Origin of the sequence: Bacillus sp. AFS029533, assembly GCF_002585125.1 — a bacterium.
Lineage (GTDB): Bacteria > Bacillota > Bacilli > Bacillales > Bacillaceae_G > Gottfriedia > Gottfriedia luciferensis_B.
Map to the genome: position 1 here is coordinate 57,672 of NZ_NUQC01000003.1, position 57,671 is coordinate 115,342.

The 57,671-nt window shown below is 33.9% G+C and carries 54 protein-coding genes (2 of these 54 cut by a window edge); 49 read left to right on the forward strand and 5 right to left on the reverse strand.

The window, feature by feature from the left end; genetic code table 11:
- The 3 genes in view from COE53_RS01265 to COE53_RS01275 are tightly spaced (at most 23 nt apart) and all read left to right on the forward strand, a layout consistent with a single transcriptional unit that may run on beyond the window.
- Window positions 1-466, forward strand: the 3' end of a protein-coding gene (locus COE53_RS01265; RefSeq protein ID WP_069035626.1) for an ABC transporter ATP-binding protein. The gene continues 1,274 nt to the left of window position 1, outside the view; only the last 466 of its 1,740 coding nucleotides appear in the window; its start codon lies off the left edge, out of view; its stop codon occupies window positions 464-466.
- On the forward strand, window positions 463-2,238 hold the full coding sequence (locus COE53_RS01270) for an ABC transporter ATP-binding protein (protein ID WP_091022129.1): 1,776 nt from the start codon (window positions 463-465) through the stop codon (window positions 2,236-2,238). The genes COE53_RS01265 and COE53_RS01270 overlap by 4 nt, the downstream gene beginning before the upstream one ends.
- Window positions 2,239-2,261: 23 nt before the next feature.
- Window positions 2,262-2,702 carry a GNAT family N-acetyltransferase gene (locus COE53_RS01275; RefSeq protein ID WP_098947328.1) on the forward strand — a complete coding sequence of 147 codons (441 nt, stop codon included), beginning with the start codon at window positions 2,262-2,264 and terminating at the stop codon, window positions 2,700-2,702.
- 105 nt (window positions 2,703-2,807) lie between these two features.
- On the opposite strand, the gene COE53_RS01280 is transcribed toward COE53_RS01275, so the two are convergent.
- The 3 genes from COE53_RS01280 to COE53_RS01290 all read right to left on the reverse strand — a co-directional run bounded on the left by COE53_RS01280 (window position 2,808) and on the right by COE53_RS01290 (window position 5,500).
- The gene (locus COE53_RS01280) at window positions 2,808-3,440 is read right to left on the reverse strand and encodes an NUDIX hydrolase (protein WP_069035629.1); all 633 of its coding nucleotides are present in this window, start codon (window positions 3,438-3,440) and stop codon (window positions 2,808-2,810) included.
- A 191-nt stretch (window positions 3,441-3,631) separates the two neighbouring features.
- Entirely contained in the window at window positions 3,632-4,867 is a 1,236-nt protein-coding gene (locus tag COE53_RS01285) for an MFS transporter (RefSeq protein ID WP_069035630.1), read from the reverse strand.
- Window positions 4,868-5,020: 153 nt separating this feature from the next.
- Window positions 5,021-5,500, reverse strand: coding sequence for a MarR family transcriptional regulator (locus COE53_RS01290; RefSeq protein ID WP_098947330.1), 480 nt, complete (start codon window positions 5,498-5,500; stop codon window positions 5,021-5,023).
- Between the two features lie 416 nt (window positions 5,501-5,916).
- On the opposite strand from COE53_RS01290, the gene murI reads away from it, so the two are divergent.
- Window positions 5,917-6,690, forward strand: coding sequence for a glutamate racemase (gene murI / locus COE53_RS01295; RefSeq protein ID WP_091022133.1), 774 nt, complete (start codon window positions 5,917-5,919; stop codon window positions 6,688-6,690).
- Window positions 6,691-6,819: 129 nt separating this feature from the next.
- Window positions 6,820-7,005, forward strand: a complete 186-nt coding sequence (locus COE53_RS01300) for a hypothetical protein (protein ID WP_025568825.1) — start codon at window positions 6,820-6,822, stop codon at window positions 7,003-7,005.
- Between the two features lie 570 nt (window positions 7,006-7,575).
- Here the strand turns inward: COE53_RS01300 and COE53_RS01305 are convergent.
- Complete coding sequence (locus COE53_RS01305) at window positions 7,576-9,276, reverse strand: Rqc2 family fibronectin-binding protein (RefSeq protein WP_098947332.1); 1,701 nt, start codon at window positions 9,274-9,276, stop codon at window positions 7,576-7,578.
- A 660-nt stretch (window positions 9,277-9,936) separates the two neighbouring features.
- Between COE53_RS01305 and COE53_RS01310 the strand changes: the two genes are divergently transcribed.
- The 16 genes from COE53_RS01310 to spoVM all read left to right on the forward strand — a co-directional run bounded on the left by COE53_RS01310 (window position 9,937) and on the right by spoVM (window position 27,952).
- Window positions 9,937-12,609, forward strand: a complete 2,673-nt coding sequence (locus tag COE53_RS01310; RefSeq protein ID WP_069034532.1) for a calcium-translocating P-type ATPase, SERCA-type — start codon at window positions 9,937-9,939, stop codon at window positions 12,607-12,609.
- A gap of 147 nt (window positions 12,610-12,756) precedes the next feature.
- On the forward strand, window positions 12,757-13,626 hold the full coding sequence (locus COE53_RS01315; RefSeq protein ID WP_025568821.1) for a YicC/YloC family endoribonuclease: 870 nt from the start codon (window positions 12,757-12,759) through the stop codon (window positions 13,624-13,626).
- A 153-nt stretch (window positions 13,627-13,779) separates the two neighbouring features.
- The gene (gmk, locus tag COE53_RS01320; protein ID WP_069034530.1) at window positions 13,780-14,397 is read left to right on the forward strand and encodes a guanylate kinase; all 618 of its coding nucleotides are present in this window, start codon (window positions 13,780-13,782) and stop codon (window positions 14,395-14,397) included.
- 3 nt (window positions 14,398-14,400) lie between these two features.
- On the forward strand, window positions 14,401-14,613 hold the full coding sequence (gene rpoZ, locus COE53_RS01325) for a DNA-directed RNA polymerase subunit omega (RefSeq protein ID WP_025568819.1): 213 nt from the start codon (window positions 14,401-14,403) through the stop codon (window positions 14,611-14,613).
- Between the two features lie 358 nt (window positions 14,614-14,971).
- Window positions 14,972-16,177, forward strand: a complete 1,206-nt coding sequence (gene coaBC, locus COE53_RS01330; RefSeq protein ID WP_025568818.1) for a bifunctional phosphopantothenoylcysteine decarboxylase/phosphopantothenate--cysteine ligase CoaBC — start codon at window positions 14,972-14,974, stop codon at window positions 16,175-16,177.
- On the forward strand, window positions 16,174-18,573 hold the full coding sequence (gene priA, locus COE53_RS01335) for a primosomal protein N' (protein WP_025568817.1): 2,400 nt from the start codon (window positions 16,174-16,176) through the stop codon (window positions 18,571-18,573). Before coaBC ends, priA begins: the two co-directional genes overlap by 4 nt.
- A 289-nt stretch (window positions 18,574-18,862) precedes the next feature.
- Window positions 18,863-19,336 (forward strand): peptide deformylase, encoded by a 474-nt coding sequence (gene def / locus COE53_RS01340; protein ID WP_025568816.1) that lies wholly within the window; start codon window positions 18,863-18,865, stop codon window positions 19,334-19,336.
- An 8-nt stretch (window positions 19,337-19,344) separates the two neighbouring features.
- Window positions 19,345-20,289, forward strand: a complete 945-nt coding sequence (gene fmt, locus COE53_RS01345) for a methionyl-tRNA formyltransferase (RefSeq protein WP_029715330.1) — start codon at window positions 19,345-19,347, stop codon at window positions 20,287-20,289.
- A gap of 1 nt (window position 20,290) precedes the next feature.
- Entirely contained in the window at window positions 20,291-21,637 is a 1,347-nt protein-coding gene (gene rsmB, locus COE53_RS01350) for a 16S rRNA (cytosine(967)-C(5))-methyltransferase RsmB (RefSeq protein WP_098947334.1), read from the forward strand.
- Between the two features lie 2 nt (window positions 21,638-21,639).
- Window positions 21,640-22,731 carry a dual-specificity RNA methyltransferase RlmN gene (gene rlmN / locus COE53_RS01355; RefSeq protein WP_180242377.1) on the forward strand — a complete coding sequence of 364 codons (1,092 nt, stop codon included), beginning with the start codon at window positions 21,640-21,642 and terminating at the stop codon, window positions 22,729-22,731.
- 4 nt (window positions 22,732-22,735) lie between these two features.
- Complete coding sequence (locus COE53_RS01360) at window positions 22,736-23,488, forward strand: Stp1/IreP family PP2C-type Ser/Thr phosphatase (protein WP_025568811.1); 753 nt, start codon at window positions 22,736-22,738, stop codon at window positions 23,486-23,488.
- An 8-nt stretch (window positions 23,489-23,496) separates the two neighbouring features.
- Window positions 23,497-25,491: a Stk1 family PASTA domain-containing Ser/Thr kinase gene (pknB, locus tag COE53_RS01365; RefSeq protein WP_098947348.1), complete on the forward strand. Its 1,995-nt coding sequence runs from the start codon at window positions 23,497-23,499 to the stop codon at window positions 25,489-25,491.
- A 20-nt stretch (window positions 25,492-25,511) separates the two neighbouring features.
- Window positions 25,512-26,393 carry a ribosome small subunit-dependent GTPase A gene (gene rsgA, locus COE53_RS01370; RefSeq protein ID WP_025568809.1) on the forward strand — a complete coding sequence of 294 codons (882 nt, stop codon included), beginning with the start codon at window positions 25,512-25,514 and terminating at the stop codon, window positions 26,391-26,393.
- 2 nt (window positions 26,394-26,395) lie between these two features.
- On the forward strand, window positions 26,396-27,040 hold the full coding sequence (rpe, locus tag COE53_RS01375; protein ID WP_025568808.1) for a ribulose-phosphate 3-epimerase: 645 nt from the start codon (window positions 26,396-26,398) through the stop codon (window positions 27,038-27,040).
- Window positions 27,041-27,132: 92 nt separating this feature from the next.
- On the forward strand, window positions 27,133-27,774 hold the full coding sequence (locus COE53_RS01380; RefSeq protein ID WP_025568948.1) for a thiamine diphosphokinase: 642 nt from the start codon (window positions 27,133-27,135) through the stop codon (window positions 27,772-27,774).
- A gap of 94 nt (window positions 27,775-27,868) precedes the next feature.
- A complete protein-coding gene (spoVM, locus tag COE53_RS01385; RefSeq protein WP_049813551.1) occupies window positions 27,869-27,952 on the forward strand; it encodes a stage V sporulation protein SpoVM in 84 nt (27 codons plus the stop codon).
- Window positions 27,953-28,049: 97 nt separating this feature from the next.
- Here the strand turns inward: spoVM and rpmB are convergent, their stop codons facing one another.
- Window positions 28,050-28,238 (reverse strand): 50S ribosomal protein L28, encoded by a 189-nt coding sequence (gene rpmB / locus COE53_RS01390; RefSeq protein WP_025568947.1) that lies wholly within the window; start codon window positions 28,236-28,238, stop codon window positions 28,050-28,052.
- A 348-nt stretch (window positions 28,239-28,586) separates the two neighbouring features.
- Between rpmB and COE53_RS01395 the strand changes: the two genes are divergently transcribed.
- The 28 genes from COE53_RS01395 to trmFO form a co-directional block, all read left to right on the forward strand.
- Window positions 28,587-28,949: an Asp23/Gls24 family envelope stress response protein gene (locus COE53_RS01395; RefSeq protein WP_025568946.1), complete on the forward strand. Its 363-nt coding sequence runs from the start codon at window positions 28,587-28,589 to the stop codon at window positions 28,947-28,949.
- Window positions 28,950-28,972: 23 nt separating this feature from the next.
- Window positions 28,973-30,661 (forward strand): DAK2 domain-containing protein, encoded by a 1,689-nt coding sequence (locus tag COE53_RS01400; protein WP_025568945.1) that lies wholly within the window; start codon window positions 28,973-28,975, stop codon window positions 30,659-30,661.
- A gap of 348 nt (window positions 30,662-31,009) precedes the next feature.
- Window positions 31,010-31,672: an L-serine ammonia-lyase, iron-sulfur-dependent subunit beta gene (gene sdaAB, locus COE53_RS01405; RefSeq protein WP_025568944.1), complete on the forward strand. Its 663-nt coding sequence runs from the start codon at window positions 31,010-31,012 to the stop codon at window positions 31,670-31,672.
- Window positions 31,673-31,689: 17 nt separating this feature from the next.
- Window positions 31,690-32,571 (forward strand): L-serine ammonia-lyase, iron-sulfur-dependent, subunit alpha, encoded by an 882-nt coding sequence (sdaAA, locus tag COE53_RS01410; RefSeq protein WP_025568942.1) that lies wholly within the window; start codon window positions 31,690-31,692, stop codon window positions 32,569-32,571.
- Window positions 32,571-34,619 (forward strand): ATP-dependent DNA helicase RecG, encoded by a 2,049-nt coding sequence (recG, locus tag COE53_RS01415; RefSeq protein ID WP_025568941.1) that lies wholly within the window; start codon window positions 32,571-32,573, stop codon window positions 34,617-34,619. The genes sdaAA and recG overlap by 1 nt, the downstream gene beginning before the upstream one ends.
- A gap of 103 nt (window positions 34,620-34,722) precedes the next feature.
- Window positions 34,723-35,289, forward strand: a complete 567-nt coding sequence (gene fapR, locus COE53_RS01420; protein WP_025568940.1) for a transcription factor FapR — start codon at window positions 34,723-34,725, stop codon at window positions 35,287-35,289.
- Between the two features lie 12 nt (window positions 35,290-35,301).
- A complete protein-coding gene (gene plsX / locus COE53_RS01425; protein ID WP_025568939.1) occupies window positions 35,302-36,297 on the forward strand; it encodes a phosphate acyltransferase PlsX in 996 nt (331 codons plus the stop codon).
- A gap of 13 nt (window positions 36,298-36,310) precedes the next feature.
- Complete coding sequence (gene fabD / locus COE53_RS01430) at window positions 36,311-37,261, forward strand: ACP S-malonyltransferase (protein WP_069034522.1); 951 nt, start codon at window positions 36,311-36,313, stop codon at window positions 37,259-37,261.
- Window positions 37,255-37,998 (forward strand): 3-oxoacyl-[acyl-carrier-protein] reductase, encoded by a 744-nt coding sequence (gene fabG, locus COE53_RS01435; RefSeq protein WP_025568937.1) that lies wholly within the window; start codon window positions 37,255-37,257, stop codon window positions 37,996-37,998. The genes fabD and fabG overlap by 7 nt, the downstream gene beginning before the upstream one ends.
- 67 nt (window positions 37,999-38,065) lie before the next feature.
- Window positions 38,066-38,299, forward strand: a complete 234-nt coding sequence (acpP, locus tag COE53_RS01440; RefSeq protein WP_025568936.1) for an acyl carrier protein — start codon at window positions 38,066-38,068, stop codon at window positions 38,297-38,299.
- Window positions 38,300-38,394: 95 nt separating this feature from the next.
- Window positions 38,395-39,138 (forward strand): ribonuclease III, encoded by a 744-nt coding sequence (gene rnc / locus COE53_RS01445; protein WP_025568935.1) that lies wholly within the window; start codon window positions 38,395-38,397, stop codon window positions 39,136-39,138.
- Window positions 39,139-39,380: 242 nt separating this feature from the next.
- A complete protein-coding gene (gene smc / locus COE53_RS01450) occupies window positions 39,381-42,953 on the forward strand; it encodes a chromosome segregation protein SMC (RefSeq protein ID WP_098947338.1) in 3,573 nt (1,190 codons plus the stop codon).
- Window positions 42,954-42,967: 14 nt separating this feature from the next.
- Window positions 42,968-43,960 carry a signal recognition particle-docking protein FtsY gene (gene ftsY / locus COE53_RS01455; protein WP_069034520.1) on the forward strand — a complete coding sequence of 331 codons (993 nt, stop codon included), beginning with the start codon at window positions 42,968-42,970 and terminating at the stop codon, window positions 43,958-43,960.
- A 339-nt stretch (window positions 43,961-44,299) separates the two neighbouring features.
- Window positions 44,300-44,632 (forward strand): putative DNA-binding protein, encoded by a 333-nt coding sequence (locus tag COE53_RS01460; protein WP_025569019.1) that lies wholly within the window; start codon window positions 44,300-44,302, stop codon window positions 44,630-44,632.
- Window positions 44,633-44,648: 16 nt separating this feature from the next.
- Window positions 44,649-45,992: a signal recognition particle protein gene (gene ffh, locus COE53_RS01465; RefSeq protein ID WP_025569020.1), complete on the forward strand. Its 1,344-nt coding sequence runs from the start codon at window positions 44,649-44,651 to the stop codon at window positions 45,990-45,992.
- Between the two features lie 135 nt (window positions 45,993-46,127).
- Window positions 46,128-46,400, forward strand: a complete 273-nt coding sequence (gene rpsP, locus COE53_RS01470; RefSeq protein ID WP_025569022.1) for a 30S ribosomal protein S16 — start codon at window positions 46,128-46,130, stop codon at window positions 46,398-46,400.
- 14 nt (window positions 46,401-46,414) lie between these two features.
- Window positions 46,415-46,642: a KH domain-containing protein gene (locus COE53_RS01475; protein WP_025569023.1), complete on the forward strand. Its 228-nt coding sequence runs from the start codon at window positions 46,415-46,417 to the stop codon at window positions 46,640-46,642.
- A 248-nt stretch (window positions 46,643-46,890) separates the two neighbouring features.
- Complete coding sequence (gene rimM, locus COE53_RS01480) at window positions 46,891-47,406, forward strand: ribosome maturation factor RimM (RefSeq protein WP_025569024.1); 516 nt, start codon at window positions 46,891-46,893, stop codon at window positions 47,404-47,406.
- The gene (gene trmD, locus COE53_RS01485; RefSeq protein WP_025569025.1) at window positions 47,406-48,152 is read left to right on the forward strand and encodes a tRNA (guanosine(37)-N1)-methyltransferase TrmD; all 747 of its coding nucleotides are present in this window, start codon (window positions 47,406-47,408) and stop codon (window positions 48,150-48,152) included. Before rimM ends, trmD begins: the two co-directional genes overlap by 1 nt.
- A 130-nt stretch (window positions 48,153-48,282) precedes the next feature.
- On the forward strand, window positions 48,283-48,627 hold the full coding sequence (gene rplS / locus COE53_RS01490; RefSeq protein ID WP_025569026.1) for a 50S ribosomal protein L19: 345 nt from the start codon (window positions 48,283-48,285) through the stop codon (window positions 48,625-48,627).
- Between the two features lie 154 nt (window positions 48,628-48,781).
- Complete coding sequence (lepB, locus tag COE53_RS01495; protein WP_025569027.1) at window positions 48,782-49,336, forward strand: signal peptidase I; 555 nt, start codon at window positions 48,782-48,784, stop codon at window positions 49,334-49,336.
- A 45-nt stretch (window positions 49,337-49,381) separates the two neighbouring features.
- Window positions 49,382-50,281, forward strand: a complete 900-nt coding sequence (ylqF, locus tag COE53_RS01500; RefSeq protein ID WP_025569028.1) for a ribosome biogenesis GTPase YlqF — start codon at window positions 49,382-49,384, stop codon at window positions 50,279-50,281.
- Window positions 50,282-50,342: 61 nt separating this feature from the next.
- Window positions 50,343-51,110, forward strand: a complete 768-nt coding sequence (locus tag COE53_RS01505; RefSeq protein WP_025569029.1) for a ribonuclease HII — start codon at window positions 50,343-50,345, stop codon at window positions 51,108-51,110.
- Between the two features lie 372 nt (window positions 51,111-51,482).
- Window positions 51,483-52,643 carry an ADP-forming succinate--CoA ligase subunit beta gene (gene sucC, locus COE53_RS01510; protein WP_069034519.1) on the forward strand — a complete coding sequence of 387 codons (1,161 nt, stop codon included), beginning with the start codon at window positions 51,483-51,485 and terminating at the stop codon, window positions 52,641-52,643.
- A 16-nt stretch (window positions 52,644-52,659) separates the two neighbouring features.
- The gene (gene sucD, locus COE53_RS01515; RefSeq protein WP_069034518.1) at window positions 52,660-53,574 is read left to right on the forward strand and encodes a succinate--CoA ligase subunit alpha; all 915 of its coding nucleotides are present in this window, start codon (window positions 52,660-52,662) and stop codon (window positions 53,572-53,574) included.
- Between the two features lie 57 nt (window positions 53,575-53,631).
- Entirely contained in the window at window positions 53,632-54,498 is an 867-nt protein-coding gene (gene dprA / locus COE53_RS01520; RefSeq protein WP_098947340.1) for a DNA-processing protein DprA, read from the forward strand.
- A 258-nt stretch (window positions 54,499-54,756) separates the two neighbouring features.
- A complete protein-coding gene (topA, locus tag COE53_RS01525) occupies window positions 54,757-56,832 on the forward strand; it encodes a type I DNA topoisomerase (RefSeq protein WP_069034517.1) in 2,076 nt (691 codons plus the stop codon).
- 208 nt (window positions 56,833-57,040) lie between these two features.
- A protein-coding gene (gene trmFO, locus COE53_RS01530) for an FADH(2)-oxidizing methylenetetrahydrofolate--tRNA-(uracil(54)-C(5))-methyltransferase TrmFO (protein WP_069034516.1) crosses the window boundary here: on the forward strand, window positions 57,041-57,671 show its 5' portion. 674 nt of this gene lie beyond the right edge of the window; the window shows 631 of its 1,305 coding nt (coding positions 1-631); its start codon is at window positions 57,041-57,043; its stop codon lies off the right edge, out of view.

Sequence of the window (57,671 nt, forward strand, 5' to 3'; positions counted from 1 at the left end):
GCAAAATTTACTTTATGCCAAACCGAATGCAACTGATGAAGAACTTAAACTTGCTGTTGAAGCAGCGGACTTATCTGATTTAGTTGGGTCACTACAAGAGGGCTTTGAAACGATTGTTGGTGAAAGAGGACTAAAATTATCTGGTGGTCAAAGACAACGAGTAGCTCTTGCAAGAGCAATTTTACGTCATCCTCCAGTGTTAATTTTCGATGAGGCTACATCATCATTAGATGGAGAAACAGAGGAAAAGGTACAATCATCGCTTGAAAAGTTAATTCCAGGTCGTACAACAATTACAATCGCACATCGACTTGTAACAGTAAAGGATGCTGATTGTATTTTATTATTAGATAAAGGACGTATTGCTGAACAAGGAACACATGAAGAATTATTATCATTAAAAGGTCAGTACTATCAATTATATATGGCACAATACAGTGAACTAGAAAAGGAGAGTGCTGTATGATGCAGAAAAATACAAAAAAAATAGGGGATGGAAAAAGAGTCATAAACTTTCTCAAGCCTCATAAAAAATGGGTTTTTGCAGATTCATTTGTAATTGCTTTAAGTCAAGTTTGTGCAGCATTAATACCTACTCTAGGAACGGGTTGGTTAATTGATCATATAATTCCAAACCATGACAATGCACTATTATGGGGATTAATGTGGTTGCTTGTAATTGCTGCAATTCTTGATTTAATTTTAATGGTCATTGATGAGTATTTTTGCCATCATATTGCTAAATCTGTTACAAACTGGCAAAAACTACGGTTATTTAAGCATTTGCAAATTTTACCTTATTCATATTTTCATCAATCTAAATCTGGTGAATTATTAGCACGAGTTTCTGATGACCCAGATACACTGCATAACTTTTTAGCATGGGAAGGCTCTACTTTTATGGCTTCTGTTCAAGGAGTATTTATATATAGTATTGTCTTACTTTGGATTAATCCTTATTTAATGATTACTAGTGTTGTTTTAGGTGTTTTATTTTATTGGACGTCTAATAAAGTCGGGGCTCGCACTAGAATTGCTTCTGCTAAAGCTAGGACTGAAGCGTCACGTTATTTAGAAAGATTACGAGAATCAGTAACAGGAATTCAACTTTCGAGAATTCTTGGTGCAACGGATTATGAAATTCAAAGTGTTGCTGATATCCGTAAATCATTTATGAAAGAATCAATTATTGAATTAAAAGCTAGAATGCAATCAATTGTTGTAATCGGTAGCTATAATGGATTTGCTTTAGCTGCAGTCTATTTTATAAGTGTTTTACTAATTTCAAATGATCAAATCACAACGGGACAAATGTATACGGCAGGTGGGCTTGTGACCATTGCGGCTAATGAAATTCAAAGGATGTTAAGAAACTGGTTATCAGTACGTAGAACTGGTCCTGCATTAGATCGATCTGAAAAATTATTAGCTGAAGAAGTTTCAGAATTTGAAGTACAAGAAGGTGAAAAATTAAATTCAGTTAATGGGTTAATTGAATTTAAAGAGGTTAAATTTGCCTATCCAACGAAGGAAGAATTTGTGTTAAATGGATTGTCATTTCATGTGAAACCAGGGGAAGCAGTGGCCGTAGTAGGACCAAGTGGTGCCGGAAAATCAACAATTGTAGATTTATTATTAGGTTTCTATCCGTTAAATAATGGAACAATTGAAGTAGATGGTTTACCAATTGAAAAAGCGAATGCAAAGTGGATTAGGGATGCGATTTCGTTTGTTTCGCAAGATGTACAGCTAAGAAATGGTAGTTTAGCTGATAATATTCGTATAGGAAATGAAATGGTAACAGATGATGAAATGATTCAGGCTTTAAAAGATAGTGGATTATCAGACTATCTAAATTCATTACCAGAAGGTTTAGAATCATCAATTGGTGAACGAGGGGCACTATTATCTGGTGGCCAAAAACAAAGATTATCTTTAGCAAGAGCATTAGTTAAAAACTCTCCTATTCTTATTTTAGATGAAGCAAGCTCGGCTTTAGATCCGATTACAGAATTGCAAATAAATGAAGCGATTCAAAAACGAAAATCAAAACAATCAGTCATCGTAATCTCACATCGTTTATCTACTGTTTTAACAGCGGACAGAATCGTTGTATTAGAAAATGGGAAAGTAGTCGAAGAAGGTACTCATCATTCTTTATTAGAAAAAGATGGCGTTTATTCAAGATTATTTAAAAGAGAAGCTGAAACTGGTGAAAATGTAATTAGTGTATCGTAAGAAGATTAAAAAGGAGTGTTAGAATGACTAATATTTCAATAAAACTTTACGAAACAAAAGAAGAGTTAAGAAAGGGCTTTGAAGTATTAAAACAGCTTCGTACCCACTTAAATGAAGAATCATTTTTTACTTTGTACGAAGAAATGCAAAAACAAGGCTATCAATTATTTGGGTTAGAAGACCAAGGATTGACGGTTGCAGTCGCTGGAGTTAGTATATTAACAAATTTCTATAATGGTAGACACGTATTTGTTTACGATTTAGTGACGGATGAAAGTAAACGCTCAAATGGATACGGTAAGAAATTACTAGATTTTATTTCTGATTTTGGTAGAAGGAATGGCTGTCAATTAGTAACACTACAATCCGGTGTCCAAAGAATTAATGCGCATCGTTTTTATGAACATAAAATGGAATATGAAAAACTTTCTTATTCCTTTAGTAAAGTTATTGAATCAACTTAAAAACCCTAATTTTAGACCTAGGGTCTCAGCCTTCCAAATTTTTATCTAAAATTGATAAGTTTTAGAAATAACTAAGAGCCCTTTACAAATTAAGGGCTCTTAAAATTAGAATTCATTATGTATGTGATTTTTTATTAATTCAACAACATCTAAAAGATAATTACTTTCGTGTGAAACAAATTGATCTTTATCTATTGATTTTTGAATTGGAATTTTTTCCTCTGTTTCAGTAATTTGAAAACCATCAACTTCTACTGTATCTCTTAATCCATGTGCGAATTGATAAAATTGATTAAAATCCGCTTTCACTATCCCTGAAACTTCTTCTTTTTGTAAATTGAAATCAGTAAAAGGTTTATCGCTTTTAAGTAAAAAAACATGACTTAATTCATGATCAATAATCGTTTCTAATATGATTGAATTTTTAATGATACCAAGAGGGATTACATCTTCCATTTTTACTTCTATTCCAAGTTCTTCTTTTACTTCTCTTAATCCATCTTGAACTGTTTCAGTAGATAATAAATGACCAGCAGCCGTAATATCAAATAAATTCGGATAATCCTTTTTTTGATGACTACGGATTTGAAAATAAATTGAAGCTTGGTCATCTATTATACTAAGTAGCCAGCAATGAAATGTTTCGTGCCATAATCCCTTTTTATGTACTTCACTACGTGAGGCTTCTCCTATATGATTACCGGATTCATCAAAAATTTTAAGTAATTCTTCTTTCATTTAACTAACCACCTTGTTTTTTGATCTATGAACCATGTACTTCATTATAAAATAAAATTGTCGGATTGAAGTATATTTTTGATTAAAAGCTTTTTTTACGATTCCGCAGCATTAGAAATAGTAGGATAAAAAGGCGGTATCCACCTATAACCGCCGTATCCAAAAGATGAATGTTTAGAAGTGTACACTCATTATCTATTTATAAACCTGCCCTTATTTAATACTGATGCTGCTACTGCTATAAGGATTATACCCATAAAAGCCGGTGCGGCATGACTAAGTGATACATAGATTTGACCTCCTATAACCGGTCCAATGATTCTTGCTAAAGCTTGAATAGATTGGCTACCTCCTTGAATTCTGCCTTGTTCACTAGGGTCAACAGTCTTGGAAACCATTCCATTAAATGACGGTCCGAATATTGAATCACCAAACCCAAATATAAACATTCCAGCAATTAGTAGAGGATAGTATGTGAACAAAGCCGATGCAGCAATTAGACTGTAGCCTATAATTTCTGAAACCATGCCAAGAGTTGTTATTTGTGAATCACTAAATTTAATTAACAGCTTGGGCATGATGAAACCTTGTGAAATGATGTCCTGGACCCCCATAATTGAGAACATTAGGCCAATAAGTGCAGGCTCCCAGTTGAACGTATCGATTGTAAATTGTGAAAAAACGGCCTGCAATGATCCATTTGGTATCCAAAGTAGGAACGCAGAGATGAGTAGCCATTTTAAGTTTTTTATGGAAAGTATGTTTAAAAGCTGGGTGAATGGATTCAACCTTACAAAGGTAATCTTTTTCAGTCTGTTATTCAGATCAAGGCTCTCTGGAATAAATAAGATTCCAAAAACAAGATTTAGTAAAGTTATGATTGCTCCAAAATACATCGGTACAGAATATCCAAATTTAGCAAGTAATCCACCTAGAGTAGGTCCAATTGCGGCGCCTACACCTGCAACGGCACTTACCCACCCAAAGTATTTGGTTCGCTTATCACTTGGAGTGATGTCTGCAAAATATGCGAAGATTGTGCTAATGCTCCCACCAGTTATCCCTTCAATTATACGCCCAGCAAAAAGTACCCATAGAGCTCCTCCTATGCCAAAAACTAAGTAGCCGATAGCGGAACCTAAAAGTGATACTAGCAGTATTGGACGGCGGCCATATCTGTCGCTTAATGCTCCAAGTCCAGGAGCAGCAAAAAACACGCATATTGCATAAACAGAAGTCAACAACGTAACGACTATGGCTTGATCTTCTGGATTGCTTATATAAGGCTGTACTAAGTATGGTACGACCGGTGTGATGATACTGAAGCCTATTCCGCAAAGAAAGATGGACATAAGACCGAAGAATAAAGCCGTTTTATCTATGGTTTGTTCCAATTTCTGTTCTTTTTGTGATCTAAATTTGAACAATAAAATTCTCCTCTCAAAAACGATAATTTTGATTCCTTGGAAACATATTTATCGTACGAGGGTTTTGTTTCCTTGTCAACAATAATATCGAAATAAAAAAGCAACCGCTCCTCTAGTAGAGTTGGGCTGCAAGTGAATCTTTACTATTGAAATTTATTTCGGTTTATTATCGATATCGATGCCTTGTTTCTTTATTTCTGCATCTAAATGATGACAATAATTGTTCACGAAGTTTAGCATACTGTCGAATTGTTCTTCGGTTATTTGATCAAATACAAATTTATCTCGCTCTCGAAACTTTTTATGTAGTTCTTCATGGATATTGTCTATTACTTTTCCTTGCTCAGTAAGCTTAAAATAAATTTCTTTCTTATTATCCGGTTTCTGATAGCTTTCAATCAGACCTTTATTTATAAGCTTCTTCGTTATTTTAGTGATGGCACCTCTTGTCATATATAAAGAATCAGCAAGTTTGGTCACGTTGGAATCTACATTTTTTCCAATGTATTCGATACAATGTACTTCAGAAGATTGATACCCTTTAAGTGCCTCTTCCATTTTAAACTTATTAAGCCAAACCATTTTATTAAATACATCCCTGAAACCCATTATAAGCTGTTCTTCTTTATTCATACTCAATCCTCCTACCCGTTGATTCATTAACCATATTATATAAAATATTGTTTCTAATTCAACAATATAAAAATCATTATGTTAGGAATAGGTGATCGGAGAATTACAAGCAACTATATGTATATTGTTCCAAAAGTCGGAACACGAAATGAGAAGCTTTTCATTTTTAAAAAAAATCGACCGCAGGCATTTTGAATGTTTATGAAATAGTGTGAAAAATCGGTTTAGCAAGCTGGACAAGAATTCCGAATAATCTCTAAATGGGTTAACTATTTTCTGAAAAGTTTACATTCATCCATAATTAGGTTAATTTAGTATTATCTATTTGTAAAAGTTTGTCCCTTTTAAGTAATGTTATGACTTGTTGACACTTTCACAAATGACAACATTAAATTAAAATTATTAGGTGAATTGAAATGAGAATAGCTTTTTTTGACTCAGGAATTGGTGGGTTAACTGTCTTAAATGAGGCACTGAAAAAATTACCAAATGAAGATTTTTTATATTTTGCTGATACTCTTCACGTTCCTTATGGTACAAAGTCGAAGGAAGAAGTAAGTGCATTTGTAAAAAAGTCTGTTGAAACGATTATTAAAGAAGATGTAAAAGCACTAGTAATTGCATGTAATACAGCGACTAGTATTGCAGTAAATGAATTGAGAGAAATGTATGATTTTCCGATTATCGGTATGGAACCGGCTGTAAAACCAGCTGTTGAAATGAACAGAACAACTGGGAAGAGAGTATTAGTTTTTGCGACTCCACTTACGTTAAAGCAAACAAAGTATAATGAGCTTATTTCTAGAGTGGACGATTTAAGTATTGTCGATTCATTGCCATTACCAGAGCTTGTTCATTATTGTGAGGAATTGAATTTTGATGAAAACTTTATGATTGATTATTTTAAAAGTAAACTTTCATTATTTAATATTGAGCAATATGGAACAATTGTTTTAGGTTGTACCCATTATCCATTTTATAGAAACATCTTAAAAAAGATATTACCTGAAGATGTTCAAATTGTTGATGGAAGTAATGGTACTGTAAAAAGATTAATCCAGCTTCTCGGAGAAAATGGCCAATTAAATGAAACTGGTCAAACAAATGTCAAATTTATGTGTTCGAATAATGACCTAGAATATATTGAGAAGACTAAAGAGGCGTTAGGCTACTTACAAAATGAAAGATAAGAGATAAGCTAGAATTAGCTTATCTTTTTATTATGTTTCAATACAGGACTAATATTGTTTATTCCCGAATAGTTGTTAAAGTCAATTTTTTTGAAAACTTTTTCTACTAATAGGGGAGGTTGTGATTAATTGGTAAAAATAAGGGATGTATTAAAATATTTCGGCGTCATTACGATGTTATTTTTTGCTGCTTATTTAATTATTAAATATATTAGAGAAGATGAGATTTTTTCGAATTTAATTTTTGGATTTTGCGTAGGACTTTTACTATTTTTAGGATATTTACTAAGTAGTAAAAATGAAAGAGAAAAATAGTTTTAGCTTAGTAGGTAATAAAAGTAGAGTAAAAGGAACTAAATTAAAAGCTTAATACAACTATACATGTATTTGTTTTTAGGAATGTATATTAGTAAAAATGGTGCCCTTTAAATGCACCATTTTTTCACGTTGTTGAAAAACAACTTTGTCATTTAAATTATCAAATTTTCGTAAAAGGAGTAGNNCACCCCTCCGTTCCAATCAAACTATTCATCAAAGAAAAGTCTGCAATAAATCCTAATCAAATAGCCTTTACTTAGAGTAACCAAACTATTGTATATAAATCAACTTGTAGGTCTACTATTATCGAACTTTAATTAAACTAATCAACTGAATTTGTTTTTCTAAAAATTAGACCTAGAATTTTTAACTTTGGAAAAAAATCATTACTAGTGATTTTTGGAATCATGAAATTGATCAAAATACTAACATTTGAAACCATTAATAAATCATCCGATAAATGATAATTTCATCATAAATAACTTCAATTTAATATCCTTTTTCCCTATTGACCATTTTATATTTCAACACTCTGTAAAAATGGTGCCCTTTAAAGGCACCATTTTTTTATTTCTTCAATTTTAATACAAGTTCTTCATCAGGTGTTACATAAACCGTATTGTTTTGTTCGTATATGACAAAACCTGGTTTTGAACCATTTGGTTTTTTAACATGGCGGATTTCCGTGTAATCAACTGGGACCGAGCTTGATTGACGTGCTTTACTAAAATATGCAGCAATAATAGCAGCTTCTTTAATCGCAATTTCACTAGGATCCTTAGCACGAATGACAACATGGGAGCCCGGGATATCTTTAGTATGAAACCAAAGCTCATCTCGACTCGCAAGTTTATTTGTCAAATAATCATTTTGTTTATTATTTTTACCGACTAATAATTGTTCACCAGTAGTAGAGATGTATTCATCTAATGTAACTTTTTGTTTGTTTGACTTTTGGGCTTTTTTCGATTTTTTCTTTCTTATATAACCCGTCTCCACTAGTTCTTCTCTAATTTCTTCCAAATCACGTGGTGAAGCAGACTCGATTTGCTGGATCACTGTCTCTAAATAATCATTTTCTTCTTTCGTTAATTTAATTTGTTCTTCAATATGTGCGACTGAATTTTTAAGCTTAGTATATTTGGTGAAATAAGCTTGTGCATTTTCAGAAGGTGTTTTTAATGGCGATAAAGGTATGATTACAGTGGCACCATTTTCGTCATAGTAATTAATTACTTCAATTTCTTTCATACCTTTTTGAAGTGCAAACATATTTGCAGTAAGCAATTCGCCTTGTAACTGAATTTTATCTGCTTTATCAGTATCTTCAAGACTTTTGTGTAACTTTTTAATTTTTTTCTTGTTTTTTGTTAGTTCATTTTGTAACAGTTTTTCTAAATCTCCGCTTTGTTGTTTTACACGGTCACGTTCAGCTTTACCAAAGTAATAAACATCTAAAAGCTCACTTAAGCTATCGAAAACAGTTTGTTCGGCTTGTAAGTGAGATAAATTTATGAAATAAAACATTTCTCTCGATTCTAAGCGAAAAAGAGAAGGAGTAAACTTTTTTAATTGTATTTCATTCATGATTGTTTTAAACGAATTATACACATCTTTTTTTCCATTATAGACAATTTCATTTGCGAGTAATGGAGAGATTCCGGAGAAATGTTCAACAATTGCTTCGGAAGGTGATTGATCATTTTGTGTAATAAGTTGATTAAACTCCTCTTTAGAAGTGACTTGAAATGGATCATGTTTTTCTTGATTAGGAGGAGAAATATAAGTAGCACCGGGTTGTACTATTCGATGACGATTAACAGCCATTGGTACATGCTTTATACTATCTAATATTACTTGTCTTTCTTCATCAATTAAAAGGATATTACTATGTCTGCCCATTAATTCAATGATCAATGTTCGGTATTGTTCATCACCAATTTCATTTCTACTACGAACTTTAATGTTAACGATTCGTTCGTGTTCTAACTGTGTAATGCTTTCAATGATTCCACCATTTAAATGTTTTCTTAAAAGCATTGTAAACATTGATGGTTCTGATGGTGTATCGTAGTTTTGATTTGTAAAATGGAATCTAGCGTAACTAGGGTGAGCGCTTATGATTAGTTTGTAATTGGCACCATTAGCTCTCACAGTAAGAAGTACTTCATAGTTACTTGGTTGTACAATTTTTGATATTCTTCCAGTTGTTAGTTTAGAAGCTACTTCGTTTGTCATAGCTCCTGTAAAAAGTCCGTCAAAAGACATATGTATCACGTCCTACTCTATAAAACACTATTTTTATTTTTTAAATTATAAATTTTATCATTATCAATCAAATGATGGAGTTTATTACATTTGAATTAATATCGATGGAAAATAGAACGTTGATTTCCACTACAGGGTGCTCGCTTTCCATGGGGCGAGACCTGAGCCTCCTCGTCGCGTTCGCTCCTGTGGGGTCTCAGGCTTCCCGCAAATCCCATAGGAGTCGATCCCCCTTCCGTTCCAATCACTTCTCTAATTGTATTCAATTCTAATTCAATTATAAGTTCGATAAAATGAAGTGGATTGAAAGTAACTAAGCTGACTCAATAATCAATTATAAACTTAAAAGACCATACAACCGATTTTTAAGCTTTCCCTCAATCACGATCCTAAAGTTTCAATTAACTTCTAATTACATTCAATCTATTTCTCAAATCATCATAATTCTTAATCTGGCTCATATCCATTAAATAAACAATCAAGAAATTTCTAGTGGAATTCAATCATACAATATCTTGATTGGTCTTGTCACAGTTCTAGTTGGTTAAAAGCTAGATTTATTTTCATCATTATATCATTTATTTGGACGAGTCTGAATATGCTTTTATGAGAGGTAAGGGGGACAACTTACCTAATGTTTAATTAGGGGTGAACGCGGGTATGAATTTTTATCGGATGAGAGCGGAAGAAGTCGTGCAAGTAACGAATACAAATGTTTCCTCCGGTTTAACTGATGAGGAGGTAAAGAAAAGGCGAGCAACTTTTGGGGCAAATGAATTAAAGGAATCAGAGAAAACTTCCAAACTCGTTTTATTTTTAAATCAGTTTAATGATTTTATGGTTTTTGTATTATTAGGCGCAACGATTATATCAATCTTTTTAAAGGAAGTAGTAGATGCAGTTGCGATTATGGCTATTGTATTAATTAACGGGATTTTAGGATATTTTCAAGAAGCAAAGGCAGAGAGATCATTAGAAGCCTTGAAAGAATTGGCTGCTCCACAAGTAAATGTTTTGCGTGATGGGCAATTTGTTAAGCTCCCTTCAAAAGATTTAGTTGTTGGGGATATTATTAAGTTTTCAAGTGGCGATCGGATTGGTGCTGATATTCGCATAATCGAAGCATCAAGTTTATACATAGAAGAATCAGCGCTAACAGGTGAATCGGTTCCAGTTCAAAAAAGATTTGAATCAATTCAGACAGATGATATTGGTATTGGTGATCAAGATAATATGGGGTTTATGGGAACACTCGTTACGCGTGGAAATGGTAAAGGTGTTGTTGTATCGACAGGAATGAAAACTGCAATGGGTCAAATTGCGAATTTACTTCAAAATACAGAAACCATTGTTACACCTTTACAAAGACGATTAGAACAATTAGGGAAAATATTGATAGTTTTAGCATTGTTTTTAACAGCTTTAGTTGTATTTATCGGTGTTTATCAAGGAAATGAATTATATCATATGTTTTTAGCTGGTGTGTCACTTGCAGTTGCTGCGATTCCAGAAGGTTTGCCAGCAATTGTAACGGTTGCTTTATCACTTGGTGTGCAACGGATGATTAAAAAGAAAGCAATCGTTCGAAAGCTTCAAGCGGTTGAAACATTAGGTTGTGCTTCGGTCATTTGTTCAGATAAAACGGGGACTATGACAGAAAATAAAATGACTGTTACAAATATTTGGTCGGGCGGATCTAGTTATGAAGTATCTGGAAACGGATATGCAATCGATGGAGAATTTACGAATAAAGAGAGAACGATTAATCCAACTTTAAATAAACAATTATTTCAAACACTTGTATTTGGATCTATTTGTAGTGATGCAGAATTAATTAAAAAGAAAAAAGAAATCGTACTAGATGGAGATCCAACTGAAGGTGCAATTGTTGTTGCGGGTTATAAAGCTGGGATTGACCGTGAATACGTAAATTCAAATTTTACTAGAATACATGAGCTTCCTTTTGATAGTACAAGGAAAATGATGTCGGTCGTTGTAAAAAATCGATCAGGTGAGCAATTTGTGATTACAAAGGGTGCACCAGACGTCTTACTTTCAAAATGTAATACAATTTTATGGCATGAAAGAGAAGAACAATTAAATACGTTTAGACAAAATTCAGTTGAAAGTATAATCGAAACATATGCAAATAATGCACTTCGTACGATTGCAATTGCTTTTAAACCATTAAATCCTAATTCGATCATTGATGAAAGGGATCTCGAAAGTAATTTAACTTTTATTGGTTTACAAGGGATGATTGACCCACCTAGAGCAGAAGTTGCACAAGCTGTTCAAGAGTGTAAAGAAGCTGGTATTAGGACGGTTATGATTACTGGAGACCATAAGTTAACAGCTTCTAGTATTGCTAGAAAACTAGGAATCTTAAGAGATAACGGTAGAGTAGTAGAAGGAAAAGAATTAGATGCACTTTCTGTAGAGCAGATCCAGGAATTTGTTGAAGATGCTGCTGTGTTTGCCCGAGTTTCACCTGAACATAAATTGAAAATTGTTAAAGCACTTCAAGCGAATGGACATATTGTAGCAATGACTGGTGATGGCGTAAATGATGCACCAGCTATTAAAGCAGCGGATATTGGAATTTCAATGGGGATTACTGGTACAGATGTTGCAAAGGAAGCTTCAGCATTAGTTTTACTGGATGATAATTTTGCTACGATCAAGTCTGCAATTAAAGAAGGACGCAATATTTATAGTAATATTCGTAAATTTATCCGTTATTTATTAGCTTCAAATGTAGGTGAAATTTTAGTTATGTTGTTTGCGATGTTATTAGCGCTACCTTTACCACTTGTTCCAGTACAAATTCTATGGGTAAATCTAGTGACTGATGGATTACCTGCAATGGCATTAGGTGTTGATTCAGCTGAAGATGATGTAATGAAAAGAAGTCCTCGTTCATTATCAGAAGGGATATTTGCAAGAGGTTTAGGATGGAAAATTATTTCAAGAGGGTTTTTAATTGGATTTGTTACTCTTTTAGCCTTCATTATTTCGTATAATCAACATCCGAATCAACTAGAATACGCACAAACAGTTGCATTTTCTACATTAGTTTTAGCTCAATTAATTCATGTATTTGATTGTAGAAGTGAACGTTCCATTTTCCATCGAAATGTATTTGGAAATTTATATTTAATTGGTGCTGTTATTGTTTCGATGCTATTAATGCTAGTTGTTATTTACTACCCACCATTACAACCTATTTTCAAAACGATTCCGATCGTGCCTAGAGATTGGTTTTTAATTGGAGGTCTATCATCAATTCCAACTTTTATGCTTGCAGGCGCATTATTTACTAAGAAAAAATAATTTACGAACAAAATGGATAACCAATTTAAAATATGTTATAATTCCTTAAGGTAGTAGAGGTATGCTCTATTACCTTTTCTCTTTTACATATTGAATGAAATTTGGGAAATAAATTAGAGAGAAAATTAGTGTATTGGAAGTGGAACAATGGTCGTAAGTATGACAGGGTATGGTAAAGCCATTTTGTCAAATGAACAGTACAAAATACATATTGAAATGAAAGCAGTGAATCATCGATACTTAGAGACAATCGTTCGAATGCCGAGGCAATTATTAGCATATGAAGATGCAATTAAGAAAATTGTAGCTGAGTATACTAGTCGAGGTCGAGTTGAGGTTTTTGTTACAATTGAGGGCTTATTACAACGTACATTACAAATAGATGAAGGCTTAATTCAACAATATAAAAAAGCGATAGAACATCTTTCAGGTGAAGGGCAAAATAAATCTTTTTACAATCCAATCGATTTATTAAAGCTACCTGAAGTTACTACAGTAAGTGAAGTAGAACAAATCAATGATAATTTTGAAGAATTATTGTTAACGACTACTGAAAATGCATGTCAGCAATTTTTTGATGTTAAGTGCAAAGAAGGTGGACAACTTAAAAAAGATTTAATAGAAAGATTAACAGCAATTGAAGAATGTAAAAAACAAATTACTGTTCATTCTCCTCTTGTTTTGAAATCATATCGTGAAAAACTGCAATCTAAATTAGCGGAAGTTGAATTAACAGCGGTTGATGAGCAAAGATTATTAACAGAACTTATGCTCTTTGCGGATCGATGTGACATATCTGAAGAATTAGTTCGACTAACTAGTCATTTAGAATTGTTTAATGAAACTTTACAAATAAAAGAATCAATTGGGCGGAAATTAGATTTCATCGTACAAGAAATGAATCGAGAAGTGAATACGATTGGTTCGAAAGCAAACTCATTAGATATTTCTAAACAAGTTGTTGAAATTAAAAATAATCTTGAAAAAATTAGAGAGCAAGTTCAAAATATTGAATAATGTAAAAGATTTGTTTATAGTTGCAAAGGTCCGGTAACAATGTGAAATAGAAGACTAATTAATTTTTTATTAATTGACTCTAACACGCAGAAGTAACAATAGATTGACCTTTAATAAATAAAACTGTCTAGAATTAGAAGGGTAGGGTCATAAATGAGGCATGAAAGAGGCTTATTAATCGTACTTTCTGGTCCATCAGGAGTAGGTAAGGGTACGGTGCGTAAAGCTATTTTTGATAATAAGGACTTAGATCTGCAATATAGTATTTCGATGACGACAAGAAATCCTCGTGAAGGTGAAGTACATGGAGTAGATTATTTCTTTACATCAAAAGAAGATTTCAAACAGAAAATAAATGAAGATAAATTTCTTGAGTGGGCAGAGTTTGTAGGTAATTACTATGGAACGCCAATTGATTATGTTGAAAAAACATTAAGCGAAGGAAAAGACATTTTCCTAGAAATTGAAGTTCAAGGTGCCTTACAAGTAAAAAAAGCCTTTCCAGAAGGAATTTTTATTTTCTTAGCCCCTCCAAGTATGAGAGAATTACAAAATAGAATTGTAACAAGAGGCACAGAAACTGAAGATGTGATTATGAATCGTATGAATGCAGCAAAAGAAGAAATTGAAATGATGGATGCTTACGATTATGTAGTTGAAAATGATCAAGTTGATTTAGCTTGTGACCGTATTAAAGCAATTATTTTAAGTGAACATTTAAAACGTGAACGAGTTGCAAATTATTATAAAAGAATGATGGAGGCCGAATAAACTATGTTATATCCTTCGATTGACCGTTTATTAACAAAATTAGACTCAAAATATACGCTAGTAACAGTTGCTTCAAAGCGTGCTCGCGAAATGCAAGTAAATAAAGATACTCGTGTTGAAAAACCAGTATCTGATAAATTTGTAGGAAAAGCATTAGAAGAAATTAATGCTGGATTATTATCTTATAGAAAACTTGAAGAAGTTAAAGAAGATTAATATTTAACTGTGTGATGAGGCTGTCCCAAAACATTTGCTAATTTTCCATATGACTAAAAAGGACAACGTGGTGTTTAACACCTCTCCTAAAAGTTTCGTGGTGATTAGAAATGGGGGCAGTCTTATTTTTGTGATAAAATGGCCGAGTAGCTTAAACGACTAAAAGCCCTGACTTCAGAAAATAAGATAATACAACTAAGCTTATGCTTTGACGATAAGCTACTTGATGAGCTTTTTTTAGAAAAGCCTATAACATTTATTTCAAACATATTTGTGGTATCTTAGACATAGAACGTCCAAAAGACCTATTTTTTGACATATTACATAGAAAGAATAAAATTTGAAAGGGTGAAGGTGAGTGGAACAAAAAAAGATTCTCCTATGTGTTTCAGGTGGAATTGCAGTCTATAAAGCAGCAGCACTTACAAGTAAACTAGTACAAGCAGGATATGACGTTAAAGTAATGATGAGCTTATCCGCTACAAAATTTGTGGCACCTTTAACGTTTCAAGCTTTATCAAGAAATGATGTTTATATAGATACTTTTGATGAAAAAGATAGTTCAAAAATTGCACATATTGATTTAGGTGATTGGCCTGATTTAATCATTGTTGCTCCAGCAACTGCTAACACAATTGGAAAATTAGCAAATGGTCTTGGAGATGAAATGATTCAGGCAACATTACTTGCTGCAACAAAACCAGTTTGGATCGCCCCAGCTATGAATGTTAATATGTATAACCATCCGATTGTTCAAAAGAATATGAACACATTGAAAGAGATTGGTCATCGCTTTATTGAGCCAAATGAAGGATATTTAGCATGTGGCTATGTTGGAAAAGGTAGATTAGCAGAGCCGGAAGAAATCGTTCAATTCGTAAATGAACATTTCCAAAGAGATGTCGGTTTATTAAAAGATAAAAAAATTATTATTTCTGCTGGCCCAACTGTTGAAAAAATTGATCCGGTTCGTTTTGTTTCAAATCATTCAACAGGAAAGATGGGTTATAGCATCGCAGAAGCTGCAGTTTCTTTAGGAGCAGAGGTAATACTCGTTTCTGGACCAACTAATTTAACACCACCTAATGGGTGTAAATTTATCCAAACCGAGTCAGCCGAGGAAATGTTTGAAGCGATTTGGTCTTATTATAATGAAGCAGATGTTGTAATAAAAACAGCAGCAGTTGCTGATTATACACCTTCAATTACTTATGATCAAAAAGTGAAAAAAGCTGATGGTGATCTTTCAATTGCTTTTAAACGTACGAAAGATATTCTTCTAACTTTAGGCCAACATAAAACACATCAAATTTTAGTAGGGTTTGCTGCAGAAACAGATCAAATAGATGAGTATGCAAAAAGTAAACTTTTAAAGAAAAATGCTGATATGATTGTTGCTAATGATGTAACAAAAGCAGGGGCTGGTTTTGGTTCTGATACAAATATTGTAACGATTTTTAAACGTAATGGTGAAGTTAAGTCACTTCCTAAAATGAGTAAAAAAGAAGTAGCAGAAGAAATACTACTTGAAGTTCATCACTTATTAAATGAGGTAGAAAGATGACATACGCATCAGTTTTAGTTGATGTATCAGTCAGACAAACAGACCGTCCTTTTGATTATAAAGTACCAACTAGATGGCAGGATGCAATACAACCGGGAATGCGAGTAATTGTTCCATTTGGTCCAAGGAAAGTTCAAGGATTCGTATTGTCTATAAAAGAAACAACTAATTTAGAGAAGGTTAAAGAAATCGAAGAAGTTCTTGATGTCATGCCAGTTTTAACAGAAGAACTTCTTCTTTTAGGTTCTTATCTATCTCAAAAAACACTTTGTTTTTTCATTTCTGCATATCAAGCAATGCTTCCGACAGCTATTAAAGCTGTATATAAAAAACATGTTCAAGTGACATCTGACGAAGCTTTAGAACAATTAGTTCCAGAATTAGCAAATCTATTTTCGATCGTAAAAAGAAGAGAATGGACTGAAATAGAAAGTCTAGTTAGTAAAATTTCATTAGTTCAACGAGCAATTAAAGACGGGTTGCTTGAAATTGAATATGAAGTAAAAAATAAAGCAAATAAAAAAACAGAACGTGTAGTTTCGCTACTAAAGGTATTAGACGAAGAATTACCTGTAATCAAATCTCCACAACAAAAAGATATTATTGAATACTTACGTATGAATGGTCAAACAAGTGTGAAGGAGTTAAAAGAATGTCTTGGCATCACTGATTCACCTATAAAGACATTGGAGAAAAACGAGGTAGTTTCAATTAAAACAGTTGAAGTTTATCGTGATCCATATGAAGGTAAGGAAATTGAACGCTCTAAGCCTTTACCACTAATAGAGGAACAACAGATTGCATTTGAGCAAATCGTTTCTTCATTTCATGAAAGTAAGAATAAAATCCATCTTTTACATGGAGTAACAGGTAGTGGAAAGACAGAAGTTTATTTGCAAGCCATTCAAGAGGTACTGTCTGTTGGGAAAGAAGCGATCGTATTAGTACCAGAAATTTCTCTTACCCCACAGATTGTAGGCCGTTTTAAAAGTAGATTTGGAAATGATGTTGCAGTTCTACATAGCGGTCTATCTATTGGTGAGAAATATGATGAATGGAGAAAGATTCAGAGAAAAGAAGTTAAAGTAGTAGTGGGTGCCCGCTCAGCAATATTTGCACCATTTGAAAACATTGGCATGATTATAATAGATGAAGAACATGAGACAACTTATAAACAAGATGAACATCCAAGATATCATGCAAGAGATATTGCAATATGGAGAGGAGAATATCATCATTGTCCGATCGTTTTAGGAAGTGCGACTCCTACATTAGAATCTTTTGCTAGAGCTGGTAAAGGTGTTTATGAGCTAAATACAATGTCTAAAAGGGTTAATCAAGGCCCATTACCTGAAGTGGAAATTGTCGATATGAGAGAACAGTTAAGAATCGGTAATCGTACGATGTTTTCTACAGCTTTACATGAAAAAATATTGGATCGATTAGAGAAGAAGGAACAAATCATCTTATTTTTAAACCGTCGAGGCTATTCTTCGTTTGTAATGTGTAGGGATTGTGGTTACACAATTCAGTGCCCCCATTGCGAGGTTTCCTTAACTTATCATAAACATAACCATCATCTAAAATGTCATTATTGCGGATATGATACCTATATGCCAAAACAATGCCCTTCTTGCCTGAGTGAACATATTCGATTTTTTGGAACCGGAACGCAAAAGGTAGAGGAAGCTATTACAAAAACCTACCCAGAAGCACGAGTCATTAGAATGGATAATGATACGACTAGTCGAAAAGGTGCCCACGAAAAAATGCTCAAGCAATTTGGTAATGGTGAGGCTGATATATTACTAGGTACACAGATGATTGCAAAAGGACTTGATTTTCCAAATGTTACATTGGTTGGTGTTTTAGCAGCAGATAGTTCACTTCATTTACCCGATTTCAGAGCAAGTGAGCGAACATTTAGCTTATTGACACAAGTAAGTGGAAGAGCTGGTCGTCATGAAAAACCAGGTGAAGTAGTTATACAAACCTATTCACCAGAGCATTATAGTATTGAATTAGCTAAAACACAGGACTATGTAGCGTTTTATGAAGAAGAAATGAAAATAAGACGCTCATTTCGCTATCCACCTTTTTATTATTTAGTTTTAATATCAATAGCACATAATGATTTGATAAAAACAGTCAAAGTAAGCGAACAAATTGCAGGCTATTTAAGAGAGTACTTATCAGAAGGATCAATAGTACTCGGACCAGTAGCATCACCTATCGCAAAAATAAAAGACCATTTTCGTTATCAATGTGTGATAAAATACAAATCTGAACCTGCACTCTATGACGTCCTAAACCGTATCCAACAATACTACCAAGACGAAACAGACAAAGGCAAACTACAATTAACAATCGACTTTCAACCTACTATGTTTATGTAACGAAAAGCGGAAGGCGTTTGCTCAGCCCCGACAAGCATAAGACAAAGATTGAGAAAGGTTGGTTTTTAACCTTTATTGGACTTTGGCTTATGACCTCGAGGGGCTAACGCCTGGAGCTAGACAGAACGAAAAGTGGAGGCGACTGGTCAGCCTCGACACCTCGAGGGGCTAACGCCTGGAACTAGACAAAACGAAAAGTGGAAGGCATTTGCTCAGACTAAGGCAAGCATAAGACATAGGTGGTTTTAAAAATTAAATTTAACGTACAATCAAGATAGGAGTTGTGAAATTGGCTTTATTAAAAATAGTAGAATTTCCAAATGAAGTTCTTGAAACACCTTGTGAAAAAGTGACGACATTTGATAAAAATTTAGTAAAACTTTTAAATAATATGTATGAGACAATGCTAGCAGCAGATGGTGTTGGATTAGCAGCTCCACAAGTTGGTATTCTGCAACAAGTAGCTGTTGTAGATGTTGAAGATGAGAATGGAAGAATTGATTTAATTAATCCAATTGTAATGGAAACAAAAGGCGAGCAAACTGATGTTGAAGGTTGTTTAAGTTTCCCTAACTTATATGGTGATGTAACAAGACCTAGCTATGCAAAAATCAAAGCTCAAAATAAACGTGGAAAATATTTTATTATAGAAGCTCGTGGATTTTTAGCTCGTGCACTATTACATGAAATTGATCATTTAAATGGAGTTTTATTCACTTCTAAAGTCTCGAAATACTATGAAGAAAGTGAATTAGAAGGGTAGGCAAAATAATGACAAAGATTGTTTTTATGGGGACGCCAGATTTTTCTGTTCCTGTTTTAAGAAGATTAATTGATGAAGGATATGATGTAGTCGGTGTAGTAACTCAACCAGATCGCCCCGTTGGTCGAAAAAGAGTATTAACTCCACCTCCTGTTAAAGTAGAGGCTTTAAAACATAATATTCCAGTTTTACAACCTGAAAAAATTAGACTTCCAGAAGAAACAGAAAAAGTGTTGGCATTGAAGCCAGATTTAATTGTAACTGCAGCTTTTGGACAAATTCTTCCTACAGATATTCTTGAAGCTCCTAAATTTGGTTGTATAAATGTACATGCTTCATTATTACCAGAATTACGAGGTGGAGCTCCAATTCACTATTCGATCATTCAAGGTAAGAGTGAAACTGGTGTAACAATTATGTATATGGTTGAAAAATTAGATGCTGGTGATATGTTAGCTAAAGTCGTTGTTCCAATTGAAGAAAAAGATCACGTTGGAACGCTTCACGATAAATTAAGTATTGCTGGTGCGAATTTACTTTCAGAAACAATCCCACCATTATTAAAAGGTGAAATGAATGCAGTGAAGCAAGATGAAAGTAAAGTTAGCTTTGCGAAAAATATTAAGCGTGAGGAAGAGCAAATAAATTGGTCAAAAACTGGTGAAGAGATTTATAATCACGTAAGAGGTTTACACCCTTGGCCAGTAGCTTATACTACATTAAACGGAGAAGTTTTAAAAGTTTGGTGGGGTGAAAAAGTAAATACGAATCAAAATTTAACACCAGGTGAAATAATTGATGTTTTAAACGATGGCATATTAGTAGCAACAGGTAATCATACTGCTATCAAAATTACTGATTTACAGCCCGCTGGTAAAAAGCGAATGGAAGCAAAGCAATATATAAATGGTGCAGGTTCTTTTATTGAACGTGGAATGAAGTTAGGAGAATAACATGAGTAAAAATGTACGAGAGATTGCCTTAGAGGCTCTTCTTTCAGTTTATAAAAATCAATCGTATAGTAATTTGTTAGTAAATAACTATATTCAAAAGAATGATTTATCTTCTGCTGATTCGGGATTATTAACAGAAATAATCTATGGTACTATTCAAAGAGATCAATTGTTAGATTTTTATTTAGAACCATTTATAAAAAATCAGAAGAAATTAGAAGAATGGGTTTATATATTAATAAAACTTTCTTTATATCAATTGCATTTTTTAGATCGTATACCTCCTCATGCCGTTTTAAATGAGGCTGTTAATATTGCTAAAAAGCGAGGGCATAAAGGAATTGCTTCTTTAGTAAATGGGGTTTTAAGAAATATTCAAAGAAATGGTTTACGATCAATCGATGAAATAAAGGACCCAATTGAAAAGCTTTCAATTGAAACAAATCATCCTAAATGGTTAATTGAACAATGGGTAAAAGAATTCGGCGAAGAAGAAACTAGAAAAATTTGTGAAGAGAACATACTTCCACCGTTTCAAACTGCAAGGGTCAATACAATGAAAGCAACAAGAGAAGAAGTGCTAAAAATGCTAGAAGATGAAGGAGTACAGGTTAAGGAAGGAAAACTGTCTCCATTTGCAATAGAAATCCAAAAAGGAAATGTTGCTTATACGAATGCATTTAAAGAAGGTTTCCTTTCAATTCAAGATGAAAGCTCGATGTTAGTTGCACAAGCACTTGGAGTTGAAAAAGGTGAAGATATATTAGACACATGTGCAGCACCTGGAGGGAAATCAACACATATTGCTGAGTTGTTAGGCGGTACTGGATCAGTCACTTCATTAGATTTACACAAGCATAAAGTAAAGTTAATAAAAGAACAAGCTAATCGTTTAGGGTTAGATAATATAGAAACGAAAGCTCTAGATGCAAGAAAAGCACCTGAAGAGTTTGAAGGAAGATTATTTGACAAAGTATTAGTAGATGCTCCATGTTCTGGTTTAGGGGTTATTCGTCGTAAACCAGATATTTTATTAAAAAAGAATGCTACTGATGTAACGAATTTACAAAGAGTTCAGAAGTCTATTTTAGACGAAGCTTCAAAGTTAGTTAAGCCAGGTGGAACTTTAGTATATAGCACTTGTACAGTTGGACATGAAGAAAATATTGATGTGGTCGAAGCTTTTTTAGATGAGCATCATGATTATGAATTAGATCATTCATTAATTGATCATGTTCCGGAAAAATTAAATGAAAATAAATCAGTTCAAAAAGGGTATATACAGCTACTACCACATTATTTTGGAACGGATGGATTTTTTATTGCAAGATTAAGGAAGAAGGTGTAACGTTGAAATTAGAAAATACTACAAATTCAGTCAAAATAGAAAAAACTCATAAACCCTCAATTTACTCGTTAAAAGTGAGTGATATAGAGGATTGGTTAAAGGCGCAAAAGCAGCAGGTTTTCCGTTCAAAGCAAATTTATAATTGGCTATACGTACAACGAGTTGAAAGCTTTGAAGAAATGCAAAATATTCCAAAAGAGCTACGTATGTTACTTGAAGAGAATTTTACAATAACGACATTAAAAACATTAGTTAAACAAACCTCTTCAGATGGTACTATGAAATTTTTATTTGAATTACATGATGGATATTCAATTGAAACTGTTTTAATGAGACATAATTATGGCAATTCTGTATGTGTAACGACGCAAGTAGGTTGTCGAATTGGATGTACTTTTTGTGCATCTACTCTTGGCGGTTTAAAACGAAATCTTGAAGCAGGCGAAATCGTTGCACAAGTATTAGAAGTACAACGTGCTATTGATGAAGTTGAAGAAAGAGTTAGCTCAATCGTAGTTATGGGTATAGGCGAACCATTTGATAACTATAATGGTTTAATGGATTTCTTAAGAATTGTTAATTCTGATAAAGGTCTTAACATTGGTGCAAGACATATTACAGTTTCAACAAGCGGAATCATTCCAAAAATCTATAACTTTGCTGATGAAGGACTTCAAATTAATTTCGCGATTTCATTACATGCTCCTAACAGTGAGTTACGTTCTAAATTAATGCCAATTAATCGTGCATACAAATTACCGGATTTAATGGACGCTGTTCGTTACTATGTTGAAAAAACAGGTAGACGTGTAACGTTTGAATATGGTTTATTCGGTGGTGAAAATGACCAAGTTGAGCATGCTGAAGAACTTTCTAGGTTACTTAAAGGAGTTAAATGTCATGTTAATTTAATCCCAGTTAACTATGTACCTGAAAGAGATTACGTAAGAACACCAAAGGAACAAATTTTTGCATTTGAAAAAGTACTTAAAAATAATGGAGTTAATGTTACAATTCGTCGTGAACAAGGTCATGATATAGATGCAGCTTGTGGACAGTTGCGTGCAAAGGAGCGTAAAGAGGAGACGAGGTGAAACAATGCAAACTTTTTTTCAAACTGATACGGGGAAAGTTCGAGAGCATAATGAAGATAGCGTAGGTATATTTACGAACGATTCAGGAATCGTATTAGCTGTAGTTGCTGACGGTATGGGTGGCCATTTAGCGGGTGAAGTTGCAAGTATGATGGCGATCAATTTCCTTGAAGCAGAGTGGAAAAATACTAGTAATTTTGAAACACCAGTAGAAGCCGAATCATGGCTAAAAAATATTGTAGCGCAATTAAATACAAATCTATTAGTTCATTCAGAGCAAAATGAAGAGTGCAAGGGTATGGGGACAACCCTTGAAGCGATTATTTGTACTCCTTTATTTTTTACGATTGCACATGTAGGTGATAGTAGAAGTTATTTGAGGAATGATGAAGGGTTTAAGCAAATAACAGAAGATCATACTTTTGTCGCTGAACTCGTTAAATTTGGTCAAATTTCTATGGAGGATGCAGAAATTCATCCTCGTAAAAATGTTATAACGCGAGCACTTGGTACTGAGGAAACAGTTGATGTTGATATTAAAACTTTAACTTGGGAAGAAGATGATTTAATCATTTTATGTTCAGATGGTTTATCAAATAAAATATCAAATGAACTTTTTAATGAAAAATTAAATGAAAATCTACCAATTGAGATTCTCGGTAACCAATTGATTTCAATCGCAAATGATCTTGGTGGAGAAGATAACATCACCCTTGCCATTATTAAGTTTGAGCCTAGAAATATAGAGAAAGGGTGATGATGAGCGTGATGATTGGTAGACGCCTAAACGACCGATATAAGATCTTAAAATTAATTGGTGTTGGCGGTATGGCAAACGTTTATTTAGCCCGTGATATGATATTAGATCGAGATGTAGCTGTAAAAATGTTAAAAGCTGATTTTTCAAACGACCCTGACTTCTTAAGAAGATTTCAACGTGAGGCATATTCAGTTACTTCGCTATCTCATCCAAATATCGTAAGTTCATATGACGTTGGGGAAGAAGATGGATTACAGTATATCGTCATGGAATACGTTGAAGGTGAGACTTTAAAGGAGTATATTCAACATCATACACCTATAAAGCCAAAAGAAGTATTGAGGATTATGGAACAATTAGCCTCAGCATTAGCACATGCGCATCATTTTCAAATCGTTCATAGAGATGTAAAACCGCAAAATATTTTAATCAATAAAGAAGGAAATGTAAAAATAACTGATTTTGGAATTGCAACAGCTTCTACAGCTGCAACAATTACACAAACAAATTCAGTTCTTGGTTCTGTTCACTACCTTTCACCTGAGCAAGCAAGAGGTGGAGTTGCGAATAAAAAGTCAGACATTTATTCTTTAGGAATTGTAATGTTTGAGCTTTTAACTGGAAAACTACCCTTTTCGGGTGAGAGTGCAGTTGCGATCGCATTAAAACATTTACAAAGCGAAGTTCCACCGCCAACAAAATTTAACCCAGAAATACCTCAAAGCGTTGAAAATATCGTTTTAAAAGCTACTGCCAAAGATATCTTTTATCGATATGATACTGCTGATGAGATGAAGCTTGATTTACAAACTGCTTTAGATAGTGATCGTTTGAATGAAAAACGTTTTGTGATTCCTACAAATGATGATGAAACGAAGGTAATTCCGATCATAAAGGATATACCAGTTTCAACTAATGATGATACGGTTGTCGTACCATCAAAGAAAAAATCAAATAAAGAAAAAGAACCAATCAAAAAAGAGCCAATCAAAAAAGAGGCTGTCGTAAAAGAACCTGATAAATTAAAACGGAAGAAGAAAAATTCTTTTGCAAAGTTTATTATAGGTACATTTATTGCACTTTTAATTGGTGGTTTATTAGCGATAACTTTGATTCCTGCATTATTTTTACCTGAAGACGTACAAATTCCAGATGTAAAGGATATGACATACGAAAGTGCGGTTACGTTACTTGCATCAAAAGGGTTAAAGATAAGCGATCCGAAAGAAATTTTTGATGATGAAGTTGATGAAGGGAAAGTCGTTAAAACTTCGCCTAATATTGGGGAAACTGTTAAAGAAAATTCATCGATAACGATTTATAAATCAAAAGGTAAAAAAAGTAATGAGATGGAAGACCTAAAAGGGTTTCAATACAACACGATAAAATCTCGATTACAAGACGATTATCGTTCTGTTTCAACGCATTTTATCGAAAGTGATGAATCGGAAGGTGAAATAATCGACCAATCTCCGAACGTTGGGGCTGAAGTTGTTCCATCAGAAACAGATTTAAATGTATGGATAAGTAAAGGGACATCAACGATCACTCTTCGTGACCTAAAAGGATGGTCTAGAAAAGATGTTGAAACCTATGCAGGTGACAATAACCTAAAGCTTAGCGTAACGAAAGAAGATTCTGGAACAGTTGCTGAAAACCATGTTATTTCTCAATCCCCATCTGCTAACGTTGCAGTAAAAGAAGGGGATACATTAAATATCGTTATTTCTTCTGGAAAACAAAAAGAAAAGACGAAAAAAGTAACAATCAATTTACAAGTACCATATACACCAACCAATCCTAGTTCACCTCAGCTAATTGAGGTATATATTAGGGATAAAAATAATAATGGTGAAAAACCTGCAATTTCAAAATCGATCACCGAAACAACTACTATACCAGTAGAAGTGACAATTGATCCTGGACAAACTGCTTCCTATAAAATTGTTAAAGATGGTCAAGTTATTGCAGAAAGAGATGTACCTTATCCATCGAATTAAAGAGTTGTAGGAGTGAGTATATGCCAGAAGGCAAAATCATAAAAGCATTGAGTGGATTCTATTATGTTGAAACAGATGAGACAGTTGTTGCTTGTCGTGGTAGAGGAAATTTTCGGAATAAGAAAATAACACCTTTAGTTGGAGACGAAGTAGAATATCATATCGAAAAAAGTGGAGAAGGTTATTTACTTGAAATTAAAGAGCGAAAAAATGAACTTGTTCGACCTCCAATTGCAAATGTTGATCAAGCAATTTTAGTTTTTTCAGCAGTAGAGCCCGATTTTTCTCCAATATTATTAGATCGATTCCTTGTATTAATTGAGTTTAATGAAATTAAACCATTAATTGTCATTACGAAGATTGATTTGTGTTCAGAAGCACAATTAAAACTAGTGTACGAATACGTTTCTTATTATCGCCAAATTGGATATGAAGTATGTTTAACTTCTTCAAAAACTGAGGAAGGATTAGAAAAAGTACTTCCACATATGTCAAATAAAATATCTGTATTTGCAGGACAATCTGGCGTAGGTAAGTCAACTTTACTAAATGCGATTAATCCAGAGCTTGATTTAAAAACGGGTATTATTTCCTCTCATTTAGGACGAGGAAAACATACAACTAGACATGTTGAATTAATAAAAATTGGACAGGGTCTAGTTGCAGATACTCCTGGTTTTAGTTCATTGGAATTTATGGGAATCGAATCCGAAGATTTATCTTATTGTTTTGTGGAAATGCGAGAAAAAAGTCAAGAATGTAAATTTAGAGGTTGTACCCACTTAAAAGAACCAAAATGTGCTGTAAAAGATGCGGTTGAAAGTGGGGAAATTTCTCCTAAACGATATGATCATTATGTATCATTCATAGAAGAAATAAGAGATAGAAAGCCGAGGTATTAATCATGGTTAAAATTGCACCATCAATCCTTTCAGCGAATTTTGCTAAACTTGGAGAAGAAATATTAGATGTAGAACGTGGAGGGGCAGATTATATACACGTCGACGTAATGGATGGTCATTTTGTACCAAATATCACAATTGGACCACTGATTGTAGAAGCAATTAGACCTGTGACGAAGCTTCCACTTGATGTACATTTAATGATTGAAAAACCAGATCAATACATAGAGCAATTTGTAAAAGCTGGAGCGGACATTATTACGGTTCATGTTGAAGCGTGTACACATTTACATCGCACGATCCAAACCATTAAATCATTTGGCATTAAAGCAGGTGTAGTTCTTAATCCAGCGACTCCAGTTTCAACAATTGAACAGATTATTGATGATGTCGATATGGTCCTTTTAATGACCGTAAATCCAGGCTTTGGAGGACAGAAATTTATTCAATCAGTTGTTCCTAAAATTAAACAAGTTGCTAACTTGATTAAAGAACGCAATTTATCAGTTGAAATCGAAATAGACGGTGGCGTTGACGAGCATACGGCTAAAATTTGTATAGAAGCAGGTGCTACCGTATTAGTAGCCGGTTCAGCAGTTTATAATAAGGAAGACAGAAAAGAAGCTATAGCGAAAATTAGAGGGTAATGTAATCATCTAAAATTGCATGGAAAATCTAATTATGAAACAAAAAATGCAATCGACATTCGATTGCATTTTTTTTAAAGGTGGAAGAAAAATTGATTATACATATTGTAGGTGCAGGACCGAAATCAAATACAATTACTGAAATTACTCAGAAAGACGAAAACCAGATACTGATTGGCGTAGATAATGGAGCTCATTACTTAATTGAAGAAGGATTAATTCCAGAGGCAATATTCGGTGATTTTGATTCTTTAAGTAATGAGAATTTAGAAAAGATAAAAGGGCTTGTTCCAAATGTTTTTATTTACCCTCCTGAAAAAGATGAAACAGATTTAGAACTTGCTATTCAATGGGCAATTAAACAAAAACCAGAAAAGATTTTTATCCATTGTGTTACCGGAAAACGTTTAGATCATGAGTTTGGAAGTATTACATTATTAATAAAATTTATGAATTCTGGTGTTCCAATAAAAATCGTTGATGAATATAACGAAATATATGTCATTTTGCAAGGTACCCATTTCATTAGTAAACTGCAGCATTTTAAATACGTATCCTTTTTTTCATTAGGTGCTAATGTAGTAAATTTAACTTTAAAGGGCTTTAAATACCCACTAACTAATCATTTATTGGAAATTGGATCATCACTATGTGTAAGCAATGAACTACTAGAGAGTGAAGGGTCTATTTCATTTAGCGAAGGCATAGCATTAGTAGTAAGGAGCAAAGATTAACAATTTCATGTCATAGTTTTCGCTCAACGCAAGTAGAATGTAATAGGATTAATCTTTTCCTTAAAAATGCTAGAAAGCTTGTAGGAGGGAAAGCATGAGATTTTATACGATTAAATTACCTAGATTTCTTGGCGGACTTGTTCGCGCCATGCTGAGTACATTTAAAAAAGACGCTTAGCTTAATTGGAGTAGAGTATTTTGGTTAGAGGCAACAGGTATCATAAAAAAAGTAAAAAAGCATAGCGGATCGCTATGCTTTTTAGTACGTTAATAAATTAAACGCGTTCAATTTTACCTGATTTTAATGCTCTCGCTGAAACGTAAACACGCTTTGGTTTACCGTTTACTAAAATACGAACTTTTTGAAGGTTAGCACCCCAAGTACGTTTTGAAGCATTCATAGCGTGAGAGCGACTGTTACCAGAACGAGACTTTCTTCCTGTGATTACACAAACACGAGCCATCTATTTCCCTCCTAACAAAAAACGGAATAACATTTCAATGATTATTTTCATTCAAACACTACTATAATTTATCATACCGCTCTACTTAATGCAACAGTTATTGGTAAGTTGTTCAAGAAAAAAACCTTGACATCGAAATGTCTGATATACAAAATATTAAAGAGGGACCACCCGACTTACCTTAAAAGAAATTCTTTAAAAATTGTATTTTCTATAATTAACCATGAATATTATTGAAATGCTAATAATAGTAGTGAGTCAATAGAATTATTTTGGAAAAAGGTATACAATAATAAGTAAGTAGTATAACTAACTATACTTGGATTATCCAATAAGGGGGACCAAAATATGTCATTAGAAATGAAAACTCAATATGGAACAATCGAGATTGGTACAGATGTGATCGCTACAATTGCTGGTGGAGCTGCCGTTGATTGTTACGGTATTGTTGGAATGGCTTCTAAGAAACAAATTAAGGATGGTCTTACAGAAATCCTAAAAAAAGATAACTTTACAAAAGGTGTTATTGTTCGCCAAGTAGGTGAGGACGTTAATATCGATATGTACATAATTGTAAGCTATGGTACGAAGATTTCTGAGGTTGCTAATAACGTACAAAATAAAGTGAAGTATACTCTTGATCAAACATTAGGATTATCAGTTGACTCTGTTAATATTTTTGTTCAAGGTGTGAAAGTAGCTAACCTGTAAAGACGCATTAAGGAGGAGAATTTGTGTCGATAAAACGTATTGACGGTAAATTATTTGCAGATATGGTGATTCAAGGTGCAAATAACTTAACGAAAAATGTAAAATTTGTAGATTCATTAAATGTATTCCCGGTACCAGATGGTGATACTGGAACAAATATGAATCTTTCTATTACTTCTGGATCTAAGGAAGTAATAGAAAAACCAAATAGTCATGTAGGGAAAGTTGGTCAAAGCTTTGCAAAGGGCTTATTGATGGGGGCGCGTGGAAATTCTGGTGTAATCCTTTCTCAATTATTTAGAGGTTTTTCTAAATCGATTGAATCAAAGGATACAATTTCAACAACTGATTTTGCTTTAGCATTAGAAGCAGGGGTAGAAACTGCTTATAAAGCTGTTATGAAGCCTATTGAAGGAACAATCTTAACAGTTGCAAGAGAAACAGCAAAAAAAGCAGTTGTCATAGCAAAAACACATGAAGAATTTATTCCTTTTCTTGAGGAAACAATTATTGAAGCAAATGCATCATTAAACCGTACCCCAGACTTACTACCTGTGTTAAAGCAAGTTGGTGTAGTCGATAGCGGAGGCCAAGGTTTAGTACTTGTCTATGAAGGATTTTTAGCATCATTAAAAGGTGAAGAAATTTCCTTAGAAGGTGCTGAGGCGACTCTTTCACTTGAGGAACTTGTTGAAGCAGAACATCGAAATGTACAAAGTATGTTAAATACGGAAGACATTGTATACGGATATTGTACTGAATTTATGGTGCGATTTGAAAAAGAAAAATTAAATAAACATCCTTTTGACATAGACACTTTCCGTAAAGAGTTAAGTGCATGGGGTGATTCTTTATTAGTAGTTGCTGATGATGAAATTGTAAAAGTTCATATTCACGCTGAGTACCCTGGGGAAGTATTTAATTTAGGTCAACGTTTTGGAAGCTTTTTAAAACTAAAAGCTGAAAATATGCGCGAACAACATACTAACTTACTACATGAAGAGGTTTCAAATGAATCTCCTTCTAAAAATGAGTCTACACAACCTACTGAAAAACAAGAATTTGGTATCGTTACGGTAGCTATGGGATCAGGGATTAAAGCATTATTTGAAAGTATTGGGGCAACTGTTGTAATTGAAGGCGGTCAAACAATGAATCCTAGTACAGAAGACATTGTAAAAGCAATTGAACAATGCAACGCAGAAAATGTTATTGTACTTCCTAACAACGGAAATATCGTGATGGCGGCTGAGCAAGCAGCATCTGTTGCAGAATGTAATGTAGCAGTTGTAACGTCTAAAACAGTACCTCAAGGTATGTCAGCTTTATTAGCATTTAATCCTACTGCATCATTAGCTGAAAATAAATCAGGAATGCAAGATGCATTAAAGACAGTAAAAACAGGTCAAATAACTTATGCGGTTCGAGATACTGAAATTGATGGCGTAGAAATAACAAAAGATCATTTCATGGGAATCCTTGAAAGTAAAATTGTTACAACAGATGCAAATCAATTAGAGGCTGCAAAAAAATTATTACAAGATATGATTGATGAAGATTCTGAAATATTAACAATCTTATATGGTCAAGATGTATCAGATGAAGAAATTTCAAAATTGGTTGAATTTGCCGAAGAGAGCTTTGATCATTTAGAAGTTGAAGTTCATAACGGAAATCAGCCTTTATATTCGTATATTTTTTCAATTGAATAAAAAACAAAGAGAAGAAGTGGGATGCACTTCTTCTTTTTATTTGTTGTTTTACACTATTAAATACTCTTTTGGAAAGGACTAAGCAGGCGCGCAGAGGGGACTCTGCTCTCTCCCCAAAAAAGGGAGTAACTTGGAAAGGAAATCGACAAATTGCTTATTTAGTCTTCTTTTTTGTAAATTATTTAAGTTGTATTGTAAAATAACGTAGAACTCTGTAGAATTTCGTATTACACTATAAGGTGGACATTGTTTTGTCCATAATACCAACTTTTTATATAAATGATTTGTACTAACAAAACAAAAACTAAATATAATACGCTTTTACAATAACGTATTGGGGGAAACGTGATGAAATATAAAAGTGTTTTTGACATAATTGGTCCAATTATGATTGGCCCTTCTAGTTCACATACAGCTGGAGCGGCTAAAATTGGTCGTGTAGCAAGAAATCTTTATGGAAAAGAACCTAAAAAGATTTTGATTTCATTATATGGTTCATTTGCTAAAACATATCGTGGACATGGGACAGATGTTGCGCTTATTGGTGGTCTATTGGATTTTGATACATTCGATGAGCGTATTCCAGAATCATTAAATATTGCACAAGAAAAAGGGATGTCAATTGATTTCATTGAAGAAGATGCAGTAACGGAGCATCCAAATACAGTGAAAATTTCGATTCTCGATGATGACCAACCATTTGAATTAGTAGGAATTTCAATCGGTGGTGGAAAAATTGAAATTATTGAATTGAATGGATTTGAACTAAAACTTTCGGGTAATTACCCAGCAATTCTTGTTGTGCACAATGACCGTTTTGGTTCGATTGCTGGTGTAACAAATGTCCTAATGAAATATGCTGTAAATATTGGCCATATGGAAGTTTCACGTAAAGAAGTCGGACAAATTGCTTTGATGGCAATTGAGGTCGACCAAGATCTAGATGATAAAGTAATTAAAGAAATTGAATCTTTACCACATATCATTCGTGTTACGAAAATGGTTGATTAAGGAGAGGGGGAACTTATATGTTTAAAAATGTTGCTGAATTAGTTGAATTAGCTGAATCAAAAAATGTTAAAATTTCAGAAATAATGATTCAACAAGAGATGTTATTTACAGGAAGAAGCCGTGAAGAGATTATCGGTAAAATGGAGCAAAATCTTGTTGTTATGGAAAAGGCAGTTGAAAGAGGACTTGCAGGTGTTCACTCGCCAACAGGTTTAACAGGCGGAGACGCTGTATTACTTCAAAATTATATTGCAAAAGGTAATTTCCTTTCAGGCCATTTACTTTTAGATGCTGTTAGTAAAGCGGTTGCGACAAATGAAGTAAATGCTGCAATGGGTACGATTTGTGCAACACCAACAGCAGGTTCTGCTGGTGTAGTTCCTGGAACCCTTTTTGCTGTAAAAGAGAAATTAAATCCTACTCGAATGCAAATGATTGAATTCTTATTTGCATCTGGTGCTTTCGGTTTTGTTGTAGCTAATAATGCGTCAATTTCAGGTGCTGCAGGTGGCTGTCAAGCGGAAGTAGGCTCTGCAAGTGGTATGGCAGCAGCTGCGATCGTTGAAATGGCTGGTGGTACTCCAAGTCAAAGTGCTGAAGCATTTGCCATTACATTAAAAAATATGCTTGGTTTAGTATGTGACCCTGTTGCAGGTTTAGTAGAAGTACCATGTGTTAAGCGTAATGCAATGGGTGCTGCTAACGCAATGGTAGCAGCAGATATGGCATTAGCAGGTATTACAAGTCGTATTCCATGTGACGAAGTAATTGATGCTATGTATCGAATTGGACAAACAATGCCATCTGCGCTAAGAGAAACTGCAGAAGGAGGACTAGCGGCAACGCCAACAGGACGTGAATTAGAAGCAAAAATATTTGGTGTTTCGCTAAAAAAATAGTGAGTATTGAACTTGAACAAAAAGTATCTGTATTAAGTGGTGTCGGCGAGGAAACTGAAACACAATTAAATGATATGGGTATTTTTACTATAAATGACTTAATCGAATATTTACCGTATCGATATGAGGATTTTCGAAATAAGGATTTATCAGAAGTGAAGCATGAAGAGCGCGTGACTGTCGAGGGGATTGTTCATAGCGCTCCTCTTCTTCAATATTTTGGCAAAAATAAATCTCGTCTAACATTTCGACTTTTAGTGGATCGATACTTAATTACTGTTATTTGTTTTAATCGACCGTATTTTAAAACAAAGTTAAACTTAAATGAGCATGTTACTGTTTCTGGCAAGTGGGATCAACATAAACAAACCATTTCATTATCAGACCTCGTATTTGGTTCTCGTACGAATAGTCATGAAATTGAGCCTGTCTATTCAATTAAGGGAAAAATGTCTGTAAAAACAATACGTAAATTTGTCGAGCAGTCTTTTAAAAAATATGGACATTTAATAAATGACTTAGTGCCAAACGAACTAATTCAAAAATATAAACTTTTAAATCGTTCAGAAACAATGAGATTACTTCACCATCCAATTGATGCGAATAGTTTAAAACAAGCTAGAAGAAGCTTTGTTTATGAGGAGTTTTTTCTGTTTCAACTAAAAATGCAAGCACTTCGAAAAATTCAGCGTAATCAATCAAAAGGTATCCCAAAAACATTAAATATTGAAAAAATTCAACAACTAATCCAATCCTTACCATTTCCTCTGACATCAGCTCAAAATAGAGTTGTACAAGAAATATTCTCAGATTTAGAAAGTCCTTATCGAATGAATCGCTTATTACAAGGTGATGTAGGGTCGGGAAAAACCGTTGTCGCTACCATTGCATTGTATGCATGTACACTTAATGGTTACCAAGGTGCATTAATGGTGCCTACAGAAATTTTAGCTGAGCAACATTTTGAATCTTTAGCAAAAATGCTACAACATACTGGAGTAAATGTTGAGCTTCTGACAAGTTCTGTAAAAGGTAAAAAGCGTCGTGAAATCCTAGAACGATTAAAAAACGGTGAAGTACATATTTTAGTCGGAACTCATGCTTTGATTCAAGATGAGGTTCAATTTAATAAATTAGGTATTGTAATTACAGATGAACAACATCGGTTTGGTGTTGGTCAACGTAGAGTTTTAAGAGAAAAAGGCTATTTTCCAGATGTTTTATTTATGACAGCAACTCCAATCCCAAGAACTTTGGCAATAACAGCTTTTGGTGAAATGGATGTCTCGATTATTGATGAATATCCGGCAGGTCGTAAAAAAATAGAAACGTATTGGGTTAAACAAGAAATGTTTGATCGCGTTTTAGATTTTATCGGTAAAGAAATTAAAAATGGACGACAAGCATATTTAATCTGTCCACTAATCGAGGAGTCAGAGAAACTAGACCTTCAGAATGCATTAGATTTACATAGTGTTCTATCTTTTCATTATCAAAATACGGCGAAGGTCGGTTTGATGCATGGAAAGCTTTCATCAACAGAGAAAGATGACGTGATGAAGGCATTTGCAGCGAATGAGGTTCAAATATTAGTATCAACAACAGTTGTAGAAGTAGGGGTAAATGTACCGAATGCAACTGTGATGGTTATTTATGATGCAGACCGATTTGGACTTTCACAATTACATCAGCTAAGAGGACGAGTTGGACGAGGTTCAGAACAATCATATTGTATTTTAGTTGGCGATCCAAAAAGTGAAGTAGGAAAAGAAAGACTAACAATCATGACAGAAACAAACGATGGTTTTGAGTTAAGTGAAAAAGATTTAGAGCTTAGAGGACCAGGAGATTTCTTTGGAAAACAACAAAGTGGTGTACCTGAATTTAAAATGGCAGATATGGTACATGACTATCGTGCATTAGAAGTTGCACGAAATGATGCAACATTACTTGTTAATTCAGATGTATTTTGGAAAGCTAATGAATATCAAGGATTAAGAATGTACTTAGATAGAACGGGAATATTTAATTCAGAAAAATTAGATTAGTACTAGGTATTAAAAGTTTGTCAAAAAACTATTGTAATACGTGGGTTTTTAATATAAACTGTATTTAATACCTGGTCACAAATTAGTAGTTGAGGTATGTAATATGAGAAGAAATAAAAAAGATCGTCATGAATTGTTAAAAAAAATTATAAAAGAAAATCCGTTTATTACAGATGAAGATTTAGCTAATCAGTTATCTGTGAGCATACAAACTATTCGTCTTGATCGTCTTGAGTTATCAATTCCTGAGTTAAGGGAGCGCATCAAAAATGTTGCCACTCAGCAATTAGAAGATGTAAAATCACTACCAGTAGATGAAATAATCGGTGAAGTTATTGATATTCATTTAAACGAAAGTGCCATTTCTATATTTGACGTTAAGGAAGAGCATACTTTTAGTAGAAATGGAATTGCCCGAGGTCATCACTTATTTGCCCAGGCTAATTCTTTAGCAGTTGCAGTTATTCATGATGATTTAGCTCTTACAGCTAAATCCAATTTTGTTTTTATTAAACCAGTAAGAACAAATGACCGAGTAATTGCGAAGGCAAAGGTTTTACCGCAAAAAGGAGATCCGAGGCGTACGACAGTTGATATCAATGGCTATGTTGAAAAAGAACATGTATTCCATGGCTTGTTCGAAATGTACCACCGAAGTATTGAAGAATAGGAAGTGAACAAGATGAAATTAGCGATCGATGCAATGGGTGGAGATCATGCCCCAAAAGCCATCGTTGAAGGTGCGATGCTTGCAGTTGAAAAATTAAATGATATACATATTACTTTAATTGGTGATGAATCAAAAATTAAACCATTCTTAACGAATGATAAAAATATAACGATTATCCATACAGATGAAGTAATTGAAGGAACGGAAGAGCCAGTTAGAGCGGTTAGAAGAAAAAAGAATGCTTCTATGGTCTTAATGGCAAACCAAGTAAAAGAAGGCAATGCTGATGCATGTATTTCTGCTGGAAATACTGGCGCATTGATGACAGCGGGCTTATTAGTCGTTGGTCGAATGGAAGGTGTAGAACGACCTGCACTTTCACCTACGATGCCTACTTTAGATGGCAAAGGCTTTGTATTTCTTGATGTAGGTGCAAATGTTGATGCAAAAGCAAACCATTTACTTCAATATGCAATAATGGGATCTGTATATGCCGAAAAAGTTAGAGGTATACATAATCCGACTGTTGGATTACTAAATGTAGGCACGGAAGATAAAAAAGGTAATGAACTTGCTAAACAAACATTCCAATTACTAAAAGAAAGTAATTTGAATTTTATAGGAAATGTTGAAGCTAGAGACTTAATGAACTCAGTAGCAGATGTGGTAGTTACAGACGGGTATACTGGAAATGTAGCTTTAAAAGCGATTGAAGGTACTGCACTTGCAATGTTTTCATTAATTAAAGATGCGATGCTTACTAATTTCACATCAAAGCTTGCAGCAGCTGTATTAAAACCAAACTTAAAAGGTGTAAAAAAGAAAATGGATTACTCCGAGTATGGTGGAGCAGCGTTATTTGGCTTAAAATCACCTGTCATTAAGGCTCATGGAAGTTCTGATGCGATGGGGATTTTTAGTGCAATTAAGCAAACGCAAACGATGGTTGAACATAATGTTGTAAAACTAGTAAGTGATCACATGGAGAAAATCGAATCAAATGCATAAGGGGGTCACTCCAATGGGTAAAGTGGCGTTTATTTTTCCTGGACAAGGATCACAAAAAGTTGGAATGGGTAAAGATGTAGCTGAGAGCTATAATGAATGTGGATCTATTTTTGAAACTGCTAATGAACAAATTGGTTTTAGTCTTTCTGAGATTATTTTCAATGGAACAGATGAAGAGTTAACTGCTACATATCATGCACAGCCAGCAATCTTAACAACTTCAATTGCTATGCTTGAGAAGATTAAATCAGCTGGAATTAAACCAGACTTTGTCGCTGGTCATAGTTTAGGTGAGTTTACAGCACTTGTCGCAGCTGAAAGCATTTCATTTGAAGACGGTGTTAAATTAGTACATACACGTGGGAAATTAATGGAGCAAGCTGTACCAGTAGGACAAGGTGCTATGGCAGCTGTATTATTTTTAGCTCCAGAAAAAATTGAAGAAGTTATTTCTGAAGTGAATAAAAATGGACATTCTGTAGGTATTGCGAATTATAATTCTCCTACACAAGTAGTTATTACAGGAGATGCAGAAGGTGTACAAATTGCTTCTGGTTTACTAAAAGAAGCTGGAGCTAAACGTGTATTACCTTTAAAAGTAAGTGGTCCATTCCACTCATCTTTAATGAAACCTGCTAGTGAAGAATTCCAAAACGAGCTTGGTAAAATAAATGTAAATGATTGTGTAACGCCATTAATTTCAAATGTTACTGCTAAAGTTGTGACAGATGCAAATGAAATTAAAGAATTATTAGTTAATCAATTATATTCTCCGGTAAAATGGAATCAATCGATTCAAGAATTAGTTGATCTTGGTGTTGATACATTTGTTGAAATTGGTCCTGGAAAAGTTTTAACTGGATTAGTAAAAGCAATCTCTCCATCATCAAAATTAGTAAATGTTTATGATGTTGAAACATTAAACCAATTTTTAAATGAATGGGAGGAAATAAAATCATGCTAAATGGTAAAGTTGCATTAGTTACAGGTGGATCTCGCGGTATCGGACGAGCAATCGCCTTAACTTTAGCGAAAAATGGTGCAAATGTAGTTGTTAATTATTCAGGGAATGAAGCGGCTGCTCTTAAAGTTGTAGAAGAAATTACAGCTCTTGGAGTTAAAGCTATTGCATATAAAGCAAATGTATCAAATGGTGAAGAAGTTGCTGCATTAGTAAAAAATACTGTTGATGAATTTGGTAGTATTGATATACTAGTAAACAACGCAGGTATTACAAGAGATGGTCTTTTATTACGTATGAAAGATGCTGATTGGGATGATGTAATTGATACAAACTTAAAAGGCGTATTCAATTGTATCAAAGCAGCAGCGAAGTTTATGACTCGTCAACGTAATGGCCGCATCATTAATATTAGTTCAGTTGTTGGACAAATTGGTAATCCTGGACAAATGAACTATGTAGCTGCAAAAGCTGGCGTATTAGGTTTAACAAAAACAGCAGCAAAGGAATTAGCTTCTAGAAACATTACAGTTAATGCAATTGCACCTGGTTTTATTGAAACTGATATGACAAATGAATTAAATGAGCAAATTAGAACGCAAATGTTATCGAATATTCCATTGCAATCTTTTGGTCAACCAGAAGATATTGCAAATGCTGTAGTGTTCTTAGCAATGGATGCAAGTAGATACATTACTGGCCAAACAATCAATGTTGATGGTGGACTTGTAATGAATTAGTTTGGCGTTTGCCAAATTTTTATGTATAATGCATAAGTAGACAATCTTTGGGGGGAGGTGAATAATAATGCAAGATGTATTAGAGCGCGTATCAAAGATTATTGTTGACCGTTTAGGTGTAGAAGAATCTGAGATCCAAATTACAAGCCGTTTCAAAGAAGATTTAGATGCAGACTCATTAGACGTAGTTGAATTAGTAATGCAATTAGAAGATGAGTTTGAATTAGAAATTTCTGACGAAGATGCTGAAAAAATCGTCACAGTTGGTGATGTTGTGAACTACATAGAGAGCAACATGTAATGAGAAAAGTCCCGTATTTTATACGGGACTTCTCATCATTTTCTTGACTAGTAGGTTTAGCAGCATATCAAACTGCTTTTTAGTTGGAGGTAAATATGCCGCATTCAAGAAGAGTAAGAGAATATAAACTTTCTGATGTTGAAAAAGAGAATTTTGTAAAATTACAAAAACAAATAAATATTATGTTTAATAATGAGGGCTTGCTAATTCAAGCGTTTACACATTCATCCTATGTGAATGAGCATCGTAAAAAACCATATGAAGATAATGAGAGATTAGAATATTTAGGGGATGCTGTTTTAGAGCTTACCGTTTCACAATATTTATTTCAAAAATATATTACTATGAGTGAAGGCGAGTTAACAAAATTACGTGCCGCAATCGTTTGTGAACCATCACTTGTGAAATTTGCGAATGAATTAGATTTTGGTCGATATATATTACTTGGTCGCGGAGAAGAAATGACAGGTGGTCGAACACGTCCAGCATTACTTGCGGATGTTTTTGAAGCATTCATTGGATCATTATATTTGGACCAAGGATTACAAACAGTTATAAACTTCTTATCTCTTCATATATTCCCAAAAATAAACGATGGTGCTTTTTCGCATGTGATGGATTTTAAAAGTCAATTACAAGAGTTTGTACAAAGAGACTCCACAGGTTCAATTGAGTATAAAATACTTCAAGAAAAAGGACCAGCTCATAACCGTGAATTTGTTTCAAAAGTATTATTAAATGGCGAAACATTAGGAATCGGTAGTGGTAGATCTAAAAAAGAAGCAGAGCAACAAGCAGCTAAAGAAGCATTATTAAAATTAAAAGAGTCAAGTAAATAGATTAACTAAAAAATCTAGTAGAAACTTGTCAATTAAACAATCAAACTTGATTTTTAGACTGATTGCAAGCGCTTGACATTCGAGGGTTGAAGCCTGGTGAGGAGTTTAAGTTATCATAGACGATAAAGAGCACCGTTAGACAGGTGAAGCAACGAAGAAAGCGAGCGTTTGGCGGGCAGTCTGCTCCCCCTTTTATGGGGGAGTTTTTGTGTATATAATTAAATCAAAAAGGGGGAATTCAGTTGTTCCTCAAACGACTAGATATAATTGGATTTAAATCATTCGCTCAGCGAGTTACGATCGATTTTGTAAAAGGTGTTACAGCAGTTGTAGGCCCTAATGGAAGTGGTAAAAGTAATATTACAGATGCCATTAGATGGGTATTAGGCGAACAGTCAGTCAAATCATTACGAGGAGCGAAGATGGAGGATATCATTTTTGCTGGTAGTGATGGAAGAAAACCTTTAAATTATGCAGAAGTTACTTTGACTTTAGATAATGAAGATCAACAATTACCACTTGAGTATAGTGAAGTAAGTGTAACTAGACGTGTTTACCGTTCTGGAGATAGTGATTTTTATATTAATAAACAATCTTGTCGCTTAAAAGATATTGTTGATTTATTTATGGATTCTGGACTTGGAAGAGAGGCATTCTCTATTATTTCTCAAGGGAAGGTTGAAGAAATATTAAGCAGTAAGCCAGAAGAGCGAAGAGGAATTTTTGAAGAAGCAGCTGGAGTATTAAAATATAAAAACCGAAAGAAAAAGGCTGAAGCAAAATTATTCGAAACGCAAGAAAACTTAAATCGAGTTGATGATATTTTATTTGAATTAAGTTCTCAAATTGAACCATTAAGAATGCAAGCTTCAATTGCAAAGGAATACATAGAACATAGGGATGAGCTAGAACAGGTTGAGGCAGCTCTCTTAGTATACGAAATTGAATCGCTTCACCAGAAATGGGAAGAGCTTAAACGAGAAATTGCCCAAAATTCTGATTTAGAGATTGCGTTATCGACTGAGATTTCGACTGAAGAATCAAAACAACACGAATTACAAGAGAAGTTAAATGCATTAGATGAATCAATCGATCAATTGCAGCAAGTTTTATTAAGTGTAACGAAGAACTTGGAAAAATATGAAGGTCAGAAAGAGCTAATGAAGGAGCGAAAAAGAAATACTTCAACTCAATCTGAACAATTAAGAAAACAAATTGATGAAGTTACTGATCAAATAAACGAGACGACTAAATTAATCGAAGTAGAAAAAGAGCAAGAAAAACTTTCTCGTCAAAATGTAAACAAAACGAGAACAAATATTGTTGAGATCCAAAATGATATTACATCTTATGAGGGTGATATTGAAGAACAAATCGAATTAATAAAATCTGATTATATTGAGCTTTTAAATAATCAAGCATCGATAAAAAATGAAAAAACGATGCTTGAAAAACAAAGCCAGCAATATTCAGTAAAATCGAGTCGATTAGATATAGAAAATGAAAAATACATTCGTCAAAGAGAGCAATTACAGAATAGAAAAACAGAGTTGCTTAATGAAAAAGAACAATTTGATTTAACGTTTAAAGAGTTAAATGGAAAGTTTGAATCTCTGAATAAGCAGTACAATGAAACTTCAACAGTTTTAAAGGAAAAAGAAGAATTACTTAATAAAGCTTATCAGTTTATTCAACAAACAAAATCAAGAAAAGAAACACTTGAAGAACTTCAAGAAGATTTTGCTGGTTTTAATCAAGGTGTTAAAGAAATATTGAAAGCAAGAGGCACAAGACTAGAAGGTATTAAAGGTGCAATTGCTGAACTAATTACAACAAACAAACAATACGAAATTGCAATTGAAATTGCACTAGGTGCAGCTACACAACAAATTGTTGTTGAAAATGACGAGCATGCTAGAAGAGCAATTCAATTTTTAAAGCAACAACGATTAGGCCGAGCTACATTTTTACCAATGAATATTGTTAAAGCTCGTTTTGTACCAGCTAATGTAATTGAAGGATTAAAAAGAAATCCTTCCTTTATTGGGGTTGCATCATCACTTGTTAGTTATTCAAGCGAGTATGAGCAAGTGATTCAAAACTTACTTGGAACTGTTTTAATCGCACAAGATTTAAAAGGTGCTAATGAGTTGGCTAAACTCGTTGGGCATCGCTATCGCTTTGTCACGCTTGAAGGTGATGTAGTTAATCCTGGTGGAGCGATGACTGGTGGAGCCGTTCGAACAACGAATTCTTCACTTATAGGAAGACAGCGAGAATTAGAAGAAATCACTGTAAAGCTAAAGGATATGCAAGAAAAGACGAACTTGCTTGAAAATGAGGTTCAAACGCTTAAAACGACAAATCTAGAAAGTTCTTCTAAAGCTCAAACGTTAAATGATGAAATTCAAAATGTTAAGCAATTAATTGTTTCAATTATGGAGCAACTAAAAAGTATCGAATTTGAAGAAAAGAATATAAACGATGCTTTAGCAATCTATGATTTAGAAATGGGAAGTTCAGCAAGTGATTTATTAAAGGTTAAAGACCGTCTAGAGGAATTATCATCATTAGAAGCTAATGTAAAAAATGAGATTATTTCAAAAGAACAGAAAATCAATGAATTAACTGAACGGAAACTAAATCAAAAGGAAATTAAAGATGAATTACAATCGAAGTTAACTAGTCTGAAAATTTCTCTAGCACAAGAAGAGCAAAAGTTAAGTTATAGTAACGAAAGAATTCGCCAGTTTGAAGAAAATTCGATAAAACAAAAGCAAATTCTTGAAGAAACGAAGGAAAAAATAATCTTCTTATCAAGTGAACTTATGACGAATGAAAATGGTAAGGAAGAGCTCGAGAAAATCATTTCGGATACTCGAATTGAATTTTCAAAAACGACAGAAATTATTTCGAAACGTCGAGAGCAACGAATTGCTTACCAAACAGAACTAGAAGATTATGTTCAATCATTACGTGAAAAGCAACGTCAATATAAGTCACTTTCTGATTTACTAAAACAACAAGAAGTAAATAGTAATCGACTGGATGTAGAGCTTGAAAATCGTCTTGAACAACTAAATGTAAAGTATATGACTACTTACGAAGCGGCAAAAATGAAATATACACTTGAAATGACAGTTGATGATGCAAGGAAACGAGTTAAACTATTAAAGCGTTCAATTGAGGAATTAGGAACTGTTAATATTGGTGCAATTGATGAGTATGAACGTGTATCTGAACGTCATGATTTTCTTCAAGAACAAAGAACTGATTTAAATGAAGCAAAAATCACACTTTACAATGTAATTAGTGAGATGGATGAAGAAATGACAAAACGTTTTGAAACAAGTTTTAGTGCAATTCGTGAAAAGTTCCAAGTCGTCTTTACTCAGTTGTTTGGTGGCGGAAGAGCTGATTTAGTTCTAACGGATGCGGAAAATTTATTGTTAACAGGTGTTGAAATTGTTGCACAGCCTCCAGGTAAAAAACTTCAAAATTTAGGCCTATTATCAGGAGGCGAACGAGCGCTTACTGCAATTGCTCTACTTTTTGCTATTTTACAAGTACGTCCAGTACCTTTCTGTGTACTTGATGAGGTGGAAGCTGCACTAGATGAAGCCAATGTAGCTCGATTTGCAAAGTTCTTAAAATACTTTAGTGAACAAACTCAATTTATTGTTATTACACACCGTAAAGGTACGATGGAAGAATGTGATGTATTGTACGGTGTTACAATGCAAGAATATGGAGTTTCTACGCTAGTATCAGTTCGTTTAGATGAAGGTGAAGCATTATTATCGAATGGTAATTAGAAAGGATTGAAATTATGAGCTTTTTTAAGAAATTAAAAGAAACAATCTCGAAGCAAACGGAGTCAGTGACTCAAAAATTTAAATCTGGATTAGAGAAATCTAGAAATAACTTGACAGAAGGATTAAACGATTTATTTGCTAGATACCGTAAAGTAGATGAAGATTTTTTTGAAGAACTTGAAGAAATTCTAATTATGGCTGATGTTGGTGTAAACACAGTAATGGAATTAGTAGAGGACTTGAAATTTGAAGTTAAACGAAAAAATATTCAAGATCCAAAAGGTGTACAAGAGGTTATTTCTGAAAAATTAGTTGAATTGTATAAAGGTAATGATTTAACAGATGATTCATTTGAGTTAAATTTAAATCCTGATGGTTTAACAGTTGTTTTATTTGTTGGAGTTAACGGAGTAGGAAAAACGACTTCAATTGGTAAAATTGCTCATAAACTAAAAACTGAAGGCAAAAAAGTACTACTTGCTGCTGGAGACACATTTAGAGCCGGAGCGATTGAACAATTAGAAGTTTGGGGAGATCGTGTCGGTGTTGAAACAATTAAACAAGGTGAAGGATCAGACCCTGCTGCAGTAATGTATGATGCAGTTCAAGCTGCAAAAGCTCGTAAAGTCGATGTTTTACTTTGTGACACAGCAGGCCGTCTACAAAATAAAGTAAACTTAATGAAAGAACTTGAAAAAGTACGTAACGTCATTGCTAGAGAAGTACCTGGTGCACCACACGAAGTATTACTAGTAATTGATGCAACGACTGGCCAAAATGGTCTTGTTCAAGCGAAAACATTCTCCGAAGCTACAAATGTTTCTGGTATCGTCTTAACGAAACTAGATGGAACGGCTAAAGGTGGTATTGTTTTAGCAATCCGAAACGAACTAAAAGTACCCGTTAAATTCGTTGGCCTTGGCGAACAAATGGACGACCTACAACCATTCCAAGCAGAACAATTTGTATATGGCCTATTTGGAGATTTAATAAATAAAGAAGCATAAGTAATTAAGAATTGAAGTGGATCTGTTTAAATTAAAAAGACATATCCACTTTTTTTAAAATATGTTAATAACAAGATTGGTAAGATCATGTTCAAATGAATGCAAGATGGCCAACATAAAGCAAGCACTCCACAGTGGAAATTAACTAACAAATAACGTAAGTTTCAAATTTGCTAAAGTTAAGAAGACAATTAGGATAAAAGTTCAAATTAATTTCGTTGTTTTGATTTTCATTAATCGTCAAGTAAAAAACTTGACAGATATTTGTGTATTAGGTAAACTAGCATATGTAAAGGCAATTCACTTAACAAAGGAGTGATAGTTTTGGCAGATCATACAATGTTAGATAAGACGATGAGAATCAATTATCTATATGATTTTTATCATTCTCTTTTAACTCCTAAACAACAAAGCTATATGTCATTATATTATTTGGATGACTATTCTTTAGGTGAGATTGCGGAAGAGTTTAACATAAGTAGACAGGCGGTTTATGATAATATAAAACGTACTGAAGCTATGTTAGAAGAATATGAAGAGAAATTATTACTTCTAAAAAAATTTCAACAACGAAATGAACTTTTAAATCATTTGAAAACTTATGCTAAAAAAGGTAAAGTTGTAGATGACGAGTTTCTTCGAGTGATCGATGCGTTAGAGAAATTAGAATAATAAGGAGGACGGTTTTATGGCATTTGAAGGATTAGCCGACCGACTTCAAAAGACATTACAAAAGGTTCGAGGCAAAGGTAAAGTATCTGAATCTGATGTCAAGGAAATGATGAGAGAAGTTCGTCTTGCTTTACTAGAGGCGGATGTTAACTTTAAAGTTGTTAAAGATTTTGTGAAACGTGTTTCTGAACGAGCTGTAGGACAAGAAGTATTACAAAGCTTAACGCCTGGTCAACATGTTGTAAAGGTAGTTCAAGAAGAACTAACGGCATTAATGGGTGGAGAACAAAGCAAAATTGCTGTTTCAAATCGCCCGCCGACTGTTATTATGATGGTTGGTTTACAAGGTGCTGGTAAAACAACAACGACTGGTAAATTAGCGAATTTACTTCGAAAAAAGTACAATCGTAAGCCACTTTTAGTTGCAGCAGATATTTACCGTCCTGCCGCGATTAAACAGCTTCAAACATTAGGTAAACAACTAGATTTGCCTGTATTTACATTAGGAGATCAAGTAAGTCCGGTTGAAATTGCGAAACAAGCGATTCAACACGCTAAGGATGAACATCATGACTATGTCCTAATTGATACTGCAGGTCGTTTACATATTGACGAAGGTTTAATGGAAGAACTTGCACAAATTAAAGAACTTTCAAAACCTGAAGAAATCTTCCTAGTTGTTGATGCAATGACAGGACAAGATGCAGTCAATGTGGCACAAAGCTTTAATGATCAATTAGGTTTAACTGGAGTCGTTTTAACGAAGCTTGATGGCGATACTCGTGGTGGTGCCGCATTATCAATTCGTGCAGTTACAAATACTCCAATTAAATTTGTTGGACTTGGTGAAAAACTAGATGCAATTGAGCCGTTCCATCCAGAACGAATGGCATCACGTATTCTAGGAATGGGTGATGTGCTTACTTTAATTGAAAAGGCACAAGAAAACGTAGACCAAGAAAAAGCAAAAGAAATGGAACAAAAATTAAGAAATGCATCTTTTACTTTAGATGATTTCTTAGACCAACTTTCTCAAGTTAAAAAAATGGGACCACTTGGTGATATTTTAAAAATGATGCCAGGTGCAAACAAAATTAAAGGATTGAATGATCTGCAAATTGACGATAAACAAATCGCTCATGTAGAGGCAATTATTCAATCGATGACAAAGCAGGAAAAGCTTACACCAGATATTATTAACTCAAGTCGCAGAAAGCGAATAGCTAGAGGTTCTGGTCGCCCTGTACAAGAAATAAACCGTTTATTAAAACAGTTTGAAGAAATGAAAAAAATGATGAAAATGATGGGCGGTATGCAAAAAGGGAAGAAGAAAGGTTTTAAATTTCCGGGCTTATTCTAACCTATTTGTATAATTTTCCAGCATTTAAACATCATTTAATAAAAAATTATGCTGTTAAGAAATTTTACTTTACAAACAGTATTGGTTTTTGATAATATATAAATCGTTGTAAATATTTTCGGAGGTGCTTTAAAAATGGCAGTTAAAATTCGTTTAAAACGTATGGGAGCTAAAAAATCTCCTTTTTACCGTGTAGTAGTAGCAGACGCTCGTTCTCCTCGTGATGGACGTTTCATCGAGGAAATTGGAACTTACAATCCAGTTGCTCAACCAGCTGAAATCAAAATTAACGAAGAAGCAGCATTAAAATGGTTAGGAACAGGTGCTAAACCATCTGATACAGTTCGTAACTTATTCTCTAAAGCTGGTATCTTAGAGAAATTCCACAACGCTCGCAACGGCAAGTAATTATGGAAAAAAAGATGAATACACTCATCAATGCAATTGTTTCAAGTCTTGTAGATCATCCAGAGGATATTTCACTTCAAGTTAAAGAAGATGAGAACAATCTATTCTTTCATTTACAGGTAAACCCTGAAGATGCTGGTAGAGTGATTGGCAAACATGGTAAAATTGCTAAAGCGATTCGTACGGTTGTATATGCAGCAAGTAATGAACACGCAAAACGTATTCACTTAGATATTCAGTAAAGTAAAACGGTCCTTGGCTATAGCTAAGGGCCGTTTTCAACATTACAGAGTTTACGAGCACTAGCTCTCGAATAACATGTTGTCGTTTGAGCTTTGAGGTAGCTTTTAATGCTTTTATGACTTTTAGATATGCTATACTTGGCATTAGACATCTTGTATTAACCGTCTAAGGTCTCAGATAGACATATATACCATCTAAATGGTCAAACTAATCATAAACATAGAAATTTTAATATAGAGGTAAAAAAATGAAAAAATATTTAAATGTCGGAAAAATTGTAAATACACATGGAGTTCGAGGAGAGGTTCGTGTTATCTCAAGAACTGATTTTCCAGAAAAACGTTACGTAAAAGGTAATACACTATATTTCTTTAAGGAAAACGAATCGACACCAATTGAATTAGTCGTAACAAGTCACCGTGTACATAAAAATTTTGATTTACTTACATTTGAAGGGTATGAGTCTTTAAACTCTGTAGAACCACTTAAGAATGGGATTTTAAAGATTACTGAAGATCAATTACACGAGCTAGATAAAAATGAGTACTATTACCATGAAATTATTGGTTGTGCTGTTGAGACAATTGATGGAGAAGAAATCGGAAAAATAAAAGAAATATTATCTCCAGGCGCAAATGATGTATGGGTTATTCAAAGAAAAGGTCAAAAAGATGCTCTTATTCCTTATATCGAGCAAATTGTGAAAGAAATAGATGTAGCGAATAAAAAGGTTAAAATCGAATTAATGGAAGGTCTATTATGATGAAATTAGACTTTTTAACCCTTTTTCCAGAAATGTTTGAAGGAGTTTTAAATTCTTCTATTTTAAAAAAAGCACAAGAAAAAGAGGCGGTTAAATTTCGCTGTGTAAATTTTAGAGATTACTCTACGAATAAACATTCAAATGTTGATGATTATCCATATGGTGGCGGCGCTGGTATGGTACTAGCCCCACAGCCGATTTTTGATGCTGTTGATGAATTAGTATCAAAAAGTGAGAATAAGCCGAGAGTAGTCCTTCTATGCCCTCAAGGAGAGCGATTTAATCAACGTAAAGCTGAAGAGCTTGCAAAAGAAGAGCATTTAATTTTTATTTGTGGACATTATGAAGGCTATGATGAACGAATTCGTGAACATGTAGTGACGGATGAAATCTCAATTGGGGATTATGTATTAACAGGTGGAGAACTTGGTGCTATGGTTATTGCTGATAGCGTTGTTCGTTTATTACCTGGGGTACTTGGTAATACTACTTCAAAAATTGAAGATTCATTTAGTACAGGCTTATTAGAGCATCCTCATTACACGAGACCTGCAGAATTTAGAGGTCATAAAGTACCAGATGTTTTATTATCAGGAAATCATGCGAAAATCGAAGAATGGCGAACAAAGCAATCTTTTAAACGAACGATCACGCGACGTCCAGACTTACTCGAAAACTACTCTCTTTCTAAAATAGAGTCAAAATGGATGGAGCAAGTAAAAGAAGAATTAAACAAAGAAAACTAGTTGCGTGCACTAATAGAATATGTTAATATAACTTGTGGCTTGAGTAAATACTTAAGCCTTTATTCTCGGTGTTCCGCTGCGAGTCACTAAATCTTGTAAGAGCATCGGTTGGAAAAGGAGAGCATACATTATGCAAAATTTAATCAACGAAATTACAAAAGAACAACTAAGAACTGACTTACCAGCATTCCGTCCTGGTGATACTGTACGAGTTCACGTTAAAGTTGTTGAGGGTACTCGTGAGCGTATCCAATTATTCGAAGGTGTAGTTATTAAACGTCGTGGTGGCGGAATTAGCGAAACTTTCACAGTTCGTAAAATTTCTTACGGAGTTGGTGTTGAACGTACGTTCCCAATTCACACTCCAAAAATTGCTAAATTAGATGTTGTTCGTCGCGGTAAAGTACGTCGTGCTAAACTTTACTACCTACGTGCACTTACTGGTAAAAAAGCAAGAATTAAAGAACTTCGATAGTCTTTTGAAAGGAGCTTGTATTAAACAAGCTCCTTTTTTTCCAATATTTGTAGATTATGGATATAATAAAAAGTAAAATAGAATACATAAATTAAGTTATTAACTTAACTGGTTAAAACTGCAAAACGTATGGTTATAAAATGGAGGGATTAGGTTGAAAGAAAGCAATAGTGGTGGAATTTGGGAATTAGTTAAAACAATTTTTATTGCGCTTGTACTTGCACTTGGTATTCGAACATTCCTTTTTACACCGGTTTTAGTTGACGGTATCTCAATGATGCCAACACTACAGGATCAAAGTAGAATGATTGTAAATAAGATCGTATACAAACTACATGAACCTAGACGTTTTGATATTGTAGTCTTCCATGCTACAAAGGAAAAAGATTATATTAAACGAGTGATTGGCTTACCTGGTGACACAGTAGAATATAAAAATGATGTCCTATATGTTAACGGTAAACCGTATAAAGAACCATATTTGAACGAATATAAAAAAGAAACGACAGATGGTCCTCTAACTGAAGACTTTAAGTTAGAAGAGATTACTGGTAGAAAAACTGTACCTAAAGGACAAGTATTCGTTTTAGGGGATAATCGTCGATTAAGTAAAGATAGTCGTATTATCGGAACAGTTAGTCAAAAAGAAATTTTAGGCCGAGCAAGTTTTGTTTTTTGGCCGTTATCTGAGGTTGAAATGGCGAAATAAAAGCCAAATTAATCTTGATTATTCAATGTATAAGAAGGTGGCAACATGACGATTCAATGGTTTCCTGGCCATATGGCAAAAGCTAGAAGACAAGTTACAGAAAAACTTTCACTAATTGATGTAGTAATTGAATTAGCAGATGCAAGGGTACCTGCTGCTTCTAGAAATCCAATGATCGATGAAATAATTTCAAATAAACCGAGATTACTTTTATTAAATAAAGCAGATTTAGCAGATCCAAGAATTACTCAGCAATGGTTAGCACATTACGAAAAACAAGGCGTAATGGCAATTGCTATTGATGCAGCATCTGGACAAGGGTTAAAAGCGATTATTTCTTCCTGTGAAATACTTGTAAAAGAGAAATTTGATAAAATGAGATCAAAAGGGATTAAACCACGCGCAATTCGAGCATTAATAGTTGGGATCCCGAATGTAGGAAAATCGACTTTAATCAATAAGCTCGCACGAAAAAATATTGCTAAAACTGGTGACCGTCCAGGCGTAACGCAAGCACAGCAGTGGATAAAAGTAGGGAAAGAAATTGAACTGCTTGATACACCGGGTATATTGTGGCCTAAATTTGAAGATCAACTTGTAGGTCTTCGTTTAGCAACTACAGGGGCAATAAAAGATAGTATCATTAACCTACAAGAAGTAATGATTTATGCGATTAAATATTTAAGAGAGTTTTATCCAAATGTATTAAAAGATAGATATGACATGAATGAGGAAGTTTTATTTTCTGAAGAAGTCGTTGATATTTTTGATCATATTGGAAAGAAACGTGGATTACTTATGTCAGGCGGAATGATAGATTATGATAAAACATCTGATTTATTTTTACGTGAGCTAAGAGCAGGGAAATTAGGAAGATTAACTTTCGAAAATCCATCAATGCTTGAAGTAACTGATGAAATATTAGAAGAAAGTGCGCAAGAATAAGCGTACTTTCTTCTTTTTTAATGAAATTTTATGGTCCAAACAAAGATAAAAGGAGTTCTATATTATGTCTCTGAAAATAGATGAAATAAAAAATATACTAAGTGAAATAACTGACCCTACGAACGAACTCTTAAAAGAATTTGAAAGTGATCAAAGAATTGGTGTGCAAAAACTAGTTGCTAAATGGTATAGAGAACAAGAAAAAAGAGATTTAGCTAGGGAGAAATTCCTTAAAATGATGGAATATGAACAGAATCTTTATAGCCAAAATATAAAGTTAATTGCAGGAGTAGATGAAGTCGGTAGAGGTCCATTAGCTGGTCCTGTTGTAGCAGCGGCAGTAATTTTAGCGGAAAATACTGAGCTAATTGGGTTAGATGATTCCAAAAAATTATCTAAAGAAAAACGACAGTATTTCGTAAAGCGGATCAAGGAAGAAGCAATTTCTTATGGAGTTGGTATGGCAAGTTCAACAGAAATTGATGAAATCAATATTTATGAAGCGACTAAATTAGCGATGAGACGTGCGATCGAACAACTTACTCATTCGCCTGAACATTTATTAATTGATGCAATGAAACTACCACTGGATATTTCTCAAACATCAATCATTAAGGGCGATGCAACGAGCATTAGTATAGCAGCTGCCTCTGTACTCGCAAAAGAAACAAGAGATTCTTTAATGTGCGAACTTAGTGTAAAACACCCAAACTATGGATTTGAAAAGCATATGGGATATGGAACAAAGGAACATTTAAAAGCGATCGATGAGCATGGAATAATTAATGAACATAGAAGATCCTTTGCACCAATCAAAGAAAAAGTTTGATTGTAAAAATAATTGGAAGTTAGACTACATCAATTTACTGAAGTAGTCTAAAATAGATTAGATTAACGACATTTAATATTACATAACATTTTAATTTTGTACAAAGTAGATAAATAAATCGAAATGATAAAAACCTAAAATTAAAATGCTCCTAACTGTCGTTAATTTATTTTTTATTGGACAAGGATAAATTATTGGAAAAATAATATTGTAATATGATAAACTACATTGACTATTGTATCTGAAAGGGTTTTCTATATAAAAACATAGAATATTTAATTCTTTTCTACTAAAGTATTTACAGTATATTCTGTAAGAGATACAATAGGGATGTGTTTTAATTTGTCTTGTTCTAAAAGGGGAGGATGGATCATGAATATCCATGAGTATCAAGGGAAAGAAATCCTACGAGGCTATGGCGTAAAAGTACCAAATGGTAAAGTTGCTTTCACAGTTGAAGAAGCAGTAGAAGCAGCTAAAGAATTAGGTACAGCTGTATGCGTAGTAAAAGCTCAAATTCACGCTGGTGGCCGCGGTAAAGCGGGTGGCGTAAAAGTAGCGAAAAATTTAGATGAAGTAAATACATATGCTAGTGAAATTCTAGGTAAAGTATTAGTTACTCATCAAACTGGACCAGAAGGTAAGGAAGTTAAGCGCTTACTTATCGAAGAAGGCTGCGATATTAAAAAAGAGTATTATGTTGGTTTAGTTTTAGACCGCGCTACTTCACAAGTTGTATTAATGGCTTCTGAAGAAGGTGGAACTGAAATTGAAGAAGTAGCTGAAAAAACACCTGAAAAAATCTTTAAAGAGTATATTGATCCAGCAGTAGGTCTACAAGGCTTCCAAGCACGTCGTATTGCGTTCAATATCAACATTCCAAGCAACTTAGTAAACAAAGCTGTTAAGTTCATGATGGGCTTATATACTGCGTTTATCGAAAAAGATTGCTCAATCGCTGAAATTAATCCATTAGTAGTTACAGGTGATGGAGAAGTAATGGCATTAGATGCAAAGTTAAACTTTGACTCAAATGCTTTATATCGTCATGCAGACATTTTAGCTTACCGTGACTTAGAAGAAGAAGATCCAAAAGAAATCGAAGCTTCTAAGTATGACTTAAACTATATTTCTTTATACGGAAATATCGGATGTATGGTTAATGGTGCTGGTCTAGCAATGGCTACAATGGATATCATTAAACACTACGGTGGAGATCCGGCTAACTTCCTTGATGTGGGGGGCGGTGCTACAGCTGAGAAAGTTACTGAAGCGTTTAAAATCATCCTTTCTGACCAAAATGTTAAAGGTATTTTCGTTAATATCTTCGGCGGCATCATGAAGTGTGATGTTATTGCTGAAGGTGTAATCGAAGCAACTAAACAAGTTGGTTTACACTTACCATTAGTAGTTCGTTTAGAAGGAACGAATGTTGAATTAGGTAAGAAGATTCTTAATGAGTCTGGCTTAAACATTGTTGCAGCAGATTCAATGGCTGATGGCGCTGAAAAAATCGTTGCACTTGTAGGCTAAGAGAGGGAGGATAAAAATGAGCGTATTCATTAATAAAGATACTAAAGTCATTGTACAAGGTATTACTGGTTCACAAGGCTTATTCCATACAACTCAAATGTTAGAGTATGGTACTAAAATCGTTGGTGGTGTAACTCCTGGTAAAGGTGGAACTGACATTGCTGGCGTACCTGTATTCAATACAGTTAAAGATGCAGTTGAAGTTACTGGTGCTAATGCATCTGTAATCTACGTGCCACCAGCATTTGCTGCTGATGCAATCATGGAAGCAGTTGATGCAGAATTAGATATCGCGATTTGTATTACAGAAGGTATTCCAGTACTTGATATGGTAAAAGTTAAAAAGTACATGGAAGGCAAAAAGACTAGATTAGTTGGTCCTAACTGTCCTGGTGTTATCACTCCAGATGAGTGTAAAATTGGTATCATGCCTGGTTACATTCACAAAAAAGGTCATGTAGGAATCGTATCACGTTCTGGTACATTAACTTATGAGGCTGTACATCAATTAACTCAAGCTGGTATTGGTCAATCTACAGCTGTAGGTATTGGTGGAGACCCTGTAAATGGAACAAACTTCATCGATGTATTAAAAGCATTCAATGAAGATCCAGAAACTTATGCAGTTATTATGATTGGTGAAATCGGTGGAACTGCAGAAGAAGAAGCTGCTGAGTGGGTACAAGCTAATATGGCGAAACCAGTAGTAGGATTCATTGGCGGTCAAACAGCTCCAGAAGGTAAACGTATGGGACATGCTGGTGCAATCATCGCAGGCGGTAAAGGTACTGCTAAAGAGAAAATGGCTACAATGGAAAGCTGTGGCATTAAAGTTGCACTTACTCCTGCAGTAATGGGCGAAACTTTAATTGGTGCATTAAAAGAGCGTGGCTTATATGAACAATGTAAGACACATGAAGCTTTAGTATAAGAATAATTATAAGTAGCCTCCGATAGGAGGCTACTTTCTTATAAGAAAGGAGAATACATGGAAAAGAAAATTCGACTTATTCATTTGCATCATTTTTTATTTGAAAACTATCAAGCAATCAAGAAGATTCTTCTCTATGATCATCATTTAGAAAACCTCTATCAATATTCACCTTCCATATTTAAAACTACATTTCAAATGACTTCTAAGGCCGCTGATAAATTATATAATCAACTTCATTCAACTTCCATTTTTGATATTTTAAAAGAAAGCTATAAAAAAAATATTAAAATTATTACAATTTATGATGATTTATATCCGGATTTGTTAAGAGAAATATGTGACCCTCCGTTTGTTTTATATTTAAAAGGTAATGAAAATATCCTAAATAAACAATTTATGTTGAGTATAATTGGGGCAAGAAAACCAACCTCATTTGCGAAAATTATTTGTGATTCATTAATAATAGGTCTGATAAGAGAAAATTGTGTTATTGTTAGTGGAATGGCATCTGGATGTGATTCAATTGCACATAATTCAGCTATTTTCCACAACGGAACAACGATTGCAGTTGTTGGATGTGGGTTAGACTATATATATCCGAAGGAAAACTGTAACTTATTTAATGAGCTATCTATAAATCATTTAGTTATTAGCGAATATCCATATTATATTAGACCAGAAAAAAGATATTTTCCTAGAAGAAATAGAATTATTGCTGGTTTATCAAAAGGTTTAATCGTTTTAGAGGCTAAGGAGAAGAGCGGGACAATGATTACTGCAAATTTTGCAATTCAATATAATAGAGAGGTATTTGCAGTGCCAGGTCCGATTATAATGGAAGAATATAAAGGGAATCATCGATTAATTCAGGATGGAGCGAAATTAATTACATGTACAAATGATATTTTAGAGGAATTTTAGGAATATACTAAAAAATAAAAAAATATGTTTATATTACAAAATATTGACAATACTAATGCGACTTGTGTTATTTTATATCTAAATAAAATTTGACTAATGTATAGAATAAACTATACAATTTGAAATTGTATGAAGGAAAATCAAAAATATAAATTGAACTCTTCTTATTATGAATCTATTTGAGAATACATAAGAATAAAAGAAAGAAATAAGGAATACAGAGAGTAAAGAATAGGAAACTCTCGGGAGGCTTAAAAGATGGCAGAAAATTTAGTTATAGTGGAGTCCCCTTCAAAGGCTAAAACAATAGAAAAGTACTTAGGTAAAAAATTCAAAGTAATCGCATCAATGGGACATGTTCGAGATCTACCTAAAAGCCAGATGGGGATTGAAATAGAAAACGATTACAACCCAAAATACATAACAATCCGTGGAAAAGGTCCAGTTTTAAAGGATTTAAGATCTGCTGCGAAAAAAGCAAAAAAAATCTATCTAGCAGCCGATCCAGATCGTGAAGGTGAAGCAATAGCGTGGCATATTGCGAATACACTCAATATCGATACATCATCGGATTGCCGTGTAGTGTTTAATGAAATTACAAAAGACGCTATTAAAGAGTCATTTAAAAAGCCTAGACCAATTAATATGAATTTAGTAGACGCCCAGCAAGCAAGACGTGTACTAGATCGTTTAGTAGGGTATAACATTAGCCCATTATTATGGAAGAAAGTGAAAAAGGGCTTAAGTGCTGGTCGAGTTCAATCTGTCGCTCTTAGACTAATTATCGAACGAGAAAAAGAGATTCAAATCTTCCAACCTGAAGAATATTGGACAATTAAAAGTAAAGCTTTAACAAAGAAAGAAACATTTGATACTTCTTTTTACGGAGTTAATGGTAAAAAGTTGGAATTAAATTCTGAGACTGACGTGAAAAATATTTTATCACAAATCAAAGGTGAACACTTTGAAGTTCAAAGTGTTACTAGAAAAGAACGTAAACGTAATCCAGCAACTGCTTTTACTACATCCTTACTACAGCAGGAAGCAGCTAGAAAATTAAATATGCGTGCAAAGAAAACGATGATGATTGCACAGCAATTATATGAAGGAATTTCGCTTGGTAGTGGAGGACAGGTTGGATTAATCACATATATGAGAACTGATTCAACTAGAATATCCGATGTTGCGGCTGAGGAAGCAAAATCTTATATAATTGACACTTATGGTGCAGATTTTGTTGCTACAAATAAAAAAAGTGAAAAAAAATCAGATAAAGTACAAGATGCACACGAAGCAATTAGACCAACGTCTACATTACGTTCGCCTGATACAATCAAAGCACATGTTAGCCGTGATCAATATCGACTTTATAAATTAATATGGGAACGATTTGTTGCTAGTCAGATGGCATCTGCAGTACTAGATACGGTTAAAGTTGACTTAATTAATAATGATGTAATATTTAGAGCAAATGGGTCAGTCGTTAAATTCCCTGGTTTTATGAAGGTGTATATAGAAAGTAATGATGATGGCACAGAAGAGAAAGATCGTATCCTTCCACCATTAGCTGAAGGTGAAAAAGTTAAATTAGAAGATATATTACCTGAACAACATTTTACTCAACCACCTCCGCGATACACGGAAGCTAGATTAGTAAAAACGCTTGAAGAGTTAGGAATAGGTCGACCATCAACATATGTACCAACTTTAGAAACGATTCAAAAACGTGGATATGTTTCATTAGATAATAAACGTTTTGTACCTACTGAACTAGGTCACATAGTATTTGATTTAGTCGTTGAGTTTTTCCCAGAAGTAATTAATATTGAGTTTACGGTTCAAATGGAAGGTGACCTTGATAAAATTGAAGACGGCAATGTGAATTGGATTCAAATCATCGATCAATTTTATAGAGGTTTTGAGAAACACTTAGAAATAGCTGAGAAAGAAATGCAAAAAGTTGAAATTAGAGATGAACCTGCTGGTGAAGACTGTGAAGTATGTGGAAGCCCGATGGTATTTAAAATGGGCAGATACGGTAAGTTCATGGCGTGCTCAAACTTTCCAGATTGTAGAAATACAAAAGCAATTGTAAAAGATATTGGTGTCAAATGTCCTACATGTAAAGATGGGAATATAATTGAGCGTAAATCGAAAAAGAATCGAATATTCTATGGATGTACGAATTATCCAGAATGTGAATTCTTATCATGGGATAAGCCAATTGCAAGACCATGTCCGAAATGTGAAAACTTATTAGTTGAAAAGAAAATGAAAAAAGGTATTCAAGTTCAATGTGTATCATGTGACTACAAAGAGGACCAACAAGTGTGAGTAATTAATTTACTTACTTACCTTAAGACTTTTTAGCAAATCAGTCTGAAATTCATATTTCCTAAAGAATTTGTCTAAATAAAAGTGTGAGCAATTTATTTGCTCACTTTTACTTTTCATATCAACTTTTAATTAAGAAATCATTAAGTAAAAAATTATAAAATATGATTACGTAATTTTGATTGAATCAGCGTAGAAGGAGTTAACAATGAAAGAACAATTTATTAATGTAATTGGAGCAGGATTAGCAGGAAGCGAGGCTGCTTATCAAATCGCAAAAAGAGGAATTAAAGTACATTTATACGAGATGAGACCTGTTAAACAAACTCCTGCTCATCATACTGATAAGTTTGCTGAGTTAGTTTGTAGTAATTCACTAAGAGCGAATACACTAACGAACGCTGTAGGGGTATTAAAAGAGGAAATGAGACGATTAGATTCAGTTATTATTCGATCTGCTGATGAGTGTGCTGTACCAGCAGGTGGTGCGTTAGCTGTAGACCGACATGAGTTTGCTAGCCGTGTAACTGAATATGTAAAAAATCATCCAAATGTAACTGTGCATAACGAAGAAATGACTAAAATTCCTGAAGGACCAACAGTTATCGCAACAGGACCTTTAACATCACCTGAATTATCACAGCAATTAAAAGAATTAACGGGTGAAGATTATTTCTATTTTTATGATGCAGCGGCTCCAATAGTTGAAAAAGAAAGTATTGATTTAAATAAAGTATATTTAAAATCAAGATATGATAAAGGTGAAGCAGCTTACTTAAATTGCCCAATGACAGAAGAGGAATTTGATCGTTTTTATGAAGCATTAACTACTGCAGAAA

Bases quoted from the DNA above. Each gene is read 5' to 3' on its own strand.
- rsmB (WP_098947334.1), top strand. From the start codon at position 20,291: ATGAGTAAAAATGTACGAGAGATTGCCTTAGAGGCTCTTCTTTCAGTT.
- sdaAB (WP_025568944.1), top strand. From the start codon at position 31,010: ATGAAATATAAAAGTGTTTTTGACATAATTGGTCCAATTATGATTGGC.
- fmt (WP_029715330.1), top strand. From the start codon at position 19,345: ATGACAAAGATTGTTTTTATGGGGACGCCAGATTTTTCTGTTCCTGTT.
- COE53_RS01395 (WP_025568946.1), top strand. From the start codon at position 28,587: ATGTCATTAGAAATGAAAACTCAATATGGAACAATCGAGATTGGTACA.
- COE53_RS01275 (WP_098947328.1), top strand. From the start codon at position 2,262: ATGACTAATATTTCAATAAAACTTTACGAAACAAAAGAAGAGTTAAGA.
- spoVM (WP_049813551.1), top strand. From the start codon at position 27,869: ATGAGATTTTATACGATTAAATTACCTAGATTTCTTGGCGGACTTGTT.
- murI (WP_091022133.1), top strand. From the start codon at position 5,917: ATGAGAATAGCTTTTTTTGACTCAGGAATTGGTGGGTTAACTGTCTTA.
- rplS (WP_025569026.1), top strand. From the start codon at position 48,283: ATGCAAAATTTAATCAACGAAATTACAAAAGAACAACTAAGAACTGAC.
- gmk (WP_069034530.1), top strand. From the start codon at position 13,780: ATGAGGCATGAAAGAGGCTTATTAATCGTACTTTCTGGTCCATCAGGA.
- COE53_RS01310 (WP_069034532.1), top strand. From the start codon at position 9,937: ATGAATTTTTATCGGATGAGAGCGGAAGAAGTCGTGCAAGTAACGAAT.
- rpoZ (WP_025568819.1), top strand. From the start codon at position 14,401: ATGTTATATCCTTCGATTGACCGTTTATTAACAAAATTAGACTCAAAA.
- ffh (WP_025569020.1), top strand. From the start codon at position 44,649: ATGGCATTTGAAGGATTAGCCGACCGACTTCAAAAGACATTACAAAAG.
- COE53_RS01305 (WP_098947332.1), bottom strand. From the start codon at position 9,276: ATGTCTTTTGACGGACTTTTTACAGGAGCTATGACAAACGAAGTAGCT.
- fabD (WP_069034522.1), top strand. From the start codon at position 36,311: ATGGGTAAAGTGGCGTTTATTTTTCCTGGACAAGGATCACAAAAAGTT.
- COE53_RS01290 (WP_098947330.1), bottom strand. From the start codon at position 5,500: ATGAATAAAGAAGAACAGCTTATAATGGGTTTCAGGGATGTATTTAAT.
- rpe (WP_025568808.1), top strand. From the start codon at position 26,396: ATGGTTAAAATTGCACCATCAATCCTTTCAGCGAATTTTGCTAAACTT.
- dprA (WP_098947340.1), top strand. From the start codon at position 53,632: ATGGAAAAGAAAATTCGACTTATTCATTTGCATCATTTTTTATTTGAA.
- sdaAA (WP_025568942.1), top strand. From the start codon at position 31,690: ATGTTTAAAAATGTTGCTGAATTAGTTGAATTAGCTGAATCAAAAAAT.
- COE53_RS01270 (WP_091022129.1), top strand. From the start codon at position 463: ATGATGCAGAAAAATACAAAAAAAATAGGGGATGGAAAAAGAGTCATA.
- ylqF (WP_025569028.1), top strand. From the start codon at position 49,382: ATGACGATTCAATGGTTTCCTGGCCATATGGCAAAAGCTAGAAGACAA.
- topA (WP_069034517.1), top strand. From the start codon at position 54,757: ATGGCAGAAAATTTAGTTATAGTGGAGTCCCCTTCAAAGGCTAAAACA.
- fabG (WP_025568937.1), top strand. From the start codon at position 37,255: ATGCTAAATGGTAAAGTTGCATTAGTTACAGGTGGATCTCGCGGTATC.
- COE53_RS01460 (WP_025569019.1), top strand. From the start codon at position 44,300: ATGTTAGATAAGACGATGAGAATCAATTATCTATATGATTTTTATCAT.
- rpsP (WP_025569022.1), top strand. From the start codon at position 46,128: ATGGCAGTTAAAATTCGTTTAAAACGTATGGGAGCTAAAAAATCTCCT.
- fapR (WP_025568940.1), top strand. From the start codon at position 34,723: ATGAGAAGAAATAAAAAAGATCGTCATGAATTGTTAAAAAAAATTATA.
- plsX (WP_025568939.1), top strand. From the start codon at position 35,302: ATGAAATTAGCGATCGATGCAATGGGTGGAGATCATGCCCCAAAAGCC.
- ftsY (WP_069034520.1), top strand. From the start codon at position 42,968: ATGAGCTTTTTTAAGAAATTAAAAGAAACAATCTCGAAGCAAACGGAG.
- acpP (WP_025568936.1), top strand. From the start codon at position 38,066: ATGCAAGATGTATTAGAGCGCGTATCAAAGATTATTGTTGACCGTTTA.
- rpmB (WP_025568947.1), bottom strand. From the start codon at position 28,238: ATGGCTCGTGTTTGTGTAATCACAGGAAGAAAGTCTCGTTCTGGTAAC.
- priA (WP_025568817.1), top strand. From the start codon at position 16,174: ATGACATACGCATCAGTTTTAGTTGATGTATCAGTCAGACAAACAGAC.
- sucD (WP_069034518.1), top strand. From the start codon at position 52,660: ATGAGCGTATTCATTAATAAAGATACTAAAGTCATTGTACAAGGTATT.
- COE53_RS01280 (WP_069035629.1), bottom strand. From the start codon at position 3,440: ATGAAAGAAGAATTACTTAAAATTTTTGATGAATCCGGTAATCATATA.
- COE53_RS01360 (WP_025568811.1), top strand. From the start codon at position 22,736: ATGCAAACTTTTTTTCAAACTGATACGGGGAAAGTTCGAGAGCATAAT.
- rimM (WP_025569024.1), top strand. From the start codon at position 46,891: ATGAAAAAATATTTAAATGTCGGAAAAATTGTAAATACACATGGAGTT.
- sucC (WP_069034519.1), top strand. From the start codon at position 51,483: ATGAATATCCATGAGTATCAAGGGAAAGAAATCCTACGAGGCTATGGC.
- rnc (WP_025568935.1), top strand. From the start codon at position 38,395: ATGCCGCATTCAAGAAGAGTAAGAGAATATAAACTTTCTGATGTTGAA.
- COE53_RS01315 (WP_025568821.1), top strand. From the start codon at position 12,757: ATGGTCGTAAGTATGACAGGGTATGGTAAAGCCATTTTGTCAAATGAA.
- COE53_RS01475 (WP_025569023.1), top strand. From the start codon at position 46,415: ATGAATACACTCATCAATGCAATTGTTTCAAGTCTTGTAGATCATCCA.
- trmD (WP_025569025.1), top strand. From the start codon at position 47,406: ATGAAATTAGACTTTTTAACCCTTTTTCCAGAAATGTTTGAAGGAGTT.
- rsgA (WP_025568809.1), top strand. From the start codon at position 25,512: ATGCCAGAAGGCAAAATCATAAAAGCATTGAGTGGATTCTATTATGTT.